We start from the raw sequence: 56,414 nt of genomic DNA, 5'->3' as shown, positions 1-56,414 counted from the left end.
GGGGTGAAGCAGGCCAGCTGGGAAATGCAGCTCGCCTACGCCGAAGCGCTGACGCTCGCGCGGCGCGACGAGGAGGCCGATCAACGCTTTGCCGAGACGCTGGAACTGCTCGCGAGCGGCAACGAATATCAGCTTCAGTTCGCGAATAACCAGATCAGCTATTTCCACAATATCGCCGGCCGTTTCGCCGCGGCCGAAGAGCCCGGGCGCTTCGCCGCGGTCGAAGGCGAACGGCTCAACGGCCGCGAGTCGATCGGCACCCAGAAATCGCGTTACAATTTCGCGCTCGCACTGCTCGGGCAGGGTAAGGCGAACGAAGCCCTGCCCTATTTCGAGGAGGCCCTGCCGCTCCAGCTCGCGGTCGAGAGCGATACATGGACCGGCAGCCGCGACGATACCGTCATCCTGCTCACCACCCTCGCGCGCGCCCGCGCGCAGGTGAAGGGCCACGAGGGCGCCGGGCTCGCCGCGGCGGTCGAAGCCGCCGACCGGCTGCGCCAGAAGCGCGAGGCTGGGCTCAACAGCAGCGACGCCAACCCGGCTGTTGCGGCACTCGCAAGGGCGGTCGCGAAGGGCACTCGCCGCAATCCGCTGTCGGGCGCGTTCGACATGGTGATGTTCGCGGGCTGGGCGGCGCGCGGCGGCAAGGCCGATGCGATGGGCCCCGCTTTCCTCGCCGCGCAGGATCTGACGCTGACCGATGCAGGCGACGCGATCAACGAGGCCGCGGCGCGCGACATCGCCGGCGCCGGGCCGCTCGGCGACCTCGTCCGCCAGCGGCAGGACGCCGCGCAGGCGGTCGTTTCGCTGACCCGCCGCTACCGCGACGAAGCGCTCGGCAAGGACGAGGCGCGCGCCGCGGCGCTCCGCAAGCAGCTCGACGAGGCGGCGACGCAGCTCGCCCCGCTTGACGCCCGGATCGCGGCCGAGTTTCCCGACTATGCGACGCTCGTCGCGCCGAAATCGATCGACGTCGCCGCGGTGCAGAAATTGCTCGCCCCCGACGAAGCCGTGCTGATGCTGCTCCCGTCGGAAGGGCATCATTATGCCTTCGCGATCTCGAAGACGAAGGCGCTGTGGCACCGCGTCGATAATGGCGCCGCGCCGGTCGCCGCCGACGTCGCGCGGCTCAAATGCCGGATCGACGAGAACACCTGCTCGCTCGCCGATTATAATGCGCTGCAGGCGGCCGAAGCGCGGGGACCGAAGAGTGTGATCGACGAGCGCTACCCGCGCTATGACCGGGCTGCGGCTTATCGCCTCTATCAGCAATTGATCGCGCCGGTCGCCGCGGCGCTGCCGAAGGACGGCCGCGTCTATACGGTCGTCAGCGGGCCGATATCGGGCCTGCCGCTCGCGGCGCTCGTCGCGAAGGCGCCGAAGGGCGCGGCCGAAAGCGGCGCGGCCGAGGATCTTGCCGCGACCGAATGGCTCGGGAAACGCTACCGCTTCATCACCCTGCCCTCGGTCAGCGCTCTGGCGCTGGCGCAGCGCGCGCCCGATAGCGACGCCGCGCGGCCGCCGCTCGTCGCCTATGGCGCGCCGGTGCTGCTCGGCAGCGGCGAGCAGGCCGCCGACAATCGCGGCACCGGCCCCCGCCGGCGCGGCGGTGTCGGGGTGCGCGGGTCGGACTTCACCGCCGCCGCCGGCGACAAGACGATGGCGTCGGTCGACAAGCTCCGCCGCCTCTCGCCGCTCCCCGGCACCGCCGCCGAACTGACGCGGCTGTCGGCGACGATCGGCAAAGGCGGCGGCGCGCGGCTCGGCGCCGAGGCGACCGAGACGGCACTGAAGGCCGACACCGACCTGCCGCGCGCGGTCACCGTCGTCTTCGCGACGCACGGCCTGCTCCCCTATGAAATGGGGATCGGCTCCGAACCCGGGCTCGTCCTCACCCCGCCCGGCAAAGCGAGCATCGAGGACGACGGCCTGCTCACCGCGAGCGAGGCGGCGGCGCTGTCGCTCAGCGCCAAATGGGTCGTGCTTTCGGCCTGCAACACCGCGACCCCCGGTACCGAGCCGGGGGCGAGCGGCGAATCGCTGTCGAGCCTTGCGCGCAGTTTCCTTTATGCGGGATCGGACAATCTGCTCGCGAGCCACTGGCGCTTCGCCGACGACGCGACCGCGGCGCTGATCGTCGAGGTGCTTTCGAACGAGCAGGCGACGCCCGCAACCGCTCTGGCGACAGCGATGGAAGCCGTCCGCACGGGCAGGCACAAGGACGGCAGCCCGGTCGAAGGCTGGCAACCGCACTGGGCGCATCCCGCCAGCTGGGCGCCCTTCACGCTGGTCACGAACCGCGACCGCTAGGCCGCGCGGCGGGCGCTTCGTCGCCCGGCGCGCTCGACCCCGGCCGCGGCGATGCGTTCGGCGACCGGATAGAGATCGCGGTCCTCGCGCTCGATCCGCATTCCGAGAGCGGCAAGGATGCCCGTCGTTTCGGCGCAGAACCCCGGCCAATCGGCCTCGACCGCTTCGGCCGTCCAGCGCGCGTCATAGGCGGAAAAGTCGCCGGCTATATGGCCCATCTCGTCGACGAACTCCTTCGCCAGCCGGTTGAGCTCATAATCGCCCGTCGCACGAAGCCGCGGGTAGAGGGCCCAATCCTCGCATTTCAGGTGACGCACCAGCGTATCGCGCAGCATCCCGCGCACCGCGGCCAGCTCGGTCACACGCGGCGGATGCGCGGCGGCGACGAGCTCCATGAGAAACTGCGACAGCGTCTCCAGCGCCGCATGTTCGGCGCGCAACCGCTCGATTTCCCGCTTCCTGGGCATCATCTGTTTCCGATGCGAGCGGTCCCTCGGATTTCCCTGCTAGATGCTCGCCGTGAAAACAGGGTTAACCCGATTCAGCAATATCCGGCGTGGCCCGATCGACGGGAAACATGGCCCGAATGATGGAGTCGGGACGGCGAAACCGGTTGTCAAACCGCGATACACGCCATAGGGATTATTGATTATCATTCGCAATATCACTGGCCCCATCCATGCAACGCTCGACCATCCGCGCGTGGTTCCTGATCCACAAATGGACGAGTATCGTCTGCACCGCCTTTCTGCTGATGCTGTGCGTCACGGGGCTGCCGCTGATCTTTCACGACGAGATCGACGAACTGACCGAAGGCGCGCCGCAATTCGGCATGCCCGGGGTCGGCTCGTCGGGCGAGGCGCCGGGCCTCAAGCCCCTCGACGCGATGCTGGCCAAGGCGCTTGCGGCGCGGCCGGGCGAGGTTCCCGTCTTCATGGCGTTCGACAACGACCAGCCGTCGATGACGGTCACCACCGCGCCGCGCGCGGACTCGCCGGCCGCCGACATGACGATCCAGCTCCTCGATCGCTCGACGGGTCAGGCAACCGGCGCGGTCGACGAGGACGGCGTCATGCACTTCATCCTCCAGCTCCACACCGACATGTTCCTCGGCCTGCCGGGGATGCTCTTTCTCGGGCTGATGGGATTGCTCTTCGTGATCGCGATCGTCTCGGGCGTCGTGCTCTATGCGCCGTTCATGAAGAAGCTCGAATTCGGCACGCTCCGGACCTCGCGCAGCACGCGCCTCAAATGGCTCGACTATCATAACCTGCTCGGCATCGTGGCGCTCGCGTGGATGACCGTCGTCGGCGCGACCGGGGTGATCAACGCGCTCGCGACCCCGATCTTCCAGTACTGGCAGATGACCGAGCTCGCCGACATGACGAAGGCCTATGCCGGCAAGGGCGCGGTGCGGCCGTCGCGCTACGGCTCGATCGACAAGGCGATGGCCGCGGCGCGCAAGGCTATCCCCGGCAACAACCCGCAGTTCATCGCCTTCCCCGGCGGCAGCTTCAGCAGCAAGCATCATTATGCGGTCTTCTTCCAGGGCAATACGCCGCTCACCGAACGGCTGCTCACCGTGGCGCTGATCGACGCCGAAACGGGCGAATTCACCGACGCGCGCCCGATGCCGTGGTACGCCAGGGCCCTCGCGCTGTCGCAACCGCTGCACTTCGGCGATTATGGCGGGCTGCCGCTCAAGATCCTGTGGGCGATCCTGACCCTCTTCACGATGATCGTCCTCGGCTCGGGCCTCTATCTCTGGCTCGGCAAGCGCCGCAGCGGCACCGACGCGCTCGTCCGCGAGGTCGAAAGCGGCGGCGACCTGGCACCCGCGGGATGAAAAAGCGGCAAAGCCTCCGCGCGATCTTCGCAATCCCGTTGCTCCTCGCGCTCGCGAGCGTCGCCGGCCTCGTCGTCGCGCTCACCGGCGACGGCCTTCGCGACGCCGCATCGTGGCTCGCGCTCGGCATCCCCGTCGTCGCCGTCGGCTGGGCGATGCGGACCCGCCGCACCTGATCTGACCCTGAAAGGACCAAGAATGACCATGCTCTCCACCCGCACGCTGCTCGGCCTCTCCGCCGCCGCAGGCGTCCTCGCCGCCGCCGCGCCCGCCGCCGCGCAGGAAGAAGGCGGCGGCGACATCATCGTCACCGCGCAGCGCAACAACCAGACCAAGGTGACGGGCGGCGGCGACGTCGGCGTCTTCGGCACCAAGGCGGCCGAGGACATTCCGTTCAACATCCGCAGCTATAACGAAGCGCTGATCCTCAACCAGCAGCCCGATTCGCTGGGCGAAGTGCTCGAAAACGACCCGACCGTCCGCACCGCACTCGGGTTCGGGATCGCGGGCGAGGTCTTCGTGATCCGCGGCTTCGACCTGTCGTCGGACGACGTCGGCTTCGACGGGCTCTATGGCATCACCCCGCGCCAGATCGTCGCGCCCGAACTCGTCTCGTCGGTTCAGGTCATCAACGGCGCAAGCGCCTTCCTCAACGGCGCGGCGCCCGGCGGCAGCGGCATCGGCGGCAGCGTCAACATCCTGCCGAAAAAGGCCGAGCGCGACGTGACGCGGGCCACGCTCGGTTATACCTCCGACGCGCATTTCTCGGGTGCGATCGACGTCGCGCGCCGCTTCGGCGCCAATGACGAATGGGGCCTGCGCCTCAACGCATCGGGGCGCCGCGGCGACATCGCGATCGACGACGAATTCCACTCGAGCTACGTCCTCGGCGCGACGCTCGACTATAACAGCGGCCCCCTGCGCGCCGCACTCAACCTCAACTACCAGCGGCTTAACCAGAAGAACTGGCGCGGCCAGGTCGGGATCGGCGCGGTCGTCCCGCGCGTGCCCGACGCCGACACCAATTATTCGCAGCCGTGGAGCCAGATCCTGACCAAGGATTATTTCGGCACCTTCAGCGTCGAATATGACGTCTCCGACGAGGCGATGCTCTATGCCAAGGTCGGCGCGCGCGACGGGCGCGAGGACCAGACCACCGCCAGCATCACCATCCTCGATCCCGTCACCGGCGCCGCGACCGGCAGCGGCTCGTATGTGCCGCGCGAGGACAATAATGAATCGGCGACCACCGGCATCCGCATCAAGCTGGCCGGCGGCGGCGTCAGTCACGAGATCAACGCCGGCGTCGCGGTGAACTGGCAGCTCAATCGCAACGCCTACGACTTCTCGGCAACGAACTACGCCACCAACCTCTATGATCCGGTGGTCGCGCCGGCCCCGACGCCCGGCGGGTTCGTCGGCGGCGATCTCGACAATGTCTTCCCGATCGGCCGCAGCCGGCTGTCGAGCGTCTTCGTATCGGACACGCTCGGATTCTGGGACGACCGAATCCTGCTCACCGCGGGCCTCCGCCTGCAGGAGATCAAGACGACATCCTATTCCTATTTCGGCGGCGCGCGTACCGGCGGATACAAGGAATCGGCGGCGACACCCGTCCTCGGCCTCGTCATCAAGCCGGTGGAGGGCCTCTCGCTTTACGCCAACCGCATCGAGGGGCTGGTCGCAGGCTCGACCGCGCCGGTGACGATCGGCGACGGCCTCGGCAACGACATCCCCGTCCTCAACGGCGGCGCCGTGCTGTCGCCGGTCAAGTCGAAGCAATATGAGGTCGGCGGCAAGCTGAACTTTGGCCGCTTCAACGCGGGCGCCGCGCTGTTCCAGATCGACAAGCCGAACAGCTTCGTCGACCCCGTGACGCTGATCTACGGCAATTATGGCGTACAGCGGAACCGCGGGCTGGAGATCACGCTCGACGGCGAGCCCGTCGACGGGCTCCGTATCATCTCGGGCCTGACCTTCAACGACGCCAAGCTGCGCCGCACGGCGGGCGGTCTCAACGAGGGCAAGGACGCGATCGGCGTGCCCGACGTTCTCGCCAACGCCAATGTCGAATGGGACATCCCGTTCCTGCCCGCGCTGACGCTGGTCGGCCGCGTCGTCTATACGGGCAAGCAGCCGGTCACCGCCGACAATGCGCTCGAACTGGACAGCTGGACGCGCTTCGACCTCGGCGCGCGCTATGTCGCGCTTGTCGGCGACACCCCGCTGACGCTCCGCTTCAACGTCGATAATGTCGCCGACAAGCGGTACTGGGCGACCGCCTATAACGCCTTCAGCGCTTTTGGCGCGCGCCTGCTCCAGGGCGGCCCGCGCACCTTCAAGCTTTCGGCCTCGGTCGAATTCTGACCGGCGGCGCCCCCTCTCCTTCGGGAGAGGGGGCACGCAACCTAAGTCTGATCACGGCCTCCGGTCCCGCCTGCCATAAGGAACCGCTCGCGATCCCGATCATTTGGACTCCGACTCCGAATGGGGACAGCGAAAGGAACGCCTATGGCTGCACGCGCTTATTGGAAGGGACAGATCCGCCTCGCGCTGGTGTCGATCCCCGTCGAAATCTATGCCGCGACCAAATCGGGCGCGGCGATCAGCTTTCGCCAAATCCACGAACCGAGCGGCAAGCCGGTCAAATATGAAAAGGTCGTGCCCGGCATCGGGCCGATCGACACCGACGACATCGTCAAGGGATACGAGACGTCGAAGGGCAATTATGTCCTGCTCGACGAAGAGGAGATCGAGGCGGTCAAGCTCGACAGCAAGCGCACCCTCGAATTGCTCCAGTTCGTCGACGCGAACGACATCGACATCCTCTATTATGCCAAGCCCTATTATGTGGTCCCCGCCGACGAGCTGGCCGAAGAGGCCTATATCGTGCTGCGCGAGGCGCTCAAACGCACGAAGAAGGTCGGGCTCGGCCAGTTGTCGGTGCGCGGGCAGGAGCAGCTTGTCGGTTTGCGGCCCTGCGGCAAGGGCCTCGTGCTCGAAGTCCTCCGCTACGCTGACGAGGTGAACAAGGCGGCCAATTATTTCCGCGATGTCGGCAATTCCAGACCCGACGCCGACCTGCTCGATCTGGCCGAGACGCTGATCGACAAGAAGAGCGGCAAGTTCGACGCGTCGGACTATCACAATCATTATGTCGACGCGCTGAAGCGCGTGATCGCCAAGAAGGCGAAAGCCAGGGGCAAGCGCGTGCTCGAAGATGTCGAGGAACCCGGCCCGGTCAAATCGGGCTCGAACGTCATCGACCTGATGGCGGCGCTCAAGGCTTCGGTCGACGGCAAGAAGAAGGCACCGGCGGCAGAGGCCGAGAAGAAAGCGCCCGCGAAAAAGCCGGCAGCGCGCAAGCGGGCGTGACATGGCCCGCGCCGATCCCCTCGCGCAGTACAACGCCAAGCGCGATTTCGCGCTGACCCCCGAACCCGCGGGCAAGGTTGCGAAGGGCGCCGGCAACCGCTTCATCGTCCAGAAGCATGACGCGACGCGTCTCCATTACGACTTCCGCCTCGAGGTCGATGGCGTCCTCAAAAGCTGGGCGGTCACCAAAGGCCCGAGCGCCGATCCCGCCGACAAGCGCCTCGCGGTGCGCACCGAAGACCATCCGATGAGCTACGCCGATTTCGAGGGCGTGATTCCCAAGGGCGAATATGGCGGCGGCAGCGTGATGCTGTGGGACCGTGGCACGTGGAAACCCATTGAGGGCAAGAGCGCCAAGGATATCGACAAGGGCCATCTCCACTTCATCCTCGACGGCGAACGTATGAAGGGCGAGTGGCTGCTCGTCCGCATGAAGCCGCGTCCCGGCGAGAAGCGCGAGAACTGGCTGCTCCGCAAGGTCGACGACGCATACGCCGGCGGCGCCGACGATCTCGTCGGGCGCCAGCTCACAAGCGTCCTCACCGGCCGGACGATGGCCGAAATCGCAGGCGACGAAGGCGGCGAGCAATCGCTGAAAGGCGCGAAGGGCGCCGCCTTCGCGAAGAAAATGGCGGACGCCGCCGCGCACAATAAAAAGGTCGCCAAGCCGGTCGCCAAGGGCAAGCGGCCCAAATTCCGCCCGCTCCAGCTCGCAACGCTCGTCGACGCGGTGCCCTCGGGCAACGGCTGGTTTCACGAGATCAAATATGACGGCTACCGCGCGGAGGTCGCCGCGGCCGGCGACGAGGTGCGCGTCTACACCCGCAACGGACTCGACTGGACCGACAAGTTCGCGCCGCTCGTCCGCCACATCGCCGCGCTCGACCTGCCGCCCTGCCTGATCGACGGCGAAATCGTCGCCTTTGGCAAGGACGGCAATCCCGACTTCTCGTCGCTGCAGGCGGTGCTCAAACGCGGCCATGGCGCGCAGGACGACGCGACCGAATTGCACTTTTTCGCTTTCGACCTGCTCGAACAGGACGGCAAGACCCTCACCAAACTCGGCAATCTCGAACGCAAGGAACGTCTCGAAGCGCTGCTGCGCGATGCCAAGGCCCCAATCGCGGTCGCCGATCATGTCATCGGCGCAGGCGAAAAGCTCTATGCCGCGATGTGCGGCGCGGGACAGGAAGGCATCATCTCGAAACGCGCCGACGCGGCTTATCTCGGCCGCCGCACCAAAAGCTGGGTGAAGGTCAAATGCACCCGGCGGCAGGAGTTCATCATCGTCGGCTGGAACCCGTCATCGGCGAAGGGCCGCGCCTTCGCCTCGCTCCTGCTCGCCCAGCGCGAAGACGAAACGCTCGTCTACAGGGGCAATGTCGGCACCGGCTTCGACGCCGACGCCATGGCCGACCTCGCGAAAAAATTCGCGAAACTCGAACGACAGACCGCGCCGCTCGACGTCGACGCCGCACCGGCACGCAAGGTGCATTGGCTCAAACCCGATCTCGTCGCCGAAATCGCCTTTGCCGAATTCACCGCGAGCGGATCGGTGCGCCACGCGAGCTTTCTCGGCCTGCGCAGCGACAAGGAGGCCAAAGACGTGACCCCCGAAGTGAAACAACCCGCCCCGGCTCCCGAATCCGACGTGACAATCAGCAGCCGCGACCGCGTGATCTTCCCCGAGGCGAAGGCGACCAAGGGCGACCTCGCCGACTATTATGAAGCGATTGCGCCGCTCATGCTGCCGCACGCCGCGCGCCGCCCGATCAGCCTCGTCCGCTGCCCGCAGGGGCGCGGCAGGAAATGCTTCTTCCAGAAGCATGACTCGGGCTCGTTCGGGGGACACGTCCTCCATGTGCCCATCAAGGAGAAGGACGGCGGGCACGAGGATTATCTCTATGTCGAGGATGCCGACGGCCTGCTCGCCTGCGTCCAGATGGGGACGATCGAGTTCCACGGCTGGGACAGCCATGTCGGCAGCCTCGAAAAGCCCGACCGCATGGTCTTCGACCTCGACCCCGATGAAGGCCTCGCTTTCACCGACGTGAAGAAGGCCGCGCTCGATATCCGCCGCCAGCTTGCCGACATCGGGCTCGTCAGCTTCGCCATGCTCTCGGGCGGCAAGGGCGTGCATGTCGTGGTGCCGCTCGATCCCGGACATAGCTGGGACGCGCACAAGGACTTCGCGAAACGCTTCGCCGAAGCGCTGAGCCTTGCCGAACCCGACCGCTACGTCGCGACGATGAGCAAGGCAAAGCGCAAGGGCAAGATCTTCATCGATTACCTCCGCAACCAGCGCGGCAGCACCGCCGTGATGCCCTGGTCGGTGCGCGCGCGCGAACAGGCGCCGGTCGCAGCGCCGGTCGGCTGGGCGGAACTGGCAGACATCGACAAGGCCGGAGCGTTTACGATCCGCGACGCCGCAGACCTGCTCGAACGCGCCGCAAGCCCCGAACTCAGGGGCTGGGGCTTCGCGTCGCAGGCGCTACCGGACTTTTAGGTCAGACGTCGTCGGCCTCGTCGGCGGCGGCATAGAGCGCGACCCCCGCAATGGCGACCACGCCGACGACGACCAGCGCGATCGTCGCGCCGTCGGACAGGTTGCTGCGGGCTTTGCCGGGCAGGCTCTTGCCGCCGGTCAGCCGCATTCCCGCGAGCGACAGCTGCGGCGCCGTCTCGCCACCGCGGAAGCCGAATTCCAGCCCCTCGCCGATCCGCGAGCGGAAGCCCTGCAGGTCGCCGCCGCCGCGATATTGCATCGGCGCGATCGTCAGCCCCGCACGCAGCTTCTGATCCTCGCTCCGGGTCCCGCCGAGCGAGATGCGCACACGCGCTCCGACGAAGCCGCCCATGGCGACGGGCTCGGCACCGCCGGGCGCCGGCGCGCTCACCATCTGCGCCTGAACCGGCTGGATGCAGAGCCCGAGCAATGCAGCGGAAATTATCGCTTTTCTCATGACCTTCCCCCTTCTTTCGCCAGTCTGGTCCGCGATTATGGCCGAAAGATGAAGGGCTCAGGCGTTCTGCGCCAATATGGCGGCACAGACGTCGCGGACATGCTGGCGCAGCCAGCGGTGCGCCGGATCGCCGTCGAGCCGCGGGTGCCAGAGCAGCGAGACGGTGAAGTTGCGCGACGCGAAGGGCAGCGGGAGTGCGACCATGTCGCCGCGCAGCCCGATCGTGTGCCGCTCGGGCACCGTCGCGACGAGGTCCGATCCGCGCGCCAGCGCGAGCGCCGCGGCAAAGCCGTCGACGGTCGTGACGATCGTCCGCGCCAGCCCCTGTGCCGCCAGCTCCTCGTCGATCGCGCCGAGGTCGAGCCCCTGCCGCGATACGAGCACATGCCGCCCGCCGGCATAGCGCCCCGCCGTCCACTCGCCCGCCGTCAGCGCATGCCCGCGCCGGACGACCGCGACATAGCGGTCGTTGAACAGCGCCTGCGCGCGCACCTCGGGCCCGATTGCCTTGCCGACGACGCCGGTCTCGAGGTCGATGCTCCCGTCGCGCAGCCCCGCGCTGTCCTTGTCGAGCTTGCGGATGAAGCGCATCGCGACATGCGGTGCCTCGGCGCCCAGCCGGCGCACGAGCTCGGGGCCGAAGGTCTCGGCAAAGCCGTCGCTCGCGCGCAGCGTGAAGCTCCGCGTCAGCGCGCCGACATCGACCATCGCCTCGGGACGCAGCAGCGCGGCCGCATCCTCGACGAGCCGGTGCACCTCGTCCTTCATCGCCGTCGCGCGCGGCGTCGGCACCAGCCCGCGCCCGGCGCGGACGAGCAGCGGGTCGCCGGTCACCTCGCGCAGCCGCGCCAGCGTGCGGCTCATCGCCGATGCGCTGAGCCCCAGCCGCCGCGCTGCCCCTGCGACGCTGCCCTGCTCGAGCAGCACGTCGAGCGTGATGAGCAGGTTGAGGTCGGGACCGGCCATAGGCCATCCTAGTCATATATGGCGTTTGATGCACTGATTAAGTGCAAATGCTGCGTCTTCCGCCTTATATTTGCACCGCCTAACTCCCGGTCATCCACCGACCGGGAGACGACCATGATCACCACCGCCACCTCGCTCGACCTCTTCGCCGCGCGCGTCCGCGACGGCTGGGGGCCGCTTACCAGCGATCTCGCCGCGGCGTGCCGCGCGCATCTCGCCGACCTGCTCCGCGCGCCCGCCGAAGAGCCTTGGCTCGCTTCACTCCTCGCTGGCGAAGACGCCAGCCGCGAACTCTACCGCGACCCCGTCCACGGCTTCGTGCTCCTCGCGCATCACGAACCGCATGCTCTGTACCGGCCGCCGCACGATCATGGCCGCGGCTGGGTGATCTATGGCGTCCAGCAGGGCGAGATGGAGATGAGCACCTATGCGCGCGTCACCGACCCCGACGGCAGCGTGCACCTCGTGAAGCGCGATACCAGCCTGCTCCGCGCCGGCGACGTGCGCGTCTATCTGCCCGGCGACATCCACGACACGCGCTGCGTCGCCGGCCCCGCGCTGCAATTCCGCTTCACCGAGCGCGACCTGCGCCACGAGGATCAGGTCGAACATCGCATCACCCGCTACGCCGAACGGGGCGGGCGCTGGGTGCCGGCTTCGACATGAGCGCCGCGGCGCTCGACATGGGCCGGCCATCGGGCCTGTGCCGCCGTCTCGCCATCGCCGCCGTGCTCGGCGCGATGGCGGTCGCGGTGCTCGACGCCGCGGGCAGCAATGTCGCGCTGCCGGTCATCGCGCAGGCATTCGCAATCGCACCCGCCCGCGCCATCTGGGTCGTCACCGCCTATCAGGCCGCGCTCGTCATGGCGCTGCTCCCCGCCGCCGCGCTCGGCGAACGCTTCGGCCTCCGCCGCAGCTTCCTTGCCGGGCTCGCCCTTTTTGCGGGCGCAGCAGCGCTCGCCGCCTTGGCGCCCGCCTTTCCGCCTCTTGTCGCTGCGCGCTTCGTGCAGGGCCTCGGCGCCGCCGCGATCATGGCGCTCGGGGTCGCGCTGCTGCGGCACAGCGTCGCGGCGGACGAGCTGGGCGATGCGATCGGCTGGAACGCGCTCACCGTCGCGCTCTGCACCGCCGCGGGGCCGACTTATGGCGCGGCGTTGCTGACCTGGGGCGGCTGGCCGGCGCTGTTCGCCGCCGACGTGCCGGTCGCCCTGCTCGCGCTCGCGGCCGGGATGGCGCTGCCCGCCACACCGGGCCGCGCCGGCCCGTTCGACCCGCCCGCGATGCTCGCCTATGCCGCGATCGCGCTCCTCCTCGTCGCCGCGATCCAGATCCGCGCGCTGCCCCTGATCGTCGCCGCGCTCGCCGCCGCCGCGCTTTTCGTCCGCCGCGAGCGCCGCCGCGACCGGCCCTTCCTCCCGCTCGATCTGCTCGCAAACCGCAGCTTCGCCGGCTCGGTCCTCGCTTCGATCTGCTGTTTCGCCGGACAGGGCGCCGCGCTGGTCGCGTTCCCCTTCTTCCTCCATCGGCGCTTCGGGACCTCGCCCGCCGAAACCGGGCTGCTGATGACCGTCTGGCCGCTCGCGGTCGCCTGCACCACCCCGGTCACCGCGCGCCTGCTCCGCAAGATCGACGCGGCGCGCCTCTGCGCCGCCGGAGGGTTCGCGCTTGCCGCCGGTCTCGCCGCGCTCGCGCTGACGCGGCCGGAAAGCCCGCTCCTCATCCTGCCCTTCACCGCGCTCGCGGGGATCGGCTTCGGGCTGTTCCAGACCCCGAACAACCGCACGATGTTCCTCGCCGCGCCGCCCGAACGCTCGGCCGCGGCGGGCGGGCTTCAGGGGACCGCAAGGCTCGCCGGGCAGACGCTCGGCGCGCTCGCGATGGGGCTGTTCTTTGCGACATGGCCGCTCGAGGCAGCCGCGCGCGCGGGCTTCGCCTTCGCTGCGCTCGCCACCCTTGCAGCGGCGCTCGTCAGCCTGCTGCGGCAGCGCGAAAGCGCGACGGCGGCACCCCGAAGCGCCGCGTGAAGGCGGTCGCGAAATGGCTCGGGGTCGCAAAACCGGTGGCCAGCGCCACTTCGGTCACCGGCTCCCTGCCCTGAAGCAGCATCCGCGCCGCGGCATCGAGCCGCGCGCGCAGCACATATTGCCAGGGCGACAGACCGAACGCCCGCCGGAACGCGGCGGTAAAGCGGCGCACGTCCATGTCGACGAGCCCCGCCAGCGCCTCGAGGCTATGCCGTTCGTCGAGCTGCCCCCGGATCGCCTCGGCCAGCCGCGTCCGCTGCGACGCCGACAGGCTGCCGCGCGCCCGCGACGGCACGACCGGACCGTAACTCTGCCGCAGATGCAACCCCAGCGCGTCGACGATCGCGTGCGACGCCATCTCCGACAGGTCGCTCGCGGGCCCGTGCAGCAACGCCGCCAGCCGCGCCGCGCTGCCGAAGACGAAGTCGTCGCGGTGCCGCACCCGCGCCTCGATCGGCGCATCGGCAAGCAATGCGGTCGGCACGCGGAACTCGACGAACTCGGCGCGCTCGCCCTCCGCCAGCGCGGCATAGCGGCACGCCGCGGGGATCATCCAGATGTCGCCGCGCTCGGGCAGCACGGGCCCCGAAGGCCCCACCGAAAATTCGCACTCCATGCGGGTCATCCGGCCACCCAGATGGACGACGATCGTGTGATGATTTTCCTCGAAAGCCCAGTCGGTGGGCCGGTGAAGATTTTCGGCCGCCGCGACCAGTCCCAGTGCGCCGATCTGCACCTCGTGCCGCGCAACCAGATCGCGCGGCGCCAGCGGCCGTATTCCGTCCCACACCCGAATTGCCTGCCCGGTCACGCACGCCTTTCACGATTCGTCCTGAATCCGAAACTGCGCCCGAATTGGAAAGCGGGCAAGCCGAAAGCCCCATATTGTCCGTCCGATAGCGCCGCCGTGCCCACGGCGGCGTCCCTCCCCCGTCAATAAAGGAGACCAGCCATGACGGATCACAGCATCAAGGGTAAGACCGTTCTCATCGCCGGCGGCGGCAAGAATCTCGGCGGCCTCGTCGCCCGCGATCTCGCCGCGCAGGGCGCAAAGGCGATCGCGGTCCATTACAACAGCGCCGCCGCAAAGGCCGAGACCGAGGAAACGCTCGCCGCGATCCGCGCCGCCGGCGCCGAAGCCGTCGCTTTCCAGGCCGACCTGACCAGCGCCGCCGCGATGGAAAAGCTCTTCGCCGACACGATCGCCGCGATCGGCCGCCCCGACATCGCGATCAACACGGTGGGCAAGGTACTGAAAAAGCCCTTCACCGAAATCAGTGAGGCCGAATATGACGGCATGACCGCGGTCAACAGCAAGACCGCCTTCTTCTTCCTGAAAGAGGCGGGCAAGCACCTCAACGACAATGGCAAGATCTGCACGCTCGTGACGTCGCTGCTCGGCGCCTACACGCCCTTCTATGCCGCCTATGCCGGCACCAAGGCCCCGGTCGAGCATTTCACCCGAGCGGCATCGAAGGAGTTCGGCGCGCGCGGCATTTCGGTCACCGCGATCGGCCCCGGCCCGATGGACACGCCCTTCTTCTACCCCGCCGAGGAAGCCGATGCGCAGGCCTATCACAAGAGCGCCGCGGCGCTCTCGGGCTTCACCAAGACCGGGCTGACCGACATCGCCGACATCGTCCCGTGGATCCGCATGCTCGTGTCGGACGGCTGGTGGATGACCGGCCAGACGATCCTCGTCAACGGCGGCTACACGACCAAGTGACCCCTCCCCCCTGCGGCCGTCCGCGGCCGCAGGGTACGGGACTTTGCCCGATCTTCGAAAGCGGGTTTGTTTTTATTTTGTTCTTGCACTCTGGGACTCTCCTTGGCATTTTGCCAAAAATCGACCCAGAGGAGCATATTATGACCGAAAGCCTCTCCTTCCACGAGCTTCGGCAGCGCCTCGGCATGTCTGTGGAAGATGTAGCGCAGGAACTCGATTACGATCTTAGCACTGTCTATCGATGGGATCGTGGCGAGACGGCACCAAAAGCCCACATCTACCGCTCGCTGGAAATGATTGGCAACCTTACCCCCAAGCCGGTGCAGGATGCGCCAACGGGCGACCTGTCATTTCGCTTCATTGACCTCTTTGCCGGAATTGGCGGGCTAAGGATCGGGTTTCAGGCCATCGGCGGCCATTGTGTCTTCACATCCGAATGGGACAAGAATTCGCAGGAAACCTATCGCCGCAACTTCCGTGACAACCATGATCTGCATGGCGATATCCGGGAATTTTCTGAAAACCCCGCGCTTGTCCCCGAGCATGATGTTCTGCTTGCCGGCTTCCCGTGCCAGCCCTTTTCAATCGCCGGCGTATCGAAGAAAAACGCTCTCGGCCGCCCGCATGGTTTCCTTTGCGACACCCAAGGCACGCTGTTCTTCGATACGGCGCAGATTATCGCTCACCACAGGCCGGCCGCTTTCGTGCTGGAAAACGTCAAGAATCTCGAACGCCATGACAAGGGCAAGACGTTCGCGACGATCATGAACGTTCTGCAAAATGAACTCGGCTATCATGTCCAGGCCCGCATAATCAGTTCGGCGCCGTGGGTTCCGCAAAAGCGCGAGCGCATCTTCATTGTCGGTTTCAAAAAGAAGACGGCGTTCGACCTTGCGACGCTCGAAATCCCCGAAATTTCTGACGGCCCAAAGCTCGGAAGCATTCTCGAACGGCATGAAGACGTCGATCCGAAATATACGTTGACCCCGCGCCTCTGGGAGTATCTCCAGATGTACAAGGAGAAGCACGCATCGAAAGGCAACGGTTTCGGTTTCAGCCTGTTCGGACCCAACGATGTCGCGCGGACCTTGTCGGCCCGCTATCACAAAGACGGCTCGGAAATCCTGATCGACCAGCCCGGCAAACGCCCCCGCCGACTTACGCCGCTGGAATGCGCACGCTTGATGGGCTTCGATCGCGATGAGCGGCGCTGGCAGATCGGGGTGTCCGACACGCAGGCTTATCGGCAATTCGGTAATGCCGTTGTCGTGCCGGTGGTCGAGTTTCTGGCGAATGCAATGAAGCCGTATTTGGCAACAGCGCTCAACAGCCGTGCGCTGCCGGTCGAGGATCGGTTAGAACGATCGAAAGTTGTGGCTTTTGGCTGATGTGGTGACACCAGAGGTCCGCAGCAAAATGATGGCGGGCATCCGATCCCGGAACACCGCGCCCGAAGTTTTGCTTCGAAAGATGTTGCACAAAAGGGGGTTAAGGTTCCGACTCCATCGGAAAAGCCTCCCCGGCTCTCCCGACCTGACCTTCCCTCGGTACCGAGCTGCAGTGTTCGTTCATGGATGCTTCTGGCACGGTCACGAATGCCATCTGTTCAAATGGCCTAAAACCAGAACAGAATTTTGGGTGACGAAGATAACGGGCAATAGAGAGCGGGATGCCCGCACTGTAGAAAAAATTACCCAACTGGGTTGGAAGGCATTGGTCGTGTGGGAATGCGAGCTTCGAAGGAAAGAACAAGATCTGCGATCTTTTGTCGATTCGATAGCAGATAGCATACGATCAACTCAGCCAGAGATGACCCCGTTTGCTGTCCATCTGGCGACCGCGGGATCAAGATGATGATCGAAGAAGTTTTCGAAGCTGATTACATTTAGCTGACCCCCGTAGAAATTCTCTTTGATCAATTTAGGGACGACCACGATCACGCTACGATCCTTCATCTTCGCCAGTTCTGGTCGGGAAATCCCATCATCGATCGTTGCCAAATAGAAAGCTTGGCCAGTCAGCCCCTCAGTAACGACCTGACGCCAGCGCTCGCGAAGCGTCCGTTTACAGGTAAAGATCATGCAATCTGCAGCGAACGCGTCGTAGTGGCCTAGGCTTGGAAGCACGAAATCCGGCCTGCTCCCCGAGAGCTCTGGTTGGGGCGTGTACGGATAGCCCAAGGCTCGAAACAGAGTTTGGACAACCTCTTCGAAAGATGCGCCGGCCCGTTGCCGTCGGCTCTGAGTAAGGCTGAGAAAAAATCGGTCGAGCACGAAAAATGAGCTCTGGAGGCTCTGCAAGGCATCAGCGGCGGTATCACCATTTGACTGGCCTTTGACGTACGCGGCTAGAGCTTCTCCGCAAACTTCGCGCTCTGCCTGAAGATAATACCCGTACGCGGCGAGCTGCAGATCACTTACCAGCGAGCTGAAGTTATCCTTGATGTACTCGGTATTATAAGGCGGCTGACCAAGTGCCTCGTCGATCGCCCGCCTAGTCAATTCGACGCCCGACGGTATCCTTCCCCCATATTGCCGAAACAGCTTTGGAGCGGTCTTCTTCGCTTGATCAAACTCGGCGAGAACATCGGAAGAAGATATACCGTTCATTGGTGCGCGTTAGCACGAGCACTAAAACAGGCACAATTGGGATTTAGAATGCATCGCCTCTTGGCCTTTCCAACACACGAGACCTACCTCAAACCTCCCGCCACTCCCCCAGCCCCAAATCCCCAATCTCCCACGCCCCGATCCGCCACCTCACTAGCCGCAGCGTCGGATAACCAACCGCCGCCGTCATCCGCCGCACCTGACGGTTGCGGCCTTCGGTGATCGTCAGTTCGATCCAGCTATCGGGCACGCTCTTGCGGTATCGCACCGGCGGGTCGCGGTCCCAGAGCTTCGGCGCCTCGATGCGGCGGACGGTCGCGGGGCGCGTCGGGCCGTCGTTCAGCGTGACCCCGCGGCGCAGCGCCGCCAGCGCGGCGTCGTCGGGCTCTCCCTCGACCTGCGCCAGATAGGTTTTGGGCGTCTTGTGCTTCGGCGACGAAATCCGCGCCTGCAGCGCGCCGTCATCGGTCAGGATCAGCAGTCCCTCGCTGTCGCGGTCGAGCCGCCCGGCGGGATAGACCCCCGGCACGTCGACATAGTCGGACAGCGTCGCGCGCGGGCCATCCGCGCTCGCGGCCATGCTCTTGTCGGTGAATTGCGACAGCACGCCATACGGCTTGTTGAACAGGATCAGGCGGCTCACGGCGCATCCTCGGCTATCGGAAAACCTACCTGTAACCGCTCGTGTCGAGCGAAGTCGAGACACCCATGGGGAGCGCATGCCTTCGGCGTGTCTCGACTTCGACCGAAAGTCGAAGTTTATCCTGAGCGCCCGCCCTGCAGGCAGTCGAAGGGCTCGACACGAACGGGAAGAGGGTGCCCAATGCAAAACCGGCGGCCACTGGGGCCGCCGGTTCGTGTCTTATGCCGCTTCCTTCTTGCGCGACGCCTTCTTCCGCTCGTGCGGGTCGAGAAGCGCCTTGCGGATGCGGATGTTCTTCGGGGTCACTTCGACCATCTCGTCGTCGTCGATATAGGCGATCGCCTGTTCCAGCGTCATGCGGCGCGGCGGGGTCAGGCGGATCGCGTCGTCCTTGCCCGTCGAACGGAAGTTCGTGAGCTGCTTCGACTTCATCGGGTTGACTTCGAGGTCGTCGGGCTTCGCATTCTCGCCGATGATCATGCCCTCATAGAGCGCCTCGCCGGGCGAGACGAACAGGATGCCGCGCTCTTCGAGCGGGCCGAGGGCGTAGGCGACGGCTTCGCCATTGCCGTTCGAGATGAGGACGCCGTTCTTGCGGCCCTCGATCACGCCCTTGTACGGGCCATATTTCTCGAACAGGCGGTTCATGATCCCGGTGCCGCGCGTGTCGGACAGGAATTCGCCGTGATAGCCGATCAGGCCGCGCGACGGACCGCTGAAGGTGATGCGCGTCTTGCCGCCGCCCGACGGACGCATGTCGGTGAGGTCGGCCTTGCGGATCTGCATCTTCTCGACGACCGTGCCGCTATGTTCGTCGTCGACGTCGATGACGACGGTTTCATAGGGTTCGGTGCGCTTGCCGGCGTCGTCCTCGCCATAGAGAACCTTCGGGCGGCTGATGCCGAGTTCGAAGCCTTCGCGGCGCATCGTCTCGATGAGCACGCCGAGCTGGAGCTCGCCGCGGCCCGCGACGTCGAAGCTGTCCTTGTCAGCGCTTTCGGTGATGCGGATCGCGACGTTCGTTTCGGCTTCGCGGAGCAGGCGGTCGCGGATCATGCGGCTCGTCACCTTGCTGCCCTCGCGGCCCGCCATCGGGCTGTCGTTGACGGCAAAGCGCATCGACAGCGTCGGCGGGTCGATCGGCTGCGCGGCGATCGGCTCGCTGACGCTCGTGTCGGCGATCGTGTTCGCGACGGTCGCGTTGGTCAGGCCCGCGATCGCGACGATGTCGCCCGCTTTCGCTTCCTCGACGGGCACGCGGTCGAGCCCGCGGAACGCCAGCAGCTTCGACGCGCGGCCGGTTTCGATGACCTTGCCGTCCATGTCGAGCGCGTGGATCGGCTGGTTGACCTTGACCGTGCCCGACTGGACGCGGCCGGTCAGGATGCGGCCGATGAAATTGTCGCGGTCGAGCAGGGTCGCGAGGAAGGTGAAGGGCGCGTCTTCGTCGAGCCCCGGGGTCGGGACGTGCGACACGATCGTCTTGAACAGCGGCGTCAGGTCGCCTTCGCGCGCGTCGGGGCTTTCCGAGGCATAGCCGCCGCGGCCCGAGGCATAGAGGATCGGGAAGTCGAGCTGTTCGTCATTGGCTTCGAGCGCGAGGAAGAGTTCGAACACTTCGTCGAGCACTTCGGCGGCGCGCGCGTCGCTGCGGTCGATCTTGTTGACGACGACGATCGGCTTGAGGCCGAGCGCCAGCGCCTTGCCGGTCACGAACTTGGTCTGCGGCATCGGGCCTTCGGCGGCATCGACGAGCAGGATGACGCCGTCGACCATGCTCAGGATGCGCTCGACCTCGCCGCCGAAGTCGGCGTGGCCCGGGGTGTCGACGATGTTGATGCGCGTCTGATCGGCGCCTTCGCCCCACTCGACGCTGGTGCACTTCGCGAGGATCGTGATCCCGCGCTCCTTTTCGAGGTCGTTCGAATCCATAGCGCGTTCTTCGACGCGCTGGTTGTCGCGGAACGTGCCCGACTGGCGGAACAGCTGGTCGACGAGGGTGGTCTTGCCATGATCGACGTGCGCGATGATGGCGATATTGCGCAGAGACATGCTCAAATAGGCCTTATGGAGAGGGCAGCGCCCAAGGCGCCGCGAAACGCCGCGCCCCTAACAGAAGTGGTGCTGCGGCGCAACATGATTGCCCGTTGCCGAATCCGCATCAGGGGCAGGGCGACGAGGCAGCGTGATAATCCCCGCCCCAACGCCGGAACCCCGCGGTGTCGATATGAAAGCGCGTCGCGACATAAATGCCGAGCCCGACGCGGTTCGCAGCGCCGGAGCGTGCATGAAGGGGGCAAAGCCTGGCGATCAGCCCGGCACGATCGAGCTGGCCTTCGGGCATCAGGTCGAGCGCTGCGAAATCGAGATGCTTGCTCGCCCTGGCGCCCCTGAAGCAGCTGTTCGCGACAGGGTCGCGATAGCCCGAGACGATGCGCACCGGCCCCACCGCGGGCACCACCTCGTCGCGGATATAGCGCAGCGTCGGCACCATCGCGGGCCACATCGATCGCGGCGGAACCGCGAAGGGTTGAAGCTTCGGACAACGCCGCCAGCGGGCGTCGCTTCGCAATATGTCGGCGAGCGGCAGGACATCGCCGACGCCTTCACGCGCGAGATAGGCTTCGATGGCGGCAACGTCGCCCGCGGCCCTTCCGGCACGCCAGCCCGCGAACATATCTTCATCGGTGACGCGAAAGCTGTGGCGGATCGGCGTCGCCAGCAGGATAGTCAGCGCCAGCGCCAGCAAGCCGACGGAAAGCCAGCGCCTCATTGCCGTGCAAGCGCCCGTTGAAGACGCGCCCTATCGTATAACGACCGGCCCTCGTCGCGGCGCAACCCCTGCGCCAGTCCTTTGTCGAAATCGTCCTTCCAGCGCAGGAGCACGGGCAAGCCGGCCGTGTCGCGCTCGCCGATCATCTGCAAGGCACGCGAGGCCGAGAGCAGATCGGCGCGACGCTCGGTATAACGCTCTGCGATCAGGCCGAGTTGGTGCCGCATCGCTGCGATCGACAGACGCACGCCCGCCCGGTCGCCGCGCTCCGTCATCAGCGCTGCACCCGTCATAGCATCGTCGATAGAGCGCAACTGGTCGCCGACGTTTCGCCCGCGCTGCGTGTCAGGATCGCAGCGACCGATCGCGCGGACATAGGCCGCCAGCGCGTCGAGCACCGCAGGAGTCGGCTCCTCGCCCCCGAATTCCTCCACGACCAGATTGCGGATGAAGGGTTCGAGCGCCTTGGCCTGCGCATCCCGCGAAACCTTGCCGGGCCCCGCAAGGTCGGGGATCGCGACCGGATCGAAACGTCCGTTGCCGCGCGCCGCGCTGAAGAAGCTGTTGGTGACGTCGGCAGTTCCGGGCCCCGCTGAAACCCCCGAGAGAAGGAAATGCGGATTGCCGCGCCCGTTGATGTGGCAGCTTTCGCAGCTGAGCCCGGCCTTCGCGGCCTGGCCGCCAAGCAGCGTAGGCGTCCCGAAGAGCGCCCGGCCGCTGCTAACGAGCGGATCTTCGGACGCCAAACACGCCGATGGCTGCTCCAACAAGAGCGCATATTCGGCGCCCGGCTCGGTCCAGCGCAATTGTTCGAACGCCGGTGGCCCGGCGCGCGTCGCACCGAGGCAGAGGATCAGCGCGGCGAGCGCGATCAGCTGACGGATGACCGCCCCTCCGCGATCCAGCGGCGCAGCTCGTCGACCTCGTGACAGCCGAAGCCGCAGATGCCCTCCAGCTTCGCGAGATTCGCCCGCGCGCCGGCGACGTCGCCGCGCTCAAGCTTCAGCTCGCCATAATATTCGAGCGCTCCGCGATGCGTCGGCGCGATGTCGAGCGCGCTCCGGTAATAGGCTTCAGCGACATCGTAGCGTTTCAGCTTGCGGTTCGCGAAGCCGAGATAGGTGAGCACGTCGGGATGCGGCCCCGCCGCCCAAAGCGCATCATCGAGCTTCGCGATTGCGGCCTCGTAGCGATGCTCGTTGATCAGCGACACCGCGGCAACATAAGTCGCGTCGAGCGATCCCGCCGCCGCCAGCCGCACCTCGGGCTCGACCGCGCTCTGTGCCTGCGGGCCCGCCGCAATCGCCGCCTCGATCTTCGCGATCCCGTCGGCGATCTTGTCCTTGTTGGCGCAGATGCCGCCGCACGCTTCCTGCATCGCCTTCAGCGCCCCCAACTGCTCGGTCGCCTTCTCGGTCTTGCCGAGTTTCGCCTGCGTGATGCCGAGGTCGCGGCGCGCGTCGACCATCTTTTCGTCATAGCGCACGGCGGCTTCGAGCGGCTTCAGCGCCTTGGCGAAATCGCCCTGCGCCATGAAGCTCGCGCCGAGCAGATAATTGGCCTGCGGGTTTTTCGGAACGGCCGAAACGACCTTTTTGAAGGCCTTCGCCGCCTCGTCATACTGGCCCGAAGCAAAGGCGTCGGCACCCTTCTTGTAATCGACCGTGGGGTCGTAGGACGGCGCACTCTGGCTCGGTATCGATCCGGTGCCCCCACCGCCGCTTCCTGCGGCAAAGGCCAGCGGCGTGGCGAACACCGCGCAGGCAGCAACAAGGGCAAGCGAAGATTTGTACCGCATAACGACCTCTCCCATGGCCGAAACAGGCGAGGAGACTAGCACAAGCCGGCTGCATGCGGAACGGTCAGATCGCGGCGACCAGCCGTTCGACTTCCTGCGCGGCCAGCCGCGCGGCGCGGACCAGATTGGCGTGGAAATCGCCCGCGCTTTCGCCGTTCGCCTCGTCGGTGACCGCCTTGATCGCCGCCCATGGCTTGCCCAGTCGCGTCGCAACCTGCGCAACGGCTGCGACCTCCATGTCGACGAGAGTCGCGCCGAGCGTATCGGCAAGATCGGCCGCGGCCTGGGGGCAGGCAACGAAGCTATCACCGCTCGCGATCCGCGCGTGCGGCAGCCCGAGTCCGGGATCGGCCATCGCGGCAAAATGCGCCTCGCCCGCCTCGCCGATCGGCCATTCGCCCGCGCGGTAGCGGCGGAACAGCCCCGGTTCGTTGGCGCCATAATCATGCTGCACCGCCTCGGCGAGCCAGTATGCGCCGGGTGCAGCGCCGAGCGATCCGCAGGTGCCGCTCATCATCAGCATATCGGTATCGCCGCCGAGCATTCCGGCACAGAGCGCAGCGTTGACCTTGCCGAGCCCGCAGATCGCGATGCTGAGCGCATGCCCGTCGGTCGTCAGTCTACGCGCCGCAAACGAGCCGCCTCCACGCTCGCCCCGGCCGGGAAACAGCGCATCGCCCTCTTCGGGCAGGGCGGCGAGGATCAGGATATTGGCCATGGCGTCTCTCTATCGTCTCGCGTGGCCTTGCCAAGTGGAGGCCGCGCGGCCATCGCTCGCAGCCATGTTTTCGCGCGTCTTTCCCGACCGTTTCGTTCCCGTGCTGCTCGCAACGATCCTGCTTGCGAGCCTGCTGCCCGTCCGCGGCGCCGCGGTGCCGATCGCCCAGGGTGTCTCGACCGCAGCGATCATCTTTCTGTTCTTCCTGAACGGCGTCCGGTTGCCGCGCGACGAGGTGCTTCACGGCATCCGCAACTGGAAGCTGCAGGGCAGCGCGCTCGCTTTCTGTTTCGGCGTCATGGCGCTGCTGGGGCTCGGCGCGCAGTTCGCGACGGTGCCGTTCCTGCCTGCCACGCTTGCCCTGGGCTTCCTGTTTCTCGGAATCCTGCCGTCGACGGTCCAATCGGCGACCGCCGCGAGCAGCCTCGCGGGGGGCAATGTCGCGGCGAGCGTCGTCGCGGCCGCGCTGCTCAACCTCATCGGCGTTGCCGCATCGCCGCTGCTGTTCGCCGCGCTCGCGGGCGCCGAAGGCGAGATTCATGGCGAGGCGGTGCTGCGCATCGTCTCGATCCTGCTCCTGCCCTTTATCGCCGGCCAGCTCGTCCAGCGCTGGCTTCGTCCGTGGGTGCTCGCGAACCGCGGCCTCGCGACCTTGATGGATCGCACCGCGATCGCGATCGCAGTCTATGTCGCTTTCTCGGCCGCGGTCGTCGCGGGCATCTGGGGCCTGCTCGACGGGCGCGAGATCGGCATCGTCTTCGCCGCGGTCGCGATGTTGCTGGCGCTATCCTTCGGCGGCGCCTGGGTGTTCGGCGGACTGCTGAAGCTCGCGCGGCCCGACCGGATCACCCTGCTCTTTTCGGGCGCGCAAAAGAGCATCGCGGTCGGCGCACCGCTCGCCGCAACGCTGTTTCCGCCCGCGACCGCCGGCATGGTGCTGGTCCCGATCCTCGTCTATCATATGGCGCAGCTGATCCTCTCGGCATGGATCGCGCCGGGACTTGCGCGCCGCGCAGGGGTGTAGTGCTTGAATAATACAGGGTCGCGTGCCATATAGGCAGCGGCATTGGGGTTGGAAGGAAATGGAATGAGCGAAGAGACCGTGACGGCCACCGCTACCGAAGGACTGACGCTGACGCCGCCCGATCCCGTCCCCATCGTGGCCCCCGAAAAGGCCGCGGGGCTGGTACCGCTGTCGACCGACCAGAAATCGAAGCTCGAGGAACGCGTCGACAGCTTTATCGACGACCTGGTTGCACAGGACGAGAATTCGCCCGAATTCGGCAAGCGGGTCGATCAGATCACCAATATGGGCCGCAAGGAGATGCTGGAGGCGGCGAGCCATTCGAACCGTTTCCTCGACCGCCCGATCCGCGCGATGGACCGCGACACCGACATCGGCCAGAGCCTGATCGAACTGCGCACGACCGTCGAGCGACTCGACCCGTCGGCGAACGGCAAGCTGCTCAGCAAGCGCGGCTTCCTCGACAAGGTCTTCGGCAGCAAGATCAACAATTACTTCGCGCAGTATCGCAGCGCCCAGACGCATATCGGCGGCATCCTGACCGCGCTTGCCAACGGCAAGGACGAGCTGCTGATGGACAATGCCGCCATCGACGTCGAGCGCCGCAAGATGTGGGAATCGATGGGCAAGCTCGAGCAGATGATCCACATCTCGAATACGCTCGACGCCCGGCTCGAGGCAAAAGCGACCGAACTCGACGGCACCGATCCGGCGAAAGCGAAGATCATCCGCGAAAATGCGCTCTTCTATGCCCGTCAGCGGACGCAGGACCTGCTGACGCAAATGGCGGTGACCGTGCAGGGCTATCTCGCACTCGATCTCGTCAAGAAGAATAATGTCGAGCTGGTGAAGGGCGTCGACCGCGCCTCGACCACCACCGTCGGCGCGCTCAAAACCGCGATCACCGTCGCGCAGGCGATGACGAACCAGAAGCTGGTGCTCGAACAGATCACCGCGCTCAACACCACGACCGCGAATATCATCGACGGCACGTCGAAGATGCTGAAGGACAACACCGCGCGCATTCATGAGCAGGCGGCATCGAGCACGATCCCGATGGAGACGCTGAGCCGCGCGTTCCAGAATATCTACGACACGATGGATGCGATCGATACCTTCAAGCTGAAGGCGCTCGACACGATGAAGACGACCGTCACCTCGCTCGAGGGCGAGGTCGCCAAGTCGAAGGGCTATATCGCCCGCGCCGAGGGTGCGAGCCAGGCGCAGGCGAGCGTCGGCGGCGCCGACAGCCCGCTCGCCGCGCTCGAAGGCTGAGGCATGAGCATGAGCGAAGTCGACAAGGTCCGGCTGTCGGCCGCCTCGGCGATCGAGCGATCGCGCGAGCGGCGGCGTCCGATCGGCACCAAGAGCATCGCGCTGCGCCGCCAGCATCTCTACAAGAAGCTCGGCCGCATGCTGATCGCGGGCGGCATCGTGCTGATCGGCGCCGCACTGTTCGGCGCGCTGATCAAGCCGCTCGGCTTCATCGGGCTGCTCGCGCTGTTCGTGCTGCTGATCGGCGTCGCGGTGCTCTTCGGCCGCTCGCCCTTTCCCGAGCCGCGCCAGGCCGACCTGCCCAAGGCCGATTTGAAGCAACTCGCAGGGCGCACCGAAATCTGGCTCGAGGCCCAGCGCCCGGCGCTTCCCGCGCCCGCGCGCCAGCTCGTCGACGGCATCGGTGTGCAACTCGACCTGCTCGCGCCGCAGCTCCAGACGCTCGACGCATCGAGCCCCGCGGCATCCAATATTCGTAAGCTCGTCGGCGAGGACCTGCCCGAACTGGTCGCCGGCTATCAGCGCATTCCGGAAGGGCTCCGCAAGGAAGCCCACGCCGGTCGCACGCCCGATGAGACACTCGTCGGAGGGCTGACGATGCTCGAACGCGAGATCGGGGACGCGGCGCGTAGCCTGGCTGCGGGCGAACTCGACAAACTCGCGACGCGCGAGCGCTATCTCCAGCTCAAATATCAGGGCATCGACGGCGAAGACTCGCCCGTCGTCTAGGTTTGCCGATGCCTTTGCGTTCCGGCAAACCACAGTGCGACGATCAGCAGAAGCGGGGGTGCGAGGCCCCATTGCGTCGATCCGGCGAGCGGCGCGAGCAGGTCGGACGAGGATAGCATCCAAAGCGCCGCGAGCAACGCCCCGATCGCCAGCGTCTCGAAGGCGAAGCTCTTCCAGAAGCGGCGTTCGGCACGCCCCAGCGCCGCCTCGGCATCGATCCGGTGCTCGACCCGGGCAAGGAAGGCGCGGTCCCCCGCTCGTACGGTTGGGGCAAGCAGCGTGCCGAGCATCGCGTCGAGATTGTCGTCGGACTGCGTCATGTCTCGCCTCCTTCGCCGATCATCTTCTGCGCCTTTGCGCGCCCGCGCAAGACGAGTGACTTGAGCGTCCCGAGCGGGACACCCATGATCTCCGCCGCTTCGCCGTGCGACCAGCCATGACCGAAGCACAGCGTGAGCGCCGCGCGTTCCTGCGGCGTGAGTGCGGCGAGGAGGCGTTCGGCGTCGAGAGCGGCGTCGCTCGCAGAACGCGGATCGGTCGATTTCGGAACGTCTTCGTTCGCGGCCAGCGCTTCGCGCCGCCGTGCAGTGCGCCGCTGGTCGAGGAACAACCGCCAGCCGATTCCGGTGAGCCAGGCAGCATAGCTGCCCTGTCCGCGATAGTCGCCCGCGCGTTGCCAGGCGCGGACGAAGGCCTCCTGTGCCAGATCGTCACCCTCGCTCCCCGCCACGCGCGACAGGAAGGCGCGCAGCCGCCCCTCGTGCCGCAGCACGAGGAGCTGGAAAGCGGCGCGGTCTCCCCCGGCAACGCGCTGGTTGAGGAGCAGGTCTTCCTGGTCACGCAGCGCCACGCTCCCCGGCAGCCGCGGCGCGCGCAAGGCGCCGGCGATAGAGCAAGGCGGCGCCGACGAAGGCCGGGAAGAGTGCGGCACCCGCCGAAAGGCGGACCAGCTGCTCATGACCCTGGATCAGGCCGAAGCCCGCCATCGCCAGCCCGATCGCGATCAGCACCAGCCCGTTGCGATCGTCGCCGGGCGCATCGCCCTGGCGCGGTCCGACGCCCAGATGCTCGTAGGGCTTGTTGAGCTTGTCGATCAGCGGCAGCGCGGCGTCGGACTTCGCCTCGAGCGCGCGGCGGATCGAGCGGTGCAGCATCCACGCATGAAGCAGCCGCGCGAGCAGGAAGAAACCGATCACGAACAGCGCGACCATCGTGATATTTTCGAGCAGGCCGAAGAAGCTGTCGCTGATCGCCACCAGCTCGGTAGTCGGCGGCGGCGGCGGCAGGAAAGATGCGATGTCGCGCGGATCGATATAGGCCGCGACGTCGGCGGGGCTGATCGACTGGCCGGCGGCAACCGGAACGGTCACGGCGGTGGCAGGCGCCGTCGCCGGGGCTGCGGTGGCCGCTGCAGTCGCGGCAAGCAGATAGGTCATGTTCTTCCTCCCTTCATGCCGGACGGCATGGTGAAACCACAGGCGGCGACTCCCGGCAAGGCGCATCGTCGCCCCGAAACGGGGGACGGGTCGAGGATGCGCGCGGAGCCGCCGCCGGGACCGGCGCAGCGGCCGATCACCGACTAGACGGCATCAGCCCCGCCGGTAGATGCAGGGGAAGGAAATTTTGCGGGTGCGGGAGCTAGAGCCCCTCGCCACCCGTCCAGTGCGCGTTGACGAGACGCCGCGCGAGCGCGCTCACCTGGATGCGGATATCGGGCACCGCGACGACCTCCCACAGATCGCCGCGCGTCATCGGCCCGATCGCGAGAATATGTTCGGACGGCTGACCCTTCGCATCGACGACATGCCCGTCGCGGTCGATATCGAGCCCGAGGCGCAGCGCGTCGGGCCGGATGCGTTTCGCGCCAAGCATCCGCTTTACCAGCGGATCGGTCGAGCGCAGCAGGTCACCTTGAGGGCCGGTGCAGTTGATCATCCGTGCCGCGCGCGTGACGACCATGTCCGGCTCGCCGCGCGGCAGCCATGACACGGCGAGCGCGTCGGGCTCGACCGCGACATTGCCGATCTTGCCGGCGCGGAAATGCAATTGTCCCGAGGCGACGAGCGCATCGATCCGGTCGGCGACCTCGGGCGCCAGCCGGTGGCGATGGACATCCCAGAAGGGGCGCAGGTGGCGCAGGAAGCGTTCGCGCTTTCCGGCGTCGGCCGACGCCCACATCATCTGCGTGATCGGGCGGATCGAATCGACGACGAGCCGCCAGTCGCGACCGCGTGCCTCCGCCCGGGCCCAGCCCACGAGTTCGGAAAGCTCCGGCGCGGGCTTTGCCAGCACCGGCTTGGGCCGCAGACCGTCGATATGGCGATGCGGTCGCAAACCGCGCCGCGAGAGCGCAGTGATCGGCCCTTCATGCCCGTGGGTGACGAGACGCAGGATCACATCGACCGCGGTCAGCCCGGTGCCGATGACGAGCACGGACGCATCCTTCGGCAGTCCTTCCTCGAAGGCACTCGCCCAAGGGTCGCCGATATAGCGGTGCGAAGGCAGATGCGCGCCGGCGATTGCCGGCGGATCGTGCGGCGGCAGATTGCCGATCGCGAGCACAGCGCGATCGGCCTCGATCAAGCCGCCGTTGACGAGGCCAAGCGTCACCTGCCCGCCGCGTTCCTCGATATCGAGCACCTCGTCGTCGACCAACTTCAGCCGTCGGCCGTGCTTCTCCATCGCACCCGCCAGCGTCTCGCGCAGATAACGGCCATAGGTCGCACGCGTCACGAACGCGGCCTCGCACCCCAGCCCGCGCGTCGCCAGCCAGTCGCAGAAATGATCGGGCCGGTCGGCGAAGGCGCTCATATTGCCCGCCCGCACATTCAGGAGGTGCGCGCTTTCGCTGCTGCTGTATGCGACCCCCGCGCCCATGCGGTGGCGGTCGCGTTCGATCAGCAGCACTTCGACATCGGCCTGTTCGAGCAGATTCAGCGCGAGCATCGTGCCCGAAAAGCCCGCGCCGACTATCGCGACGCGCGTCGCGGTGCGAAACCGCGGGCGCGGCGAGTGGAGCTGGGCCTCGATCATCCTCACGGGGTAACGATGTCGCCGGACACCGTCACGCGCTCGAGCGCGCGATATTCGGGCCAATAGTCGCCGACAGCATAGTGCTGGGTCGACCGGTTGTCCCAGATGCCGATCGCGTTCGGCGTCCAGCGGAAGCGCACCTGATATTCGGGAACCTTGATCCGGTCGAACAGCAGGCGAAGCAGCGTGTCGCTCTCCTCCTCCGGCAGGCCGACGATCTTTGTCGTGAAGGTATAATTGACGTACAGAATCTTCTCGCCCGTCTCCGGATGCGTGCGCACCACCGGATGGCGAACCGGCGGGAAGTCGCGCGCGAGCTGCGCCTTCTTTTCCTCGGTCACGCGGCCGCCGAAGCTGCGGACGATATCATGCTCGGCCTCCAGCCCCTCGATGCGGTCCTTCACCACCTGCGGCAGCCCGGCATAGGCGGCCGCGGCGTCGGCCCACATCGTGTCGCCGCCGAGCGGCGGCAGGTGTCGTGCGCGCAGGATCGAGGTGATCGAGGGTCGCTCGCGAAAGGTCACGTCGGTGTGCCATTTGTTGTAGGCCTGAAACGGCGCGAGCGTCTCGGCCGTCAACTGAACGCCTTCCACCCCTTCGATGCGCAGAATCTCGGGATAGCCCTCGACCGACGGAATCACCGGATGCCCCTCAAGTTCGCCGAAGAAGCGGCCGAGCCGGACGTGGCTTTCGTGGCTGATGTCCTGATCGCGGAAGAAGACGACCTTGAAGCGCAGCCAGGCCGCGCGCAGCAATTCGCCTTCGGCCGACGAGAGCGGGCGGTCGAGATCGAGCCCGCCGATCTCGGCGCCGATTGTCGGCGTCGAGGGCAGGATCGCAACGCCCAGCGACCGTGCGGCGTCAAAAATATCGGGAATCTGGGCCAGGCTGGCCATAAGCGCTCTCCTTCGGTCGATCGGCTCGATTTCGGTCGACTCGGCATACGTCCCGTAACGCCCGAAATAACTCAACCTATATGATTGACAAGAGGTGGCGCGTCGAACCGCGCCAAAGCTGCGACTGGTTGCCGGGCGCGGCACGCGCGGACGCACTCAGAAATCGAAGCCGGCCTGTCCTTCGTCCTTGCGGCTCGCCGTTCTTCTGACCGCCGGGGCTGCGTCGATCACCACCCCTTCGAGCTCGAGCATGCGCGCCTTCGACATGGACCCGCCGGGCGCCGAAAAACCGCCGATCTTGCCGCCGGCGCCGGTCACGCGATGGCAGGGGACGATCAGGGGTACCGGATTGTTCGCCATCGCCTGCCCGACGTCGCGCGCGAACTCCGGCCCGGCACCAAGCGCCTTCGCGACCGCGCCATAGGTGGTTGTCTCGCCCCAGCCGAGCCCGCGAACCAACGCATAGACGCGCCGGAAAAAATCGCCCTGCTCACCCATGTCGACCGGTATCTCTCCGAAATCGACCCTGTCGCCGGCGAAATAGCGGATCGCCGCGTCGACGACGGCCTGCACGGGTTGCGAGGGCGGGGTTCTTTGCGCTTCGGGAAAACGGCGCAGCAATGCGCGTTCGGCCTCATGAGCGCTCGCAGCGGGAAGGCGCAGGCTGCAAACCCCGTTTTCGTTCCAGCCGAGCGCGGCGAAGCCCGCCGCGGTTTCGAACAGATGATAATGCGTCCGCAGTGCCATGCTGCCCATATTTTATCGCCGCGGCTGAAATGCAACGCCTCCGAGCGCGGGATCGTATGTCATCGCAGCGGCAATTCGGTCGTCGCCTTGATTTCCGACAAGGCCACGGTCGAGTTGATTTCCTGCACCCCCGGCAATTTGCTCAGCTGGTCGAAAAAGAAGCGCTCGTACGCGTCGATATCCTTTGCGACGATCCGCAACATGAAATCGGTCGTACCCATCAGCACATAGGCGTCGAGAACTTCGGGAAAGCTGCGGATCGCTTCGCTGAACTCGTCGAGGTTGGCGCGGCCATGCGCGTCGAGCTTCACCTGCGCAAAGACATGCGCGTTGAGCCCGACCTTGCGCCGGTCGACGAGCGCGACGCGCTTGCGGATGAAACCCTCGCGCTCGAGCCGGTCGATCCGGCGCCAGCATGGCGAAACCGACAGGCCGACGCGCTCCGCGATCTCGGCCGTCGTCTGGCTTGCGTCGCGCTGCATCTCGCGGAGAATTTTTATCTCGAAGGGATCAAGATCGGTCATTTTATCCTGAATTATAAAATATATCGGTAAAATAATCCGCCATTTCTCGCATATCGGCGAAAAGCGGGCAAGTTTTATCCGCCTGCTAATGCCATTGTCCGGACCTCATCCACAGGGGAGAAGTTTCATGGTTGCCCGTCCCACCCGCCTGACCCCGCCGGTCGAATGCGTCCGGCTGTACGATGCCGACAGCGGGCTCGACGGCGTGATCGCGATCCATTCGACGACGCTCGGCCCAGGCGCTGGCGGCTGCCGCTTCTGGAGCTATCCGGGCATGGACGAGGCGCTCGCCGACGCGCTGCGGCTCGCCGAAGGGATGAGTTACAAGAATGCTCTTGCCGGGCTGCCGCTCGGCGGCGCCAAGGCGGTGCTGCGGCGTCCCGAAGGCGATTTCGACCGCGCCCGCCTTTTCCATGCCTTTGGCCGCGCCGTCGAGCAACTCGGCGGACTTTACGTGACCGCCGAAGATGTCGGAACGTCGGTCGAAGACATGCAGGAGGTTGCGGGGGCGACACGCCATGTCGCGGGACTTCCCGCTGCCGAAGGCCGCGCGGGCGGCGATCCTTCGCCATGGACTGCGAGGGGCGTGTTCGAATCGATGCGCGCCGCCGCGCGCTTTGTGCTCGACAGCGACCTCGCCGGGCTCACCGTCGCGGTACAGGGTACCGGCAATGTCGGCGCCGACCTCTGCCGCCGCCTTGCCGATGCAGGTGCTCGGCTCGTGATCGCGGACCCGAGTGCAGCGCGGCGCGACCGGCTCGCCGCGATCCTCGGCGCCGAAGTCGTCGGGGTCGACGAGATCGCCTCGGTGCAGGCCGAAATCTTCGCGCCCTGTGCGCTCGGCGGCGCGCTGACCGCGGAGGCGGTTCGGGGCCTCAAGGCGAAGCTCGTCTGCGGGGCGGCGAACAACCAGCTTGCCTCGCCCGAGGTCGCCGACCTGCTGATGAACCGCGGCATCGCCTATGCCCCCGACTATGTCGTCAATGCGGGCGGGATCATCAGCGTCTCGGCCGAATATCTGGGCGAGGACGCGAGCGACGTCGACTATCGCGTGTCGCAGATCGCGCCGCGCGTCGCCGCATTGCTCGACGGCGCCGCGCGCGAACGCCGCTCGCCCGCCGTCGTCGCCGACGAGATGGCCGAGGAGGTCATCGCCGGCGCCGAACGGGTCGCCGCCTGATGCATCGCTTCCGGATCGAGGCTATCCCGGATCCGCAGTCGCTTCCCCGCATCGCCGGCTTCTTCGCGCAGCGCGCGATGATCCCGTCGACGATGCGGATGCGGATGCTGCGCCAGCATATGCGGGTCGAGGTGACGGTCGACAGCCTGACCGCGGCGCAAGCGGCCGTCATCGCCGCCAAGCTCGGCGAGATGTTCGCGGTGATCGAGGTCGAACTGGCGGCGGAGCTCGCCGCCGCGGCCTGACTATTTCCCCTGCGCCGCGAGCACGCGGAGGATATTGCCGCTCCACATCTTCTCGATATCGGCGTCCGAATAGCCTGCGGCCTTCAACCGTTCGGTGACTTTCGGCAGCGCCGAGATATCCTCGATTCCGTCGAGCCCGCCGCCGCCGTCCCAGTCGGCGCCGAAGCAGATATGGTCGACGCCGCCGACCTCGATCGCGCGGAGGACCATCTTCATATAATCCTCGAAATTCACCGCCCACAGCTTCTCGGTCTTGTCGAGCTCGCGCCAGCGCTTGTTGAGGTCGGCCTGTTCGGCGGGGGTCATGCTGCCGATATGCTCATATTTGCCGAACAGTTCGGCGCGCGCGGGCGACATGTTCATCTCCGACATGAAGATCGTCGAGATGCACATCGCGCCGCCCTTAGCCGCGAGCGCCTTCAACCGCCCCTCGTCGAGGTTGCGCGGATGATTGTAGGCCGATCGCAGGCTCGAGTGCGACAGCAGGACCGGATATTTCGACAGCGCGAGGATCTGGTCGAACGCCGCATCGGACGCGTGGCTCGCGTCGATCACGATGCCGAGCCGGTTCATCTCGGCCACCCATTGCTTGCCGAGCGGGCTCAGCCCCTTCCAGCGCCCCTCGCCGGTCGCGCTGTCGGCGAACTGGTTGTCCTTCGAATGCACCGGCCCCGCAAGGCGGACACCCTTGTTGTAGAATTCCTGCAACAGCGACAGGTCCTCGCCGAGCGGATAGCTGTTCTCCATCGACTTGAAGGCAATCAGCTTGCCTTCCTTGTTCAGCCGCAGCGCATCGGCCGCAGTCAGCGCCGGCGCGATCGCCCCCGAGTTTGCCGCGATGGTCCTGTCGATCAGGTCCGAACGTCCCCGCGCGAAAGCCAATGCATCGGCATAGCCTTTCGCGGTCAGTGGCCCCTGCTCGGTGTAGATCGCGAAGAAACCGCCATCGAGATTGCCGTCCTTCATCCGCGGTATGTCGAGCTGCGCCATGTCGTCGGCGAGCGGATGACGGTCGGCGAAATTCCAGCCCGCGCGTTCGAAATGGAGCGGCGTGTCGAGATGCGTGTCGAGCACGAGCATCCGGCTATGCAGCGGCGCTTCGGGCGCCTTCGGCTTGTCGCCGCCGGTCGAACAGGCCGTCAGCGCGGTCGCCATCAGCAGGATCGCGATACGCTTCACTTCTTGTCCTCCACTGGCTTCAGGTCGAGGTCGTGATAATCCCAGCTGAAGTCGGCGATCTGGCTCACCGCCTTCATTTTCGCGCCCGTCACCTTGCCGTCAGCGTCGAGGCTGAAGGTGACATAGGCCGGTTCGATCGCCGGATCGTCGAATTTGGTGACGAAGCTGTCATATTGCCAATGCTCGAGGCGTCCGGCCATCCGCGGGGTCGAGGTGAAGTCTATCGTCAGACCGCCATTCGCACCTTGCCCGATCACGATATCGCCATACCAGGGATCGCGGTAGCGCCCGGCATAGCCCGTAAGCGGCAGCGACGGCCCCGACTTGACCGGCGAGGCCGCCTTCTGCTCGAGAAAGGCCCTGCCACCCTCGAGCCGCGCCGCGTACCAGTCCTGCCATTTGGTGGTCCAGCCATAGTCGGGCTGATCCAGATAATGGTCGAGCAGTTCGTATGTAAGGCCGAGCAGCATGCCGCTTTCCTCGCTGTTCATCATGATCGCGAAGGCAACATTCTTGTCGGGGATGATCACGACGCGGGTAATCGACCCGAAGACCCCGCCGCCGTGCGAAATGATGCGGTGGCCGCGATAATCCTGCACCTGCCAGCCGAGCGCATAGGCCTGCTGCGTCGGCTGCGCGGGCTTGAGCTGGTCGGGCAGCTGCGTGATCGGCATCGGCGTCACCGGTGCCCACATCTCGGCGGCCTGCTTCTCGCTAAAGAGGCGCTTGCCATCGGGCAGCGCGCCATGCGCGAGCTGGATCTTGAGCCAGGCAGCCATATCGTCGGCGCTGAGCGCCAGCCCGCCCGCGGGGGCGCCGTTGCGCCCGAGCTCGTCGCGCTCGTTGAGCGCCTGCTGATCGCCGAGCCCGCGCAGCGGCCCCGACAGGCGCGCATGCGGCCATGAGCGGTTGGCAACGGCGAACCGCTCCTCGCTGTCGCTCGTCGCATTCTTCATGCCGCCCGCACGCAGTACCCGCGCGCGAATGAAATCCTCCCAGCGCTGGCCGGTGACTTCCTCGATCAGCTGTCCAGCGACGGCATAGAGGATATTGTCATAGGCATAGGCCGAGCGGAAACTGGTCTTGGGCTTGAGATGGGCGACGCGTTCGACCGTCTGCTTGCGGGTCAGGTTGGTGCGCGGCACGAACATCAGATCGCCTTGCCCCAGCCCCAGCCCGCTCCTGTGGACAAGCAGGTCGCGTATCGTGATCTCTCGCGTCACCCACGGGTCGTTCATGCGGAACCACGGCATATGCTTGATCACGGGATCGTCCCACGCGATCTTGCCTTCGTCGACGAGCACCGCGAGCGCGGCGGCGGTCATCGCCTTGCCGGTCGATCCGGTCTGGAAGATCGTCTGCGCGTCGACCGGCGCCTTCTCGCCAAGTTTGCGCACGCCCCAGCCGCGCGAAAGCGTCGTCTTGCCGTCCTCGACGATCGCGATCGATACGCCCGGCGCCCCGATCTTCTGGCGAAGCGCCTCGACGCTCTGAACGATGTCGGCGGGCGGATCGGCCCAGACCGGCGTCGCGGCGGACAGCATCAGCGACAGGGCAAGCAGACGGATGGGTTTCATGCCGAGGCCTCCATTGGGGGAATTGATGAGCCGCGCAGCAAGCGCCAGCTGCCGATGGTGATGAGCGGGACGACGAAGACCGCCAGAAACAGCCAGGCGAGGAAACGGTATCCGCTGGCGATCAGGTCGACGAGGCCGATCTCGCCGGCAACGAACATGCAGCCGGTCAGGATCACCGCGCCGATGATCGCGCGCGCTTGCGGCGAAAGCGGTGGGCGCCCGCGACTTTCGACCGCGCCCGAGATGCGCTCATTGATCGCATGCACCGCGCCCGCGCCGCTTTCGAGCAGGGCGGCGAAGATCATCACCTGAAACAGCACATGGAACCACGGCATCGCCATCTGGCGGAGCAGGAAATCCGACGGCAAAGTCTCGGCGCCGATCGCGGGATAGAAGGCCATCATCGCGACGAAGAAGAGGATCGCGGGCAGCATCGAGAGCGGCCCCGCGATCAGTCCCGCGACGACCGCATCGCGCTGGCTGGTCAAATGGCGCAGCACCGGCAGGATCACGACCGCACCGACGATATTGTAGCTGGCGTATGTGATACCGCCCGCCATCCAGTTGCCCGACGGTGGTGATGCATGGGCAAAACCCTGCCCGATCAGCCCGCCGAAGCTCGCGAGCGCGAGGACGAGGAACAGGCCGTAAACGGTGTAGAGCAGGATCGAGACATATTTGAACATCTGCTCGACCACGCCCGTGCCCCAGGCGGTGACCGCGACGATCGACACCGCGAGCAGGATGACGCCGGCAAGCTCGGGCCAGCCGAAGGTCGCCGCGCCGATCGCCCCCGCCGCGGCGCCGAACACCGCGAGGATCAGGATGACGAAGATCACATAGGCGGCCTCGAACGCGATCCAGCCGGGGCCGAGCAGACTCTTGAAGAAGGCGCGATAGTCATAGGCGCCAAGCTTGCGCGCGAGCGCAAAGGTCAGCGCCGCGACGACGCTCCAGATGACGGTCGCGAGCAGCATCGCGGCCAGCCCGCCCCATGGTCCCGAGGGTACGAAATATTCGGCGAGCTCGCGTCCCGTCGCATAGCCACCACCGATGATGACGGCCTTGAGCGCAAAACCGGGCAGCAGGAAGCGCTGGAACCAGCTCGACCTGCCGCCCGTCTCGCCCACCATCATGCGAGAATATTTTCTACAAGCGCGTCGAAGGATGCGCCGCCGCGGATAGGATCAGTCACCGGCAGCCCCAGCCGCTGACGCTCTGCCGCCATCAGTTCCTCGGCGCTGTCGGCGTCGAAGCTCGACGTGTTGAGGCTGATCCCGCCGCAGCGGATCGCGGGGTTGGTACGGCTGCCGAGGCGGATCGTCAGGTCGATGACCTCCTCGACCGTCGGCAGCGCAAAGCTTTCCATGCCGAGGATGACCTTGCGCGTCGGATCGTGACAGACGACGAAGACGTCGGGCTGGCTGCCGTGGAGCAGGCCGAGCGAGACCGCGGCATAAGCGGGGTTGAAGATCGACCCCTGCCCCTCGATCAGGTCCCAGTGGCCGGGCGCGGCGTCGGGGCTCAGCATCTCCGCTGCTCCCGCCTCGAAATCCGAAACCACCGCGTCCATCGGCATGCCGCCTCCCGCGATCATGATGCCCGTCTGGCCGGTCGCGCGAAAGTCTGCGTCGATCCCGCGCGCCACGAAAGCGCGGTGCAGCGCCAGCGCGGTATATTTCTTGCCGAGCGCGCAGTCGGTGCCCACCGTCAGCAGGCGCTTGCCGCTGCGTTTCCGCCCGTTGCCGATCGGGATCGACGGCGGCGGCGTGCGGACGTCGATAAGCCGCTGCCCGGTGCGCCGCGCCGCCTCGACCAGTTCGGGGACGCTCGTCAGCCGGGTGTGTAGCCCGCTGACGATGTCGAGCCCAGCCTCCATCGCCTGAACCAGCACCGCTACCCACGCATCGCCGATGATGCCGCCCTGATTGGCGACCCCGATCACCAGCGCCTTCGCCCCTGCCCCCGCCGCCTCGGCGGGCGACATCGGCGGCAGGCCGGTGGTGACGGTGCAGCCCGCGATCGCCAGTTCGCCGACGCAGCGGTCGCCCGCCCAGTCGGCGAGCCCGAAGGCGGTCTTGGCATAGCCCGCCTCGACAGTATCGCCGAGGAAGAGCAGGTAAGGCTGCGGCAAGGTGGGTACACCCTCCCGTCCGGCGTCAGCACGCCGTTGCAGCACGGTGGCCATGGTCATTCGTCTCCTATGGGCCGTCAGAAGCCGGCCGTCAGTGTCACGCCGAAGGTACGCGGGCGGATGACCGCGGTGCCGGCGGCGCCGAGCGGGATGTTCGCGGGCGCCTCCAGCGAGGTCTTGCCCTCGGCATCGGTCAGGTTCTTCGCATAAAGTTCGAGCGAATATTTGCCGAAGTCGACCCCGGCGCGCAGATCGACCACCTCATAGGACGGCAGGTAACGCTGACGGCCGTTGGCGCTGCGGAAGGCAAAGTCGAATGCCGCCGGTTGTTTCGACAGGCTGCGGATCGACGCGCCGACATAGGCCTTGGTCTCGCCGCCCAGTTCCCACTCATAGTCGGCATTGGCGCCGACGCTGTATTTGGGGGTGTAGGGCAGCGCATCGCCGCTCAGGCCGCCGACCTGCGGCGGGGTGTCGTCCTTCAGCTTGGCGTCGGTATAGGCGCCGTTGATCGAGAAGCTGAGCCCCTGCGTCGGGCGCAGCGTCGTCGTGAATTCCAGACCTTGGCTCTTCGCCTTGCCGCCGTTGAAGTTGATGCCGAAATTATTGACCTGCCCGAACACCTGGATGTCCTTCCAGTCGATATAGAAGGCGGCGATGTCGATCGAGAAGCTGCGGTCGACGGTTTCGCCCTTCACGCCGAGCTCATAGCTGATCAGCGAATCCGAGCCATAGGAGCCCAGCTCGGGCGGCGCCCCCGGCGCGAGAACGTTCGGGCCGCCGGGGCGGAAGCCCTTGGCGACGCGGGCATAGATGGTCGCCTGATCGCTGACCTCGAACTGCGGCGCGACCGAGAAGGTGAAGACATTTTCGGACGATCGGGCGACGGGCAGCGTTTGCGGGCCACCTGCAAGGACGCCGTCGGAAACCTGCAGCGCCGACTGCTTGTTGCCGCTGTAGCGACCGCCGAAGGTCAGATCGAAGCGCTCGCCGAAGTGGATCGTCGCGTTGGCAAAGCCCGCCAGCTCGCGATAGCGCGACTGGATGTTGGCGACGCCCAGCAGCGGCAGGCCGCCGATCGGCGTCAGCGTGCCCGGCTGTACCGCGTTGAAGGTCTGGTCGATGACTCCGCGCTCGCGGGTGTAATAGCCGCCGACCAGCCATTCGAATGCGTCGCTTTCGGGCGACTGCAGCCGGATTTCCTGCGTGAAGCGCTTCACCCGCGTCAGCTGCCCCTGGTAGAAATCGTTGGGCGTGCCGAACACCGCTTCGATCAATCCTCCGAACTGCGTCGTCAGGTCGCCGCGGAAATTCTGCGACAGCGTGCTGTAGCTCGTGGCCCAGACGAGGTTCGCAAAGCCGAGATCGGCGTCGGCCACGCCGCTATAGACGCGGTAACGGACGTCGGTTCCTTCGGGGACGAACTGCGACTGCGACAGACGGCCATAGAGCGTGCGGCCCGTCGCCGGATCGCTGTCGACGCTGTTCGACGCATCGGTCTTCAGATTCTGCAGATAGGCGGCGAGCTGGACCGAAAAGCCTTCGCTCGGCTTGAACAGCACCGACGCGCGGCCGCCATAGCTTTTCGAACTGTTGATATTGTTCTCGACGTCCGACCCGCCGGTGCCGATCGAGTCGATATAGCCGCCGAAGTCGCGGTAAAAGCCGGAGGCGCGGAAGGCGAGCGTGTCGCCGAGCGGCACATTGACGACCGCGCTGCCAAGATAGGATTCGTCGCCTCCCTTGGTCGTTTCGATGCTGCCGCGCGCACGCGCCTCGAAACCGCCGGTATCGGGCTTGCGCATGACATATTTGAGCACGCCGCCCATCGAACTCGCGCCATAGATGGTGCCCTGCGGTCCCCGCAGCACCTCGATGCGATCGACATCGAACGTGTCGAAGTCGCCCGCCAGGATCGCACCGTTGACGAGCCCGCTGCTCGACCCGAAGGTGGTTTCATCCTGATAGATGGCAACGGTCGACGCGACGCCGCCGGTGTTGACCCCGCGGATCACGAGACGGCCGAAGCCCGGCGTGGTCTGGTTGAGCTGAAGCCCGGGAACAAGTTTCAGATAGTCCGAAAAGCTGGTTGCCTGGATATTTTCCAGTGCATCGCCCGACACGACGCTGACCGATTGCGGTACGTCGATCAGCCGCTGTTCGCGCTTCTGCGCGGTAACGACGATGTCGTTCTGGTCTTCGGTCGTGCCCTCGTCGGCCCAAGCGGGCATCGCGGTGGCCAAGACAGCCATGCTGCCGGCAATCAGAAATGCTCTTTTCATCGTCTTACCCCCAGACTTGACCGAGCAGGCGGCGGAAATTGCCCCCGAGCACGGCCGTGATGTTTTCATTGGAATAGCCCCGACGGATCAGCTCCTCGGTCAGGTCGAAGACCTTTTTCGGATGGTCGAAGCCGTCGATGTCGATCTTGTCGCGAAAGGCGTAGCTGTCCTTGTAGCCCTGCTTCAGCAGCGCATATTCGGCGGGCTTCATATCGTCATAGCCGTTGAGATCGGCGTCCGACCCGATGCCGACGTGATCCACCCCGACGAGCTTCGCGACATGGTCGATATGGTCGACCATGTGCCCGACATTGGTCGGATCGCTCGCACGGACGAAATTGCGGACGCCGCTGATCCCCATCACCCCGCCCTTTGCCGCGAGCGCCCTGATCGCAGCGTCGGTCTTGACGCGCGGATGATCGATCAGCGCGCGGGCGTTGCTGTGGGTGATCGCGATCGGCCCCTTGGCAATCTCGATCGCATCGAGCGTCGTCCTGTCCCCGCAGTGCGAGACATCGACGAGCATATGCGCCTTTTCCATCGCGGCGATGATCGCGGCGCCATAGTCGCTGACGCCCCCGTCGACACGCTCGGTACTGCCCGACCCGATGCGGTTCTGGCTGTTGTAGGTAAGCTGTGCGCAGCGGAGGCCGAGACGGCGGAAGAGCGCGACGTCATCCGGCGTTTCGAACTGGTCGGCGTTCTGGATGCCCATGATGACCGCAGCCTTGCCGTCGGCCTTCGCCCGGTCGAAATCGCCGACGGTGTCGACGAGCGTGAAGACGTGACTGTTGCGTCCCGCGAACCCCTGCCACCCGGCGAGATATTCCATCGCCTGCGCCTTCGCATTCGGGCCGCCGAGCCCGTAGGCATTGTGGAAACCGGTGATCCCGCTTGCCCTGAACTCGGCCGCCTCCGCGTCGGTCAGCCGGTGCGCGACATAATCTTCCGACGTCGTGATCTTGAGCGGCGCGAGCATGTCGATGACGAGCGAGGAGGCAACGAGATCGACCGCGCGGCGCGAATAGGCCTTCGCCGGCGCCGCCGCGAAAGCGAAAGCGCCCCGGTTGATCATCGGCGCGGACAAAGCGGCGCCGACCGCGCCCGCGAAGATCGCGCGGCGCGTCACTGGGAATGACACTGCCATCCCGTTCCTACCTCCCGAAATTACAATTCAGAGACTATTGTCCTAATCAGAAAATTGTCAACCCGTTTAGGACATCTGCTTGCTATTCGCCCCAAATTTCTGCCGGGCAATGGATCATGCCGGCGCGATATTCGACGCCGGGCTCGCGATCGCACGCAAGGAAGGTCGGCCCGTCGAGGTCGACGATGTCGCAGAGCTGCCCGACCAGGTAAGATGGCGCCATCGACAGGCTGGTCCCCATCATGTTCCCGACCATGACGTCGAGGCCGAGCTTGCGCGCCTGCCGCGCGATCGCGAGCCCCTCGGTCAGGCCGCCGCATTTGTCGAGCTTGATGTTGACGACATCGAAGCGCCCGACGAGCGACGCCGTGTCGGCAAGCGACAGCGCGCTTTCGTCGGCAACGAAAGGCAGCGGCCGTTTGAGCCCGTCGAGATCGGCCTCGCGTCCACGCCGGAGCGGCTGCTCGAGCTGCGCGACGCGCGTGTCGACCAGTACCGGAAGAAGCTCCTCCAGCGTCCTGCGATCATAGCCCTGATTGGCATCGACCCCGATCCACGCGTCGGGCCGTGCCGTGCGGATCGCGACGATCCGCGCGATATCGTCGGACAGGTCGCCGGTCAGCTTGACCTTCACCGGCGCCTCGGGATCGATCGCGAGCGCCGCCTTCGCCATATTGCCCGCGCCGTCGGCGCCGAGCGTCAGCGTCGAACGCAGCGCTTTCGGCGCTTCGAGCCCGACCAGATCCCAGACCGGCCGCCCTTTCTGCTTCGCCTCGAGATCCCAGAAGGCACAGTCGAGCGCATTGCGCGCGCCGCCCGGCGGCAGCAGCGCCTGCAGATGCTCGCGCGTCGCCCCGCGTTCGATCGCCCCGCGCACCCGCGACGCCTCGGCCAGCATATGGTCGATATCGTCGCCGAGATAATAGACCCCGGCGCCCTCGCCGCGACCGACATGATCGCCGTCCGACAGTTCGGCGACGAGCAGCGCCGTTTCGGTAAAGACGTGCCCCGAGATGCGGAACGGCTGATGATAGGGAAAACGCTCGACCCGAAGGTCGAGCGTCAGTTCGCGCATGCTTTGCGTCGCCATCAATAGACCATCCCGAAACCATAGAGATGGAAGACGACCGTGACCCAAGCGAGGACCAGTCCCGCAAGCACGAGCAACACGGCCCCAAGCTTCATCGTCCATTTGCGCTTGCCCTGGAAACACAGCACCAGATGCCAGGCAGCGCTGATCAGCAGTCCGAAGGCGGCGATCGGGGTCAGGACGCGGAGAAGCTGGATCAGCCAGTCGAGCGGGCCGCCGATGCTGCCGATATCGGCCGAGAAGGCCGCGACCAGTCCCATCCAGCCTGCCACAGCCACAAGCACGAGCCAGGCGAAGGCGCGCGACAGGCGATAGGCGCGCCGCGCCTTGCCTTCGAGCGCGAACTCGGCCCTGAAGCTGCGGCGGACGAGCGCGCGGGTCGGCCAGGCAAGCGCCGCCAGCGCGGCAAGGCAGAGCGCCGCGATCAGCGCCGGGAGCAGCCATGCCGCGTTGGTGCCGGTCGGCGCGGGTTCGAACACCATGAAGGGCGAGCCGGCGTCGAGGCTCCAGCGCACGACCTTGCCGTCCTTCACCTCGGCGGCAAGACGCTCTCCGGTTCCGGTGTCGCGCCACACGAACGGCTCGACCTCGACCCAGTCGCGCGCGCCGGCGCCGAGGCCGTCGAGTCCGGGAACGCTGATCTTGCCGTCCTCGGTCAGCGACACGGTCGGCTGGCCGAGCAGCCCGAGAAGGCTCAGGAAATTGGTGAACGAGCCGCGGCTGGTGACGTAATTGCCGACCATCATCTGTGCGTGCTGCTGCGCGGTCTTCGCGTCGACCTGTCCGGTCGGCGCCGGGCCGGGCAGATAGCGGTCGGCGAATTTATGGAAGAGCGCACTGCGCACCGCGCCTGCCGCCCCTTCCTTGCCGGGGCTGTTCATCGAGATATAGACGCCGACATCGGCATCGGGGAACAGCCACAGATAGCTATGGAACCACACGGTGTCGCCGCCGTGCGCGATCGCCCGGTGCCCGTTGACCCATTGTTCGTAGAAGCCGAGCGCCATGCTGTTGAGCGGGCCGACGCCGGGCGCCTTGAAATCGTGCATCATCTTCGCGGTTTCGGGCTTCAGCAGCCCCGCACCGTCGTTCAGATGCGCAATCATGAACTTGCCCATGTCCGCGCCGCTCGCCGAAAGGCTGCCTGCAGGCGCGGGGATCACCATCTCGAACGGCCGCGCCTTTTGCGTGACGTCGGGATAGCCGCCCGACATGAATGGAACGAGGTTCGCCGGAAGCGGCTGGCGAAAGCTCGAATGCGCCATGCCGAGCGGCTTGAAGATGTGGCTTTCGACATAATCGTCGAACGTCTCGCCGCTGACGCGTTCGACGATATAGCCTGCGAGCGCGGTGGCATAGTTCGAATAGGCGGGCGTCGTGCCCGGCGCAAAGACGCGCTCGGGTAGCGCGAGCGGCATCTGCTTCTTGAGCGCCATCACCGCTTTCGGATCGTTGCTGATCAGATAGCGCACCGATTCCTCGAAGCCCGCGGTATGCGTCATGATGTTACGCAGCGTGATCGGCTTGCCCTGATAGGGCGGGATCTTGAAGTCGATATAGCTGTTCACATCCTTGTCGAGGTCGAGCTTGCCCGCCTCGACCTGCTGCATCACCGCGGTCCAGGTGAAGAGTTTCGACACCGATCCCGGCCGGAAAAGCGTCGTCTCGGGCAGGACGGGCTTGCGCTTCACGACGTCGGAGAAGCCATAGCCTTTTTCGAGCACGACCTGATCGCCGCGGACGACGACCACCACGGCACCCGGAATGCGCGCACGCTCGAGGGCATAGGGAAGGAAGCCGTCGAGGAATGCTTCGAGATCGGTGGGGGTGAGACTGGCGGTCTCCACCGGCTTTGCGGGCGGCAGCGGCGTCGCCTCGGCCTTCTTTGCCGGCGCCTGCGGAGCCGGGCCCTGTGCCGCCAGCGGCACCGTGGCGAGCGCGGCGAGCCCGATCATCAGCTTGCGGATGAAACGCATCATCGTCCCCTTTTCGTTGGCGCTCTCGCTGACCCTTGCAGCAAGCCGCGCGACCCCTTACCAAGGAACCAACATCTGTTGGCCCGATGGGGACATAATGATCCTGATTGGAAAATTGTCAAATATGGAATGGAATTTCTGATGGCGGACCGAACGAGCCCGCCGACACTGGGCGCCGTGATGAAGGGCATCCGCGCGCGAAACGGCTGGACGCTCAAGGAGATGAGCGCGAAGTCGGGTATTCCGGTGTCGACCCTGTCGAAGGTCGAGCACGACCGGCTGACCCTGAGCTACGACAAGCTCCAGCAGCTGAGCCAGCGGCTCAAGATTCGCATGTCCGACCTCTTTGCCGAGGATGAGGAGGAAAGCGCGCCGCGCGTCACCGGCCGCAGGAGCATCGGGACGATCGAGCGCGCCGCACGGGTGACGACCGACAATTACGACTACCACTATCTCTGCACCGATCTCCGCCAGAAACGGATGATCCCGATCCTGACGCGCATCCGCGCGCACAGCGCGAGCGAATTCGGCGAACTCGTCCATCACCAGGGCGAGGAATTCATCTATGTCCTCGAGGGGCGCATCGAGGTGCACAGCGAATTCTACGATCCGGTCACGCTGGAGGTCGGCCAGGGCATCTACATCGATTCGTCGATGGGGCACGCCTATGTCGTCGCCGAAGGGTGCGAGGAAGCGCTCGTACTCGGCGTCTGCTCGAGCGCCGACGACGGGCTGATGGACTCGCTGATGAGCCTCCACGGCTGACGGAAAATGGGGAGATACGCAATGACAGCCCGCCGGACCTTCGCCCTCCCCCTCATCGCCATACTGCTGTCGACGCCGGCAGCTGCTCGCACCGCCGAGCCGGCCTATGACGTCGTGATTCGCGGCGGCACGATCTATGACGGCTCGGGCAAGGCACCGGTCGTCGGCGACCTCGCAATCAAGGGCGACCGCATCGTCGCGATCGGCAAGGTCGACGGCAAGGGACGCACCGAGGTTTCCGCCGGGGGAATGGCGGTCGCGCCGGGCTTCATCAACATGCTGAGCTGGGCGACCGAATCGCTGATCGCCGACCCGCGCAGCCAGAGCGACATCCGCCAGGGCGTCACGCTCGAGGTGATGGGCGAAGGCTGGTCGATGGGCCCGCTCAACGCGACGATGAAACGACAGGAAACCGAGCGGCAGGGCGACATCAGATATGACATCGGCTGGACCAGCCTTGGCGATTACCTGTCCTGGCTGGAAAAACGGGGAATCGCGCCGAATGTCGCGAGCTTCGTCGGCGCCGCGACGGTGCGCGTCCACGAACTCGGCGAGGACGACGTCGATCCGACCCCCGAACAGCTCGCGCGCATGAAATTGCTCGTGCGGCAGGCGATGAACGAGGGTGCGCTCGGCGTCGGCAGCTCGCTCATCTATGCTCCCGGCTCCTATGCCGAAACCGACGAACTCGTCGCGCTGATGAGCGAAGCGGGCAAATGCGGCGGCATGTACATCAGCCATATGCGTTCGGAGGGCGACCGGCTCGAGGAAGCGGTCGACGAACTGATCGAGATCGCGCGGCGCTCGAACGCGCCCGCCGAAATCTATCACCTGAAAATGGCCGGCCGGGACAACTGGGGCAAGTTCGACGCGGTGGTAAAGAAGATCGAGGCCGCGCGCGCCGAGGGGCTGCGCATCACGACCGACATGTACACCTATACCGCCGGCGCCACGGGACTCGACGCCGCGATGCCGACGTGGGTGCAGTCGGGCGGGCTCGAAGCGTGGATCGAGCGGCTGAAGGACCCCGCCACCCGCGCACGCGTCGCCGCGGAAATGAGGAAGCCGGGCAGCGACTGGGAGAATCTCTATCTCGGCGCCGGCGCCGACAAGATGATCCTCACCGGATTCAAGAACGAGAAGCTGAAGCCGCTTACCGGCAAGACGCTTGCCGAGGTTGCCGCGATGCGCAGCAAGACGCCCGAAGAGACCGCGATGGATCTCGTCATCGAGGACGGCTCGCGCGTCGGCACCGTCTATTTCCTGATGTCCGAGGACAATGTCCGCAAGCAGGTCCGCCTCCCGTGGATGAGCTTCGGGTCGGACGCGGCGTCGCAGTCGGCCGAGGGCGTTTTCCTGAAATCGGGTTCGCACCCGCGCACCTATGGCAATTTCGCCCGCCTGCTCGGCCACTATGTCCGCGACGAGAAGCTGATCCCGCTCGAGCAGGCGGTGTACCGGCTTACCACCCTTCCCGCGACGAACCTCGGCCTTGCGGAGCGCGGCGCGCTGAAGCCCGGCTATTATGCCGACGTCGTCGTTTTCGACCCGGCAACGATCGCCGACCACGCCACCTTCGAACAGCCTCACCAATATGCGACCGGGATGCGCGACGTCTTCGTCAACGGCGTTGCGGTGCTGAAGAATGGCGAACCGAGCGGCGCGACGCCGGGCCGCGCGGTCCGCGGGGCAGGCTGGAACCGCTGCTCCTGAAAACGAACAGGCACCGGTCAGGCGGCGCCCGGATCGCCGCGATGAAGATAAGCCGATGAAAAATTCGAGATTTCCGCCAGCTTCGGGAAATTGAGAATCGTGAGCGAGCGCGAAGGCCGGCCGATCGCACCCATCTGTTCGAGCTTGCGGACCATCCGGTTTATGTGAACCGGGGTCAGGCCGAGCAGGTCGGCGAGCTGCTCCTGCGTCAGCGGGACGTTGAAATTGCCGGTGCGCTCGGTCGCGATATCGTTCGCCCGGTCATGCAGCTCGCAGAGAAGATGGGCGAGACGCGCCAGCGCATCGCGGCGGCCGATATTGAGCAGCCATTCGCGCGCGATCGACGCCTCGATCAGGATGTCGACGAGCACCGCGCGGGCGATGGCGGGACGCGCGACCGTCAATTGTTCGATTGCCGTCAGCGGCACGAGCGCGAGATGCGCCGGGGTCAGCGCACGCACATCATGGTCGGCGACATGCAGATAGATCGACTGGAAATCGAGCGCATCGCCGGGCAGCTTGAGCGCGACGATCTGACGCCCGCCGTCCGACGCGACCTTCTGGCGATAGACGAAGCCCGAAAGCAGGACCGGGCAGATATCGGCGCGATCGCCTTCGCGCAGGATCGTATCGCCGGCCTCGACGCGACGAACGCTGTGCGGGAGCGCAGCGATCGCACTCTGGTCGTCCGCCGACAGCCGGCTGTGATTGAGCAGCTTGCGAATCAGGATGCTGAGCGAGCCAAGTCCCATCCGCCTGGTGTGTTCGACCATCCACAATGTCGACGCACGATCGTCGCTAGCCATCTCGTCCTCTTTTGCTGCCGCCGTCCGTCACAAACGGAGCGTCCCCGATTACGGTTCCGCACGGGGGATGGCCGGCGGCAGCACATGGGTCGCATCAGAACGGATCTCCTATCCGGTCGGCTCCGGACGATCGTCCCGACCGCGAAGCAGCAGATGGCTGATCGCAGGCAATACGAACAAGGTGAGCAGGGTCGAAGTGACCAGCCCGCCGATTACGACGATCGCGAGCGGCTTCTGCACCTCGGCGCCGGTTCCGGTCGCAAGCGCCATCGGCACGAAGCCGATGGCCGGGACGATGCCGGTCATCAGCACCGCGCGCACGCGCTCCATGACGCCTTCGCCGATCGCGACATCGACCGCCTTTCCTTCATCGATGCGCCGGTTGATGCTCGACATGACGACCAGCCCATTGAGCACCGTCACGCCCGAAAGCACGATAAAGCCGACCGCCGCCGATACCGAGAAGGGCAGACCCGTCAGCAGCAGCGAGAAAACGCCGCCAGCCAGTGCCAGCGGAATGGCGGAATAGACTGCTATCGCCTGCCGCACCCCGCCGAGCGCCATGAAGAGAATGCCGAAGATCGCGGCAAAGATGACCGGGATGACGATCGACAGTCTCGCCGAGGCCGCCTGCAGATTCTCGAACTGTCCGCCCCATTCGATGAAGCTTCCCGGCGGCAATTTGACCCCGGCGCCCACCTTCTCCTGTGCCTCGGCAACGAAGGAGCCCAGATCGTTGCCGCGAACATTGGCCTGGACGACAACGCGCCGCTTGCCGTTTTCGCGGCTGACCTGGTTCAGGCCTTCGGAGAAGCCGAAACTGGCAAGCTCGCCGAGCGGCACGGAGGCCCGCGTCCCGCCCTCGCCCGGAAGGAACACGGGGAGCGCCGCCACCGCGTCGAGATCGTCACGCGCTGCCCGGTCGAGCCGCACGACGATGTCGTACCGCCGGTCGCCCTCGAACACGGCCCCGGCCTCGCGCCCGCCGAGCGCAACGGCGACCGTATCGCTTACATCCTGAAGCGTCAGGCCGTAGCGGGCGATGGCGTCGCGGTCGAACCGGACATCGAGCACGGGGAAGCCGGTGATCTGTTCGACCTTGACGTCGGCGGCGCCCGGAATGCCGTTCAGGATCGCCGCCACCCGCTGCGCCGCGCGACCCATCTCGTCCAGATCATCGCCGTACAGCTTGATCGCGATGTCGCCGCGCACGCCGGCGATCAGTTCGTTGAAGCGAAGCTGGATCGGCTGGCTGATCTCGAACGCGTTGCCGACGAGCGGCTTCAGCCTTGTCTCGACCCGCTCGATCACATCATCCTTCGTGCGGACGCCGTCGGGCCAGTCAGCGCGCGGCTTCAGGATGATGAAGGTGTCCGAGGCATTGGGCGGCATCGGATCGCTCGCGACCTCCGCCGTGCCGGTCTTCGAGTAGATGAACGCTACCTCGGGCAGTTTCGACACCGCTTTTTCGACCTGCAATTGCATCTCCTGCGACTTGTTCAGCGAGGTCGAGGGAATGCGGAGCGCCTGCATCGCGAGATTGCCTTCGCCGAGTACGGGGATGAACTCGCTGCCGAGCATGCCGAACGCCAGCAAGGCGGCCGCGAAGGTCCCGCCGCCCGCACCGATCCACGGCCAGGGGCGGGCGATAATGCGCTTCAGCAGGGGCTCGTAGCGAATCTTCATCCAAGCGATCGCGCGGACCTCCTTCTCGGCGACCTTGCCGCGAATGAGCAGCGCCACCATCGCCGGGACGAAGGTGAGCGAGGCGACGAAAGCACCCGCGAGGGCGAGCAATACCGTGATTGCCATCGGCGAGAAGGTCTTGCCCTCGACACCGGTGAAAGTGAGCAGCGGAACGAAGACGAGGAAGATGATCGCCTGGCCATAGATCGTTGGCCGGATCATTTCGCGCGAGGCCTCGAACACCTCGTCGAGCCGTTCGTCCAGCGACAGGAGCCGGCCTTCCCGATGTTGCCGCGCAGCCAGCCGCCCGAGGCAATTCTCGATGATGATGATCGACCCGTCGACGATCAGGCCGAAGTCCAGCGCCCCGAGGCTCATCAGGTTTCCCGACGTCCCGGTGATGTTCATCCCCGTTCCCATGACGAGAAACGAGACCGGAATGACCAGCGTCGCGATGATCGCCGCGCGGATGTTGCCGAGCAACCAGAACAGCACTGCAGCGACAAGCAGCGCGCCTTCGGCAAGATTCTTCTCGACCGTGCCGATCGTCGCGTCGACCAGTTGCGAGCGGTCGAGCACGGGTTTTACCACGATACCGGGCGGCATCGACTTCGCGACCTCCTGCAATCGTTCGGCGGCATCGGACGCGACGATCCGGCTGTTCCCGCCCGCGAGCATCAGCACGGTGCCCACGACCAGTTCCCTGCCATTCTCGGAGGCCGAGCCGGTCCGGAGCTCGCCGCCGATCCGCACCGCCGCAACATCGCTGACCAGGACGGGAACCCCGCCCCGGCTCGCCACCGCCGCGCGCGAGATTTCGTCGAGCGTGCGGATACGCCCGTCGGCGCGCACGAGGAACGCCTCGCCGCCGCGTTCGACAAAATTGGCTCCGACCGAAATATTTGCGCGTTCGAGCGCTTCCGCGAGTTCGGAAAAGCTTATGCCATAACTTGCCAGCCTCGTCGCATCGGGCTGGACGACGAACTGCTTTTCATAGCCACCGATCGAATCGATGCCGGCGACACCCGGCACCGAGCGCAACTGCGGCCGGATCATCCAGTCCTGCACGGATCGCAAATAACCCAGCTTCGCGACCTCATCGGAGAGGATCTCTCCCGACGGCGTCAGATAGGTGCCGTCGGGCTGGAAGCCCGGTTTCCCCGCACGGCTGGTATCGGCCCTCTTGGCGGCAGGCGCGAAATCGACCGTATACATCAGCACTTCGCCGAGACCGGTGGACACCGGCCCCATCTGCGGCTCGGCCCCTTCGGGCAGGGTGCCCTTTGCCTGCGCCAGCCGCTCGGCGACCTGTTGGCGCGCGAAATAGAGATCGGTGCGATCGTCGAAAATCACCGTCACCTGGCTGAATCCGTTGCGCGAGATCGAACGCGAGCCCTGAATGCCCGGGATGCCCGCCATCGCGGTTTCGATGGGGAAGGTTACGAGGCGTTCGATGTCGAGCGGCCCGAGATCGGGTTCGACCGTGTTGATCTGGACCTGCTTGTTGGTGATGTCCGGGACGGCATCGATCGGCAGCTTGAGAAGCTGGGTGATACCATAAACCGAGACGACAAGGGTGAGAAGCACAACACCCCAGCGAAAGCGTATCGACGCATCGAGAAGTTTTTCGATCATCTCAGTGCTCCGCCTCGCCCTTGCCGATTTCGGCCTTGAGCAGAAAAGCGCCGCGGGTCGCGATAATTGCGCCCGGCTTTACGCCGTCGACGATTTCGATCCGTCCGCCGCCGCGCTTGCCGGTAACGACGGCTGTCGCCCGAAATCCGTTCGCCGTCTTCACGAACACGACCTCGCGCCCCTCGACCGTCTGCACCGCCTCTTCGGGCAGCGCGATCAGAGCCGACGCGGCGGCGCCTTGCGGCCTGATCCGTACGCGCAGGCCCTGACCGGGGGTCAGCGCGCGGAAATTCGCGGGAACGAGCACGATCGTCGCGGCCCTGCTGTCGGGATCGAGACCCGGGGTGGCGGAGCGCACGCTCGCACTTACGGTCTCGCCGCCCGGCAACTCGATAACCGCCGTGTCGCCCGGCCCGATCCGTCGCGCGTCGACAGCGGGCACCGACGCGTTGACCTGAACCCGGTCCGGATCGGAAACGCGGAACAATTCGGCTCCGGCAAGTACGTGCGAGCCGAGTTTCGCGTCCGATCGGATAATCCGTCCCGAAATCGGGCTCGTGACCCCCAGCGTCCGGCCGTCGCCCGACAGCCTGGCGGCAGAGGCCGCCGCCTGCGAACGGCGCGCCTCGGCTTCGGCTTCGGCAAGCGCCGCGGCCGCCGCCTCGAGATCCTGTTTCGCCGTGATCCGGGCATCGAACAGCCTTTTCTCGCGATCGTGGGTCGACCGGGCCAGTACCAGACGGGCGTTTGCCGAGCTTCGCTCGGAGGCGATCGCCGCAGCATCGCGGCTTTCCATGACCGCCACGGTTTCCCCTGCCCGCACGACATCGCCGAGACGATGATGGATGCGAACCAGCGTTCCGTCGGCCCGCGCCGTGAGGACCGCCTCGCCCTCGGGGGTCGGGGCGACGATGCCCTGCGCCAGAATTTCCGAGCCGAGGCCGCCGGCTTCGACCCTTTCGGTGACGATACCCGCGCCGCTGGCGCGCATCTCGTCCATCAGGACCAGACCTTCGGCATGGCCCTTCTCTTCGTCTTCGGCGGGTACGGCTGCGGGCGACGACGGCGCCGTCGAGCGACCGATCAGAACGCCTCCGCCCGCCAGCCCGAGCGCGCCGAGGGTGGCGGCCACCAGCAGATATGTTTTCCTGTACGGGATTTTCATGAGATCGATTCCCTATTGCGCGTTCGCGCGGCCGAGCGCGGCAAGCGCGCGGGCACGGTCGAGTTCGGCTTCGATGAGTTTGAGATTGGCTCTGGTCAGCGCCTCCTGCGCGGCGATCAGTTCGACCAGCGTGAACTTGCCCTGCTGGTATCCGATCCCCGCCACGCGCGCGGCCTCGCTGACCTGAAACAGGCCGGCGCCAGACAGGGCGGCCACCCTCTCGCTGGCAGCCGCCAGCATCAGTTCGGCCTCGCGGCGCGAGAAGCGCGTATCGAGACGCGTCCGGGCGAGCATCGCTTCGGCGGCGTCGTTGCCGGCTCGTGCCGCCGCGATGTTGCCGCCATTGCGGTTGAAGACCGGTAGCGGCACCGAAATCCCGACGACAAAGGCCGTGTCCCGACTTTCGCGAAAGGTCCGCAAACCACCCGACGCGGTGATGTCGGGAACCCCTTCGGCCTGCGCGAGGCGGACGCGTGCTTCCGCCGCATCGCGTTCGGCCGCCGCAAGACGCTCGTCGAGGCCTGGCACTCCGGCTGGCAGGGCGGCCGGCACCGGCATGTCCGAGACGGCGGTCGAAAGTGCCGGGTCCTCGCTGCCGATCAGCAGCGACAGCCTCTGGCGCGCAACCAGCAATCCGGCATCGGCACGCAGTTTTTCGGCCCTTGCTTCGGCGAGCAGCGCGTCGGCGCGAAACCTGGTCAACGGCGGGTCGCGCCCGACATCGACAAGCGTCTCGGCGATCCGCACCAGTTCGACAGCGCGGTCGAGGATGTCGCGCGCCAGTTCGTCCCGATCTTCCCCGGCACGCAACTCGGCATGCGCCACGCTGATGTCATATGCGAGATCGGCTTCCGCCTTCCGCACCGCGATCTCGGCGAACGCGCGCTCGGCCGCCGCGACATCCTTGCGCGCCCTTCGCTTTCCGCCAAGCTCGAACGGCTGCGACACCGCAACGGTCGTTTCGGCTTGGCCGAATGTCCGGTAGGGGCCTGTGCCGCTGAAATTCTCGACCTCGGCAGACAGGGTCGGGTTCGGACGTACCCCCGCCTGGATTGCGCGACCTTCGGCCGCTTTCAGCTCGGCTTTCGCCTTGGCAATCCGGGGCGACACATCCTGTCCGCGCGCGAGGGCGTCGGACAGCGAGACGGGTTCGGCAAGCGCGGGACCGCTTGCCATTGCCAGCGCCCCTGCAAACAGCAGGGCGCCCGGTAATCTGGACATAAAGTGACTCCTGATCGATGCATGACGACGCAGGCAAAGCCTGCGCGAGGCAGCGATCAGGCGGCGGGAGGCTGGATCGGAGGCGCCGTCGCGCGCGAGGCGAGGACGGTTGCAGGTCCGCGGAAGACCAGTCCGCCCGAAACGGGCATTTCGGACGGCCGAGGCCGGCTGTTCAGTTCGGCACAGGCCGAACAATGATGATGATCGGCATGGATCGGGGGTGCATCGCCCGACGATTCCTCGTCCGTATCCGCCGACGCGGCGGCGACGTCACAATCGACGTCGATGATTTCCATCGCGTGCGCCGTCCCCGGTTCGGCCATTGCCGGCACCACGACGCTGCCGAACAGCAACGAAATCGCGAGGACAAGACGGGCAAGGAAAGTCGGCATGGCCCGGCGCCTATCATGAACGTGCCGGAGCCGCAATCTTGCTGGTCCCCCGCCCTGCCAATGTCGTCCGGTCAGCATTCGCTCTCGCCACTCCATATCGGGTCGGCGATGCCATGAGCCCTGTAGTGGCTACAGGGTCAAGCGATATGCTCCGGAAGCGGAAGCGAATGCGAGCCGGACTCGGCCATGATCGATCGGCAGTGAGGAGATGGATGCCCCGTGAGGATTCGAACCTCAATAGACGGAATCAGAATCCGTAGTCTTACCATTAGACGACGGGGCAATGAGGCGGGCGCAATATGATTGCGCGCGCGCGCTGTCAAGGCCGCTGCGGCCATTTGCAACAGCCCGCTTGCCCTTGCGCATTTCCCCGCTAGCATCCCCGCATAACAAAAGGGGCCGCGCCCCGGCGCAGGACCCCGCACATGGAGGTGGGCTGATGCGTCATGTCGCGATCGTCGGGTCGGGCCCGGCGGGATATTATACGGCCGAAGCGCTGCAAAAGGCCGATGATATCGCGATCGACGTCATCGACCGGTTGCCCGTTCCCTATGGCCTGATCCGCACCGGCGTCGCGCCCGACCATCAGTCGATCAAGGCGGTGTCGCGCCGCTACGAAGGCGTCGCGCTGGCCGAAAACGTCCGTTTCGTCGGGCATGTATCGGTCGGAACCGACATCAGCATCGACGAGCTCGCGGGCCTTTACGATGCGGTGGTGCTCGCAACCGGCGCGCCGCACGACCGGCCGCTCGATATACCGGGGGCAGACCTTCCCGGCGTGATCGGCAGCGCCGCCTTCGTCGGCTGGTACAACGGCCATCCCGATTTCGCGAATCTCGACCCGCCACTTGACGCCCCCGGCGTCGCGGTGATCGGCAACGGCAACGTCGCGCTCGACGTCGCGCGCATCCTTGCCAAGACGCCTGCCGAATTCGCCGGCAGCGACATCGTCGCGCACGCACGCGCCGCGCTTGCGGAAAGTGCCGTGCGCCATATCCACATCCTCGGTCGCCGCGGTCCGCACCAGATCGCGATGACGCCGAAGGAACTCGGCGAACTCGGCCATCTGGAGCGCGCGAGCCCGCGCGTCGATCCCGCCGACCTTCCCGATGAGGGCGACGATGCGATGCTCGAACCCGGGATGCGCAAGTCGGTGACGCATCTGCGGCAATTCGTAGCCAATCCGGTCGCCAAGCCGGTGACCATCGACTTCGACTTTTTTGCGATGCCGGTCGCGATCGAGGGCGACGACCGGGTCCGGCGCGTGATCGTCGAGCGGACGAGGCTCGACGCCGACCTTCGCAGCCACGGCACCGGCGAGACCTATGCCATCGACGCAGGCCTCGTGATCAGCTGCATCGGCTACCAGACCCCGCCGATTCCGGGCGTGCCGTACGAGCACGGCCGCGGCCGCTTCGCGAGCGACGAGGGCCGGATCCTTCCGGGACTCTATGCCGTCGGCTGGGCAAGGCGGGGGCCTTCGGGCACGATCGGTACGAACAAGCCCGACGGGGCACGCATTGCCGAACTGGTGATCGAGGATATCGGCCACGGGGCGGGCAAGGCCGGACGGCCGGGACTCGATGCGTTGCTCGCCAGCCGCGACGTCGTTCCCGTCACATTCCGCGACTGGCGCAAGATCGAGGCGGCCGAGGTTGCGGCAGCACTCGACGGCAACCCGCGCGAGAAATTCACCAGCGTGGAGGCGATGCTCGCCGCGATCGGCCGCTAGGGGCTTTCGGCGAGCAGCGGGTCGACCGCCTTGCGAAACTCCGCCTCGGTAAAGGCGCCGCGCTTCGCGACCCGGATCACGCCCTTGCGGTCGATGATATAGGTCGACGGCACGGCATTATCGATCGCGCCATAGCCGCCGCTGATCCTTGCGGACAGCGGATAGGACAGGACCGCCGCCAGCTTCTGCAGCCGGAAGGCGGGCACGCTGTCCTCGGTCGTTACCCCGAACATCTCAAGCCCGCGCGCCCGGTTTTTCTGGAAATAGATGTGCATCATCGGCATCTCGGCCTTGCACGGCCCGCACCACGTCGCCCAGTAATTGATCACCACGACCTTGCCGCGCAATTCCGACAGCGTGACCTTGCGCTTGGCGAGCGTCGTCAAGGTGAAGTCGGGCGCAGCAACGCCGACCTTCGGCGCTGCCGCCACCGGCCCGATCAGAAAGGGCGCCGCCGCAGCGACCGCCAAAGCCATGCCCCATCGGCGAAATATTTGCCCCCGCATCCGC

General features: G+C 66.1%; 51 protein-coding genes and 1 tRNA gene (1 of these 52 only partly in view). 19 read left to right on the top strand and 33 right to left on the bottom strand.

The features are described from left to right. Window positions 1–2,310, top strand: partial view of a CHAT domain-containing protein gene (locus L7H23_RS12770; protein WP_237836249.1) — the 3' portion only. The gene continues 615 nt to the left of window position 1, outside the view; only the last 2,310 of its 2,925 coding nucleotides appear in the window; the start codon falls outside the window, past its left edge; the stop codon is at window positions 2,308–2,310. Here the strand turns inward: L7H23_RS12770 and L7H23_RS12765 are convergent. After that, window positions 2,307–2,780: a hemerythrin domain-containing protein gene (locus tag L7H23_RS12765; RefSeq protein ID WP_237836248.1), complete on the bottom strand. Its 474-nt coding sequence runs from the start codon at window positions 2,778–2,780 to the stop codon at window positions 2,307–2,309. The two genes, L7H23_RS12770 and L7H23_RS12765, sit on opposite strands and share 4 nt — an antisense overlap. A 209-nt stretch (window positions 2,781–2,989) precedes the next feature. Here L7H23_RS12765 and L7H23_RS12760 point away from each other — a divergent pair, with 209 nt between their 5' ends. The 5 genes from L7H23_RS12760 to ligD all read left to right on the top strand — a co-directional run bounded on the left by L7H23_RS12760 (window position 2,990) and on the right by ligD (window position 10,037). After that, entirely contained in the window at window positions 2,990–4,156 is a 1,167-nt protein-coding gene (locus tag L7H23_RS12760) for a PepSY domain-containing protein (protein WP_237836247.1), read from the top strand. Next, window positions 4,153–4,332, top strand: coding sequence for a hypothetical protein (locus L7H23_RS12755; protein ID WP_237836246.1), 180 nt, complete (start codon window positions 4,153–4,155; stop codon window positions 4,330–4,332). The genes L7H23_RS12760 and L7H23_RS12755 overlap by 4 nt, the downstream gene beginning before the upstream one ends. Window positions 4,333–4,354: 22 nt before the next feature. Then, window positions 4,355–6,523, top strand: a complete 2,169-nt coding sequence (locus L7H23_RS12750; RefSeq protein ID WP_237836245.1) for a TonB-dependent receptor — start codon at window positions 4,355–4,357, stop codon at window positions 6,521–6,523. 144 nt (window positions 6,524–6,667) lie between these two features. Next, window positions 6,668–7,531 carry a Ku protein gene (locus L7H23_RS12745; RefSeq protein ID WP_237836244.1) on the top strand — a complete coding sequence of 288 codons (864 nt, stop codon included), beginning with the start codon at window positions 6,668–6,670 and terminating at the stop codon, window positions 7,529–7,531. Between the two features lies 1 nt (window position 7,532). Then, window positions 7,533–10,037, top strand: a complete 2,505-nt coding sequence (ligD, locus tag L7H23_RS12740) for a DNA ligase D (protein WP_237836243.1) — start codon at window positions 7,533–7,535, stop codon at window positions 10,035–10,037. A gap of 1 nt (window position 10,038) precedes the next feature. On the opposite strand, the gene L7H23_RS12735 is transcribed toward ligD, so the two are convergent. Both L7H23_RS12735 and L7H23_RS12730 read right to left on the bottom strand, forming a co-directional pair. Further along, window positions 10,039–10,494 carry a hypothetical protein gene (locus tag L7H23_RS12735; RefSeq protein ID WP_237836242.1) on the bottom strand — a complete coding sequence of 152 codons (456 nt, stop codon included), beginning with the start codon at window positions 10,492–10,494 and terminating at the stop codon, window positions 10,039–10,041. Window positions 10,495–10,551: 57 nt separating this feature from the next. Beyond that, the gene (locus L7H23_RS12730; protein WP_237836241.1) at window positions 10,552–11,460 is read right to left on the bottom strand and encodes a LysR family transcriptional regulator; all 909 of its coding nucleotides are present in this window, start codon (window positions 11,458–11,460) and stop codon (window positions 10,552–10,554) included. A 114-nt stretch (window positions 11,461–11,574) separates the two neighbouring features. Here L7H23_RS12730 and L7H23_RS12725 point away from each other — a divergent pair, with 114 nt between their 5' ends. Both L7H23_RS12725 and L7H23_RS12720 read left to right on the top strand, forming a co-directional pair. Continuing rightward, on the top strand, window positions 11,575–12,126 hold the full coding sequence (locus L7H23_RS12725) for a hypothetical protein (protein WP_237836240.1): 552 nt from the start codon (window positions 11,575–11,577) through the stop codon (window positions 12,124–12,126). Next, a complete protein-coding gene (locus tag L7H23_RS12720) occupies window positions 12,123–13,484 on the top strand; it encodes an MFS transporter (protein ID WP_237836239.1) in 1,362 nt (453 codons plus the stop codon). Before L7H23_RS12725 ends, L7H23_RS12720 begins: the two co-directional genes overlap by 4 nt. Here the strand turns inward: L7H23_RS12720 and L7H23_RS12715 are convergent. After that, the gene (locus L7H23_RS12715) at window positions 13,429–14,295 is read right to left on the bottom strand and encodes an AraC family transcriptional regulator (protein ID WP_237836238.1); all 867 of its coding nucleotides are present in this window, start codon (window positions 14,293–14,295) and stop codon (window positions 13,429–13,431) included. The two genes, L7H23_RS12720 and L7H23_RS12715, sit on opposite strands and share 56 nt — an antisense overlap. A 141-nt stretch (window positions 14,296–14,436) precedes the next feature. On the opposite strand from L7H23_RS12715, the gene L7H23_RS12710 reads away from it, so the two are divergent. From L7H23_RS12710 to L7H23_RS12700, 3 genes are all read left to right on the top strand, one after another. Further along, window positions 14,437–15,210 carry an SDR family oxidoreductase gene (locus L7H23_RS12710; protein ID WP_237836237.1) on the top strand — a complete coding sequence of 258 codons (774 nt, stop codon included), beginning with the start codon at window positions 14,437–14,439 and terminating at the stop codon, window positions 15,208–15,210. Window positions 15,211–15,350: 140 nt separating this feature from the next. Further along, complete coding sequence (gene dcm / locus L7H23_RS12705; protein ID WP_237836236.1) at window positions 15,351–16,598, top strand: DNA (cytosine-5-)-methyltransferase; 1,248 nt, start codon at window positions 15,351–15,353, stop codon at window positions 16,596–16,598. Between the two features lie 28 nt (window positions 16,599–16,626). Further along, window positions 16,627–17,064: a very short patch repair endonuclease gene (locus L7H23_RS12700; RefSeq protein ID WP_345790429.1), complete on the top strand. Its 438-nt coding sequence runs from the start codon at window positions 16,627–16,629 to the stop codon at window positions 17,062–17,064. On the opposite strand, the gene L7H23_RS12695 is transcribed toward L7H23_RS12700, so the two are convergent. The 7 genes from L7H23_RS12695 to L7H23_RS12665 form a co-directional block, all read right to left on the bottom strand. After that, the gene (locus L7H23_RS12695; protein WP_237836235.1) at window positions 17,010–17,819 is read right to left on the bottom strand and encodes a type II restriction endonuclease; all 810 of its coding nucleotides are present in this window, start codon (window positions 17,817–17,819) and stop codon (window positions 17,010–17,012) included. The genes L7H23_RS12700 and L7H23_RS12695 overlap by 55 nt on opposite strands. Window positions 17,820–17,907: 88 nt before the next feature. Next, the gene (locus L7H23_RS12690; RefSeq protein ID WP_237836234.1) at window positions 17,908–18,462 is read right to left on the bottom strand and encodes a pseudouridine synthase; all 555 of its coding nucleotides are present in this window, start codon (window positions 18,460–18,462) and stop codon (window positions 17,908–17,910) included. Window positions 18,463–18,681: 219 nt separating this feature from the next. Continuing rightward, a complete protein-coding gene (typA, locus tag L7H23_RS12685) occupies window positions 18,682–20,514 on the bottom strand; it encodes a translational GTPase TypA (RefSeq protein ID WP_237836233.1) in 1,833 nt (610 codons plus the stop codon). Window positions 20,515–20,623: 109 nt separating this feature from the next. Beyond that, window positions 20,624–21,235 (bottom strand): D-Ala-D-Ala carboxypeptidase family metallohydrolase, encoded by a 612-nt coding sequence (locus L7H23_RS12680; RefSeq protein ID WP_237836232.1) that lies wholly within the window; start codon window positions 21,233–21,235, stop codon window positions 20,624–20,626. Further along, window positions 21,232–21,981 (bottom strand): hypothetical protein, encoded by a 750-nt coding sequence (locus tag L7H23_RS12675; protein WP_237836231.1) that lies wholly within the window; start codon window positions 21,979–21,981, stop codon window positions 21,232–21,234. The genes L7H23_RS12680 and L7H23_RS12675 overlap by 4 nt, the downstream gene beginning before the upstream one ends. Before the next feature lie 125 nt (window positions 21,982–22,106). Further along, complete coding sequence (locus tag L7H23_RS12670) at window positions 22,107–23,033, bottom strand: tetratricopeptide repeat protein (RefSeq protein WP_237836230.1); 927 nt, start codon at window positions 23,031–23,033, stop codon at window positions 22,107–22,109. 64 nt (window positions 23,034–23,097) lie between these two features. Continuing rightward, window positions 23,098–23,751 (bottom strand): 5'-methylthioadenosine/S-adenosylhomocysteine nucleosidase, encoded by a 654-nt coding sequence (locus tag L7H23_RS12665; RefSeq protein WP_237836229.1) that lies wholly within the window; start codon window positions 23,749–23,751, stop codon window positions 23,098–23,100. A 64-nt stretch (window positions 23,752–23,815) separates the two neighbouring features. Here L7H23_RS12665 and L7H23_RS12660 point away from each other — a divergent pair, with 64 nt between their 5' ends. From L7H23_RS12660 to L7H23_RS12650, 3 genes are all read left to right on the top strand, one after another. Beyond that, window positions 23,816–24,775: a bile acid:sodium symporter family protein gene (locus tag L7H23_RS12660; protein ID WP_237836228.1), complete on the top strand. Its 960-nt coding sequence runs from the start codon at window positions 23,816–23,818 to the stop codon at window positions 24,773–24,775. A 63-nt stretch (window positions 24,776–24,838) separates the two neighbouring features. Beyond that, window positions 24,839–26,050 carry a toxic anion resistance protein gene (locus L7H23_RS12655; protein ID WP_237836227.1) on the top strand — a complete coding sequence of 404 codons (1,212 nt, stop codon included), beginning with the start codon at window positions 24,839–24,841 and terminating at the stop codon, window positions 26,048–26,050. Window positions 26,051–26,053: 3 nt separating this feature from the next. Further along, the gene (locus L7H23_RS12650; protein WP_237836226.1) at window positions 26,054–26,779 is read left to right on the top strand and encodes a hypothetical protein; all 726 of its coding nucleotides are present in this window, start codon (window positions 26,054–26,056) and stop codon (window positions 26,777–26,779) included. Here L7H23_RS12650 and L7H23_RS12645 read toward each other — a convergent pair. From L7H23_RS12645 to L7H23_RS12615, 7 genes are all read right to left on the bottom strand, one after another. Continuing rightward, on the bottom strand, window positions 26,776–27,099 hold the full coding sequence (locus L7H23_RS12645) for a hypothetical protein (RefSeq protein ID WP_237836225.1): 324 nt from the start codon (window positions 27,097–27,099) through the stop codon (window positions 26,776–26,778). The two genes, L7H23_RS12650 and L7H23_RS12645, sit on opposite strands and share 4 nt — an antisense overlap. Further along, the gene (locus L7H23_RS12640) at window positions 27,096–27,629 is read right to left on the bottom strand and encodes an RNA polymerase sigma factor (RefSeq protein WP_237836224.1); all 534 of its coding nucleotides are present in this window, start codon (window positions 27,627–27,629) and stop codon (window positions 27,096–27,098) included. The genes L7H23_RS12645 and L7H23_RS12640 overlap by 4 nt, the downstream gene beginning before the upstream one ends. Then, the gene (locus L7H23_RS12635; protein ID WP_237836223.1) at window positions 27,616–28,215 is read right to left on the bottom strand and encodes a hypothetical protein; all 600 of its coding nucleotides are present in this window, start codon (window positions 28,213–28,215) and stop codon (window positions 27,616–27,618) included. Before L7H23_RS12635 ends, L7H23_RS12640 begins: the two co-directional genes overlap by 14 nt. Window positions 28,216–28,417: 202 nt before the next feature. Next, the gene (locus L7H23_RS12630) at window positions 28,418–29,812 is read right to left on the bottom strand and encodes an FAD/NAD(P)-binding protein (RefSeq protein ID WP_237839241.1); all 1,395 of its coding nucleotides are present in this window, start codon (window positions 29,810–29,812) and stop codon (window positions 28,418–28,420) included. Between the two features lie 2 nt (window positions 29,813–29,814). Then, a complete protein-coding gene (locus L7H23_RS12625; protein ID WP_237836222.1) occupies window positions 29,815–30,708 on the bottom strand; it encodes a TauD/TfdA family dioxygenase in 894 nt (297 codons plus the stop codon). Window positions 30,709–30,864: 156 nt separating this feature from the next. Continuing rightward, complete coding sequence (locus L7H23_RS12620) at window positions 30,865–31,455, bottom strand: methylated-DNA--[protein]-cysteine S-methyltransferase (RefSeq protein ID WP_237836221.1); 591 nt, start codon at window positions 31,453–31,455, stop codon at window positions 30,865–30,867. Between the two features lie 59 nt (window positions 31,456–31,514). Beyond that, on the bottom strand, window positions 31,515–31,979 hold the full coding sequence (locus L7H23_RS12615) for an Lrp/AsnC family transcriptional regulator (RefSeq protein ID WP_237836220.1): 465 nt from the start codon (window positions 31,977–31,979) through the stop codon (window positions 31,515–31,517). A gap of 127 nt (window positions 31,980–32,106) precedes the next feature. Between L7H23_RS12615 and L7H23_RS12610 the strand changes: the two genes are divergently transcribed. Next, window positions 32,107–33,159, top strand: coding sequence for a Glu/Leu/Phe/Val dehydrogenase dimerization domain-containing protein (locus tag L7H23_RS12610; RefSeq protein WP_237836219.1), 1,053 nt, complete (start codon window positions 32,107–32,109; stop codon window positions 33,157–33,159). Next, on the top strand, window positions 33,159–33,404 hold the full coding sequence (locus L7H23_RS12605; RefSeq protein ID WP_237836218.1) for a hypothetical protein: 246 nt from the start codon (window positions 33,159–33,161) through the stop codon (window positions 33,402–33,404). Before L7H23_RS12610 ends, L7H23_RS12605 begins: the two co-directional genes overlap by 1 nt. On the opposite strand, the gene L7H23_RS12600 is transcribed toward L7H23_RS12605, so the two are convergent. The 8 genes from L7H23_RS12600 to L7H23_RS12565 all read right to left on the bottom strand — a co-directional run bounded on the left by L7H23_RS12600 (window position 33,405) and on the right by L7H23_RS12565 (window position 44,792). Further along, window positions 33,405–34,583 (bottom strand): membrane dipeptidase, encoded by a 1,179-nt coding sequence (locus tag L7H23_RS12600; RefSeq protein ID WP_237836217.1) that lies wholly within the window; start codon window positions 34,581–34,583, stop codon window positions 33,405–33,407. It abuts the gene before it with no gap. Beyond that, a complete protein-coding gene (locus L7H23_RS12595; RefSeq protein ID WP_237836216.1) occupies window positions 34,580–36,160 on the bottom strand; it encodes a serine hydrolase in 1,581 nt (526 codons plus the stop codon). The genes L7H23_RS12600 and L7H23_RS12595 overlap by 4 nt, the downstream gene beginning before the upstream one ends. Next, window positions 36,157–37,296: a hypothetical protein gene (locus L7H23_RS12590; RefSeq protein ID WP_237836215.1), complete on the bottom strand. Its 1,140-nt coding sequence runs from the start codon at window positions 37,294–37,296 to the stop codon at window positions 36,157–36,159. Before L7H23_RS12590 ends, L7H23_RS12595 begins: the two co-directional genes overlap by 4 nt. Beyond that, window positions 37,293–38,354 (bottom strand): DUF1611 domain-containing protein, encoded by a 1,062-nt coding sequence (locus tag L7H23_RS12585; RefSeq protein ID WP_237836214.1) that lies wholly within the window; start codon window positions 38,352–38,354, stop codon window positions 37,293–37,295. The genes L7H23_RS12590 and L7H23_RS12585 overlap by 4 nt, the downstream gene beginning before the upstream one ends. A 17-nt stretch (window positions 38,355–38,371) precedes the next feature. Then, the gene (locus tag L7H23_RS12580) at window positions 38,372–40,546 is read right to left on the bottom strand and encodes a TonB-dependent receptor (protein WP_237836213.1); all 2,175 of its coding nucleotides are present in this window, start codon (window positions 40,544–40,546) and stop codon (window positions 38,372–38,374) included. A gap of 34 nt (window positions 40,547–40,580) precedes the next feature. Beyond that, a complete protein-coding gene (locus tag L7H23_RS12575; RefSeq protein WP_237836212.1) occupies window positions 40,581–41,723 on the bottom strand; it encodes a membrane dipeptidase in 1,143 nt (380 codons plus the stop codon). A gap of 82 nt (window positions 41,724–41,805) precedes the next feature. Then, window positions 41,806–42,813, bottom strand: a complete 1,008-nt coding sequence (locus tag L7H23_RS12570) for a dipeptide epimerase (RefSeq protein ID WP_237836211.1) — start codon at window positions 42,811–42,813, stop codon at window positions 41,806–41,808. Beyond that, a complete protein-coding gene (locus tag L7H23_RS12565; protein ID WP_237836210.1) occupies window positions 42,813–44,792 on the bottom strand; it encodes a serine hydrolase domain-containing protein in 1,980 nt (659 codons plus the stop codon). Before L7H23_RS12565 ends, L7H23_RS12570 begins: the two co-directional genes overlap by 1 nt. A 138-nt stretch (window positions 44,793–44,930) precedes the next feature. Between L7H23_RS12565 and L7H23_RS12560 the strand changes: the two genes are divergently transcribed. Further along, window positions 44,931–45,554, top strand: a complete 624-nt coding sequence (locus tag L7H23_RS12560; RefSeq protein WP_237836209.1) for an XRE family transcriptional regulator — start codon at window positions 44,931–44,933, stop codon at window positions 45,552–45,554. Window positions 45,555–45,575: 21 nt separating this feature from the next. Then, entirely contained in the window at window positions 45,576–47,267 is a 1,692-nt protein-coding gene (locus L7H23_RS12555; RefSeq protein ID WP_237836208.1) for a D-aminoacylase, read from the top strand. Window positions 47,268–47,284: 17 nt separating this feature from the next. On the opposite strand, the gene L7H23_RS12550 is transcribed toward L7H23_RS12555, so the two are convergent. The 6 genes from L7H23_RS12550 to L7H23_RS12525 form a co-directional block, all read right to left on the bottom strand. After that, window positions 47,285–48,073, bottom strand: coding sequence for a Crp/Fnr family transcriptional regulator (locus tag L7H23_RS12550; RefSeq protein ID WP_237836207.1), 789 nt, complete (start codon window positions 48,071–48,073; stop codon window positions 47,285–47,287). Between the two features lie 108 nt (window positions 48,074–48,181). Next, window positions 48,182–51,394 carry a CusA/CzcA family heavy metal efflux RND transporter gene (locus tag L7H23_RS12545; RefSeq protein WP_237836206.1) on the bottom strand — a complete coding sequence of 1,071 codons (3,213 nt, stop codon included), beginning with the start codon at window positions 51,392–51,394 and terminating at the stop codon, window positions 48,182–48,184. A 1-nt stretch (window position 51,395) separates the two neighbouring features. Further along, on the bottom strand, window positions 51,396–52,526 hold the full coding sequence (locus L7H23_RS12540) for an efflux RND transporter periplasmic adaptor subunit (protein WP_237836205.1): 1,131 nt from the start codon (window positions 52,524–52,526) through the stop codon (window positions 51,396–51,398). A gap of 45 nt (window positions 52,527–52,571) precedes the next feature. After that, window positions 52,572–53,780, bottom strand: coding sequence for a TolC family protein (locus L7H23_RS12535; protein ID WP_237836204.1), 1,209 nt, complete (start codon window positions 53,778–53,780; stop codon window positions 52,572–52,574). Window positions 53,781–53,836: 56 nt separating this feature from the next. Next, complete coding sequence (locus L7H23_RS12530; RefSeq protein ID WP_237836203.1) at window positions 53,837–54,172, bottom strand: hypothetical protein; 336 nt, start codon at window positions 54,170–54,172, stop codon at window positions 53,837–53,839. A gap of 209 nt (window positions 54,173–54,381) precedes the next feature. Next, window positions 54,382–54,455 (bottom strand) — tRNA-Gln (locus L7H23_RS12525). A 156-nt stretch (window positions 54,456–54,611) separates the two neighbouring features. Here L7H23_RS12525 and L7H23_RS12520 point away from each other — a divergent pair. Further along, the gene (locus tag L7H23_RS12520; protein WP_237836202.1) at window positions 54,612–55,904 is read left to right on the top strand and encodes an FAD-dependent oxidoreductase; all 1,293 of its coding nucleotides are present in this window, start codon (window positions 54,612–54,614) and stop codon (window positions 55,902–55,904) included. Here L7H23_RS12520 and L7H23_RS12515 read toward each other — a convergent pair. After that, complete coding sequence (locus L7H23_RS12515; RefSeq protein WP_237836201.1) at window positions 55,901–56,380, bottom strand: TlpA disulfide reductase family protein; 480 nt, start codon at window positions 56,378–56,380, stop codon at window positions 55,901–55,903. The genes L7H23_RS12520 and L7H23_RS12515 overlap by 4 nt on opposite strands. Window positions 56,381–56,414 lie beyond the last annotated feature (34 nt).

Origin of the sequence: Sphingopyxis sp. BSN-002 (genome assembly GCF_022024275.1) — a bacterium.
In the GTDB taxonomy this organism is placed as follows: Bacteria; Pseudomonadota; Alphaproteobacteria; order Sphingomonadales; family Sphingomonadaceae; genus Sphingopyxis.
Note: the sequence above shows the minus strand (reverse complement) of the source record. Positions and strands in the feature narration are given on the sequence as shown.

What these genes read in the sequence shown, in the direction of transcription:
- L7H23_RS12765 (WP_237836248.1), bottom strand. Translation starts at nt 2,780, where the DNA reads ATGATGCCCAGGAAGCGGGAAATCGAGCGGTTGCGCGCCGAACATGCG.
- L7H23_RS12760 (WP_237836247.1), top strand. Translation starts at nt 2,990, where the DNA reads ATGCAACGCTCGACCATCCGCGCGTGGTTCCTGATCCACAAATGGACG.
- L7H23_RS12755 (WP_237836246.1), top strand. Translation starts at nt 4,153, where the DNA reads ATGAAAAAGCGGCAAAGCCTCCGCGCGATCTTCGCAATCCCGTTGCTC.
- L7H23_RS12750 (WP_237836245.1), top strand. Translation starts at nt 4,355, where the DNA reads ATGACCATGCTCTCCACCCGCACGCTGCTCGGCCTCTCCGCCGCCGCA.
- L7H23_RS12745 (WP_237836244.1), top strand. Translation starts at nt 6,668, where the DNA reads ATGGCTGCACGCGCTTATTGGAAGGGACAGATCCGCCTCGCGCTGGTG.
- ligD (WP_237836243.1), top strand. Translation starts at nt 7,533, where the DNA reads ATGGCCCGCGCCGATCCCCTCGCGCAGTACAACGCCAAGCGCGATTTC.
- L7H23_RS12735 (WP_237836242.1), bottom strand. Translation starts at nt 10,494, where the DNA reads ATGAGAAAAGCGATAATTTCCGCTGCATTGCTCGGGCTCTGCATCCAG.
- L7H23_RS12730 (WP_237836241.1), bottom strand. Translation starts at nt 11,460, where the DNA reads ATGGCCGGTCCCGACCTCAACCTGCTCATCACGCTCGACGTGCTGCTC.
- L7H23_RS12725 (WP_237836240.1), top strand. Translation starts at nt 11,575, where the DNA reads ATGATCACCACCGCCACCTCGCTCGACCTCTTCGCCGCGCGCGTCCGC.
- L7H23_RS12720 (WP_237836239.1), top strand. Translation starts at nt 12,123, where the DNA reads ATGAGCGCCGCGGCGCTCGACATGGGCCGGCCATCGGGCCTGTGCCGC.
- L7H23_RS12710 (WP_237836237.1), top strand. Translation starts at nt 14,437, where the DNA reads ATGACGGATCACAGCATCAAGGGTAAGACCGTTCTCATCGCCGGCGGC.
- dcm (WP_237836236.1), top strand. Translation starts at nt 15,351, where the DNA reads ATGACCGAAAGCCTCTCCTTCCACGAGCTTCGGCAGCGCCTCGGCATG.
- L7H23_RS12700 (WP_345790429.1), top strand. Translation starts at nt 16,627, where the DNA reads ATGATGGCGGGCATCCGATCCCGGAACACCGCGCCCGAAGTTTTGCTT.
- L7H23_RS12695 (WP_237836235.1), bottom strand. Translation starts at nt 17,819, where the DNA reads ATGAACGGTATATCTTCTTCCGATGTTCTCGCCGAGTTTGATCAAGCG.
- typA (WP_237836233.1), bottom strand. Translation starts at nt 20,514, where the DNA reads ATGTCTCTGCGCAATATCGCCATCATCGCGCACGTCGATCATGGCAAG.
- L7H23_RS12680 (WP_237836232.1), bottom strand. Translation starts at nt 21,235, where the DNA reads ATGAGGCGCTGGCTTTCCGTCGGCTTGCTGGCGCTGGCGCTGACTATC.
- L7H23_RS12670 (WP_237836230.1), bottom strand. Translation starts at nt 23,033, where the DNA reads ATGCGGTACAAATCTTCGCTTGCCCTTGTTGCTGCCTGCGCGGTGTTC.
- L7H23_RS12665 (WP_237836229.1), bottom strand. Translation starts at nt 23,751, where the DNA reads ATGGCCAATATCCTGATCCTCGCCGCCCTGCCCGAAGAGGGCGATGCG.
- L7H23_RS12660 (WP_237836228.1), top strand. Translation starts at nt 23,816, where the DNA reads ATGTTTTCGCGCGTCTTTCCCGACCGTTTCGTTCCCGTGCTGCTCGCA.
- L7H23_RS12655 (WP_237836227.1), top strand. Translation starts at nt 24,839, where the DNA reads ATGAGCGAAGAGACCGTGACGGCCACCGCTACCGAAGGACTGACGCTG.
- L7H23_RS12650 (WP_237836226.1), top strand. Translation starts at nt 26,054, where the DNA reads ATGAGCATGAGCGAAGTCGACAAGGTCCGGCTGTCGGCCGCCTCGGCG.
- L7H23_RS12645 (WP_237836225.1), bottom strand. Translation starts at nt 27,099, where the DNA reads ATGACGCAGTCCGACGACAATCTCGACGCGATGCTCGGCACGCTGCTT.
- L7H23_RS12635 (WP_237836223.1), bottom strand. Translation starts at nt 28,215, where the DNA reads ATGACCTATCTGCTTGCCGCGACTGCAGCGGCCACCGCAGCCCCGGCG.
- L7H23_RS12630 (WP_237839241.1), bottom strand. Translation starts at nt 29,812, where the DNA reads ATGATCGAGGCCCAGCTCCACTCGCCGCGCCCGCGGTTTCGCACCGCG.
- L7H23_RS12625 (WP_237836222.1), bottom strand. Translation starts at nt 30,708, where the DNA reads ATGGCCAGCCTGGCCCAGATTCCCGATATTTTTGACGCCGCACGGTCG.
- L7H23_RS12620 (WP_237836221.1), bottom strand. Translation starts at nt 31,455, where the DNA reads ATGGCACTGCGGACGCATTATCATCTGTTCGAAACCGCGGCGGGCTTC.
- L7H23_RS12615 (WP_237836220.1), bottom strand. Translation starts at nt 31,979, where the DNA reads ATGACCGATCTTGATCCCTTCGAGATAAAAATTCTCCGCGAGATGCAG.
- L7H23_RS12610 (WP_237836219.1), top strand. Translation starts at nt 32,107, where the DNA reads ATGGTTGCCCGTCCCACCCGCCTGACCCCGCCGGTCGAATGCGTCCGG.
- L7H23_RS12605 (WP_237836218.1), top strand. Translation starts at nt 33,159, where the DNA reads ATGCATCGCTTCCGGATCGAGGCTATCCCGGATCCGCAGTCGCTTCCC.
- L7H23_RS12595 (WP_237836216.1), bottom strand. Translation starts at nt 36,160, where the DNA reads ATGAAACCCATCCGTCTGCTTGCCCTGTCGCTGATGCTGTCCGCCGCG.
- L7H23_RS12590 (WP_237836215.1), bottom strand. Translation starts at nt 37,296, where the DNA reads ATGATGGTGGGCGAGACGGGCGGCAGGTCGAGCTGGTTCCAGCGCTTC.
- L7H23_RS12585 (WP_237836214.1), bottom strand. Translation starts at nt 38,354, where the DNA reads ATGACCATGGCCACCGTGCTGCAACGGCGTGCTGACGCCGGACGGGAG.
- L7H23_RS12580 (WP_237836213.1), bottom strand. Translation starts at nt 40,546, where the DNA reads ATGGCTGTCTTGGCCACCGCGATGCCCGCTTGGGCCGACGAGGGCACG.
- L7H23_RS12575 (WP_237836212.1), bottom strand. Translation starts at nt 41,723, where the DNA reads ATGGCAGTGTCATTCCCAGTGACGCGCCGCGCGATCTTCGCGGGCGCG.
- L7H23_RS12570 (WP_237836211.1), bottom strand. Translation starts at nt 42,813, where the DNA reads ATGGCGACGCAAAGCATGCGCGAACTGACGCTCGACCTTCGGGTCGAG.
- L7H23_RS12565 (WP_237836210.1), bottom strand. Translation starts at nt 44,792, where the DNA reads ATGATGCGTTTCATCCGCAAGCTGATGATCGGGCTCGCCGCGCTCGCC.
- L7H23_RS12560 (WP_237836209.1), top strand. Translation starts at nt 44,931, where the DNA reads ATGGCGGACCGAACGAGCCCGCCGACACTGGGCGCCGTGATGAAGGGC.
- L7H23_RS12555 (WP_237836208.1), top strand. Translation starts at nt 45,576, where the DNA reads ATGACAGCCCGCCGGACCTTCGCCCTCCCCCTCATCGCCATACTGCTG.
- L7H23_RS12550 (WP_237836207.1), bottom strand. Translation starts at nt 48,073, where the DNA reads ATGGCTAGCGACGATCGTGCGTCGACATTGTGGATGGTCGAACACACC.
- L7H23_RS12545 (WP_237836206.1), bottom strand. Translation starts at nt 51,394, where the DNA reads ATGATCGAAAAACTTCTCGATGCGTCGATACGCTTTCGCTGGGGTGTT.
- L7H23_RS12535 (WP_237836204.1), bottom strand. Translation starts at nt 53,780, where the DNA reads ATGTCCAGATTACCGGGCGCCCTGCTGTTTGCAGGGGCGCTGGCAATG.
- L7H23_RS12530 (WP_237836203.1), bottom strand. Translation starts at nt 54,172, where the DNA reads ATGCCGACTTTCCTTGCCCGTCTTGTCCTCGCGATTTCGTTGCTGTTC.
- L7H23_RS12520 (WP_237836202.1), top strand. Translation starts at nt 54,612, where the DNA reads ATGCGTCATGTCGCGATCGTCGGGTCGGGCCCGGCGGGATATTATACG.
- L7H23_RS12515 (WP_237836201.1), bottom strand. Translation starts at nt 56,380, where the DNA reads ATGGCTTTGGCGGTCGCTGCGGCGGCGCCCTTTCTGATCGGGCCGGTG.